Raw genomic sequence first — 55,620 nt, 5'->3', positions numbered from 1 at the left:
TGGTTCGGCCGTTCGGGTAGTAATCGCACGCGTGAGCGGCGAGCGGCAGGCAAAAGACCAGCAGTGTCGGAATGAATGAGGTGGAAGGTTTCATGTTCAGTCCCGCAAGAATGAAATAAGGCGTTGGTTGGCATCGGCGTGGCTGTTCACGCCACGATCAACTGGTTTCATCGGTCGTATCGCGGTCGTCCACCCCAGGCACTTCCTCCGAGGCAATGGCGACATCACCCTGGCAATCGCCCCCGTCCAGCAGACGCAAGCGTTCGGTGCCGGCGGCGGACGCCCCCGGGCTCAGGTCGTAGTCAAAGCGGCACGCGGCCGTGGCGAGCGAACCCCATCTGACCGTCAACCGCCCCTGTTCCCGGGGCACCCTTACAAACGCCTTGCCGCCCTGCCCGACCATGCCGACGCTGGCACCATTTTCATCGAACACATCGGCCCCGAACGGCAGCGGGCTGCCATCCTCGCGGAGCGCCGTGATCAACATGGCCTGGCCGCTGACGGTCTCGTACTTGAGCATCACCACCGAGCCGGCCCGTGGCGCGACGTTTTGCGCGGCAGCCTTGAGTTCCACGTCGACGGACAAGTCCTTGGGGTCCAGTTCGACGACGTTCTTGCGATACGGGGTGAGATGGGGGACCACGGCAAAACCGCTCTCCCCTACTTGCCCACCATGATTGCCATTGACCCGCGCCCCTACCGCATCGGGTACCTCGACGACGCCCAGGGTGTCGCCCAGTTCCGGGGCCAGGGTCACGCCGCCCGGGTGGACGACGATGCCGCCGGTCATGCCGAGTGACGCCGTACGGTAGGCATTGCCCTGGCCATAGCTGCCGGAAACCACGCCGTGTCGTCCCAGGTACTGCAGGTCGGCGCTGGCGGCATTACTACCGCCCTGGTTGTGGTTGGCGCTGGCACCGTAGACGAATTCGCTGCGCTCGCCGAAGCTGCCGCCCAGGCTGACCCGCTCGCCGCTGTTCTGGTCGCCGTGGTACGCGGCGGTCGTCAGGGTCGGCGCGCGGCCGCCGCTGCCCAGGGGCATGCTCAGGGTCAAATCGATCTGCTTGTCGACCCGGTCGCTCAGCAGGTCGCGGCTGCGCTGGGCGCTGACGGTGTAGTGCACACCCTTCCAGTTGGCGGTGTAGCCGGTGGTGAAGGTCAGGTTGCCGCTCTTGCGGTTCCAGTAGTTTTGCGACGAGCCGGTGAGATAGACCGAGCCATTGCCCAGGCTCTGGTTGAGGCTGATATCCATGCGATCACGCAGGCGCGAAACCCTGTCCAGGTCGAGCCCATCGAGCGCGAGGTCGCGGACCCGCGCCGCATCGCGCACGCTCAGGAAATCCTCGGTGGAATAACGGTACGCGCCAAGGGCGAAGTGGGTGCCGGTGTCGGCGAAATTCTTGCTATAGCGCAACTGCACACTTTGCCCCTGGCGCGAACCGTGCCCCGGGATCCGTGCGTTCGAGTTCGTCAGGTCGAACGACAGCGCACCGAGTGGTGTGTTGAACGCCGCCCCGAACAACTGTGAGTGATAGTCCTCGCCCAGCACCGCCCCGGTGTAGCCGGTCAGCAGGTTGCTGAGGCCGTGCTGATAGGTCGCCTGCATCAGTGTGGGCGGACGCCGCAGGCCCACTTCATCGAGTTGCCCGACACTCAACGCGTAGCGGTTGTAGCCGGGACGCAACAGGTTGGCGTTGGTGGCGAACGGCACGATGAACTGGCGCTGGCGACCGTCAGCCTCGGTGACCGTGACTTCCAGGTCACCGCCATAGCCGGTGGGGAACAGGTCGTCGAGGACGAACGGCCCCGGCGCCACGCTGACCTCGTCCAACAGGATGCCGCGCTGACGCACACTGACCCGCGCGTTGGTCTCGGCGGTCCCACGCACCACCGGGGCAAAACCGGTCACGGAGTCCGGTAGCATGCGGTCATCGGTAAACAGGCTGGCGCCCCGCAGGCGGACACTGTCGAACAGCTCGCCGGAGGTATAGATCTCGCCTGCCATCAGTTGCGATTGCAGAGGGGACAATTCGCGCTGCACATAGCTGGCGCTGCTCTGGTAGCCGGAACCGCCACCATTGGAGCGGCTGTAGCTACCGTTATGGCGAAAGTGCCAGTCGCCGAGGTTGAGCCCGGTGTTCAGGCCCAGGTAGCTCGAGGCGAGCGAGCGGCCATTGGCCTCGGTGGTATAGGTGCTGGCGTTATAGCGCACAAAGGCCGCATCGACCCCGCTGTCCCACTGCTGCGGGCTGACATAACCGCGTGCCTTGCGCGCCAGGTAAAGCTGCGGGACCTGCAGGTTCAGGCGGTTTTCACCCGAGTCGAAACGCGCAGTGGCGCCCGGTATGTAGGTGGCGATATCGCCGCAGACCGACTTGTCGGGAAACGCTGGCGGCACCATTTCGCCAGCCTTGGCGGCCTGCTCGGCGATACCGTCGAGGTCGATGCCGAACGTCAGCAGCGCCTCACGCTCCAGGCACAGTTGCGCGGCGTCCTGGCCCTCGACCGCGGCGAAGGTCAAGGTTTCACGGCCAATCCACTGGTCGTTGAGGTAGACATCGGAACGGTAGGTCCCGGGCAGCACGACATTACCCTGGTTGAACCTGGAAATATCGACCTGCAACCCGGCCGCTCCACCCGGAAAGAAAGCCGGATTGAACGCCACATGCTCGACCCCATGGCTCACCATGGCCTGGGCACCGCCGAGCATTAACAGGCTGCGGGCAATAAGCGTCAATCGATGGCGTGACAGGGGCCAATTCCCTGCTCTGGCTGGCGTGTTCGAACTCATGTGTACCGTTCCAAAAAGTAGGTTCTGGCCGAGTTTCGGCAAAGCGAGCCCCTGCCCTGATGGAGGGGCAAAAACCGGGCTGGAGGTAAGACGGGGCGGTTAAGAACGAACACGGTCCCTGTAGGCGCGACCGGTAGACGCTCGATTGCCCGCGAAGCTCTTGGCGTACTCACGGACCTCTTCGCGAGCAAGCTCTGCTCCTGCAATTACGTGGCGTTTTCAATACCCATTGGCGGGCAGCTACGGCGGAAGACAAGGCGCTCGGACAGTCATGGTGCGATCCTGGTCTTGTGCGAGACCCTGACGCCGAAGTCATCGATCGTCTCGAACTCGGCGGTCATCGCGGTACTCGGCCGCGACTTCAGGCTTGGCAACAAAAACCGGTTGCGGCCATTGGGCGCCACCATATTCCCGGCTCCCGACGCACCGTGCTCACGGGCATGCCGCTGCTCCGCCGCGACGAGGTCGATCTGATCGAAGCTCAGGTGATAAGGCGTCGGGTTGTAGACTTCCAGCATCTGGCCCTGCTCGCTGGAGACCTGTCGCCATTGCAGTTTCGCCGCGGCGGCCTCCACCTCATAGGGCAGCTTCGTCGGGCGGAAGAACAACTTGACCCGGGTGCGGAAGGCCAGCTGCAACTGGTTGCTCTGTTCGGCGTCCAGCGTCTGGGATGGCACTTCCAGCATGTTGAACCAGAACAGGCTCTCGCGGTCTTGCGGCAGCGGCTCGCCGGTATAGGACAGACGCAGGACCTGATGCTGCTCCGGCTCCATGCGGAAGATCGGCGGCGTGACCAGAAAGGGGATCCCGGCCAGGTCCGGCGTGGATTGCTCGTCGCCGTTATCCAGCCAGACCTGGAGCAGCACCGGCCTCTGGTTCTTGCTTTCGAGCTTGAGGCTCACTTCCTTTTCGTGCTGCGGGTAGATCACGCGAGTGCCGCTGAGGACCACACTCGCCTGCACCGGAACGGCGGCCAGCAGCGCCATCAGCAGGGCCATGGCCGGCGCCAGGGCGCGGGAAATCAGAGTCGCATTCATGCCATGAGGTGTCCGCTGCATTTAAAAAACCAGGCCGGCCGAGTGGCGCACGCGGGCACCGAAGTCGCTGACGGCGGTGTATTCGACCTTCGCCGCGCCATTGGGTCGGCTCGTCAGCCCGGGCAGCGCAAAGACTTTGACGTCACCGGAGGGCAGCAACAGGCTGTCGTTGGCCGCCTTGTTCGCCGCCTTGCTGTAACGCTGGCCGTTACCGAGTAAATCGACCGAGGCGAGCGATACGTGGTACGGCGTGGGGTTGGTGGCTTGCAGGGCATAACCCTGGTCATGGGGCACCAGTTTCCATTGCAGTTTCGACGCGGCGCTGTTGACCGGGTAAGGCAACGCCTGCGGGCGCAGGAACACCCGCAAACGCGTACGGAAAGACAATTCGATCTGGTTCTTTTGCGCGGCATCGGCGGCGGTCGGCGGCACTTCCAGCACGTTCAGCCAGAACAGACTTTCGCGGTCGCTCGGCAGCGGTTCACCGGAATAGCGCAGGCGCACGGCCTGCTGCTGGTTCGGCTCGATTCGGAAGATCGGCGGGGTCAGGGTAAACGGTGCTTGCGCGGTCGCTGGCGTCGAGTGCCGGTCGCCAGCGTCCAGCCAGGTCTGCACCAGTGCCGGACGGCTACCCTTGTTCTCCAGGCGGACAATGACTTCCTGCTGTTCAGCGGGATAGATCACGCGGGTGCCATGAATGATCACCCCGGCATGGGCAGACAGCCCCTGCAGCGCTGACAGGGCAAACGCACAGGAGACAAAAGCGAAGCGGGCCATGCGTTTCATCGGCTGAGTTCTCTTCGGGTCCGAGGGAAGGACCTGCGCTGCTATCGCAGGTCCGAGGCGGGCAAGGTCTACACGGACAGACCTTAGTCGGTGTACTCGACCATGAAACCGACACGGGTATTGACCGTACCCTCGGTGGCCAGGCCACTGGCGTACATCTGCGCGGCCAGCGGGATCAGTGCCTGGTTGTCGGCGATCACCACGCCTTCCGATTTCTCGGTGTAGACGTTGAGCGGCGTGCCATCACGGTTGGTCACTTCGACCTGGACATTCTTGGCGGTGGCGGTATCGCTCGGATCATCGTGGCCATCGACGTTCAAGCGACCGGTGGCGACATCGATCGCCGGACTGGTCGGATCGAACGCGACCATGGCGGTGCGACCGTTGGTGCAGGCACCCTCGCCCGGCGCGCCAATGCGAATGGTGAAGCCGGTCAGGTTGGCACGATCCCCCGCATTCGACAGCCGCGAAGCGGAGACACCGCCCAGGTTCACGTCCTTGACCACGGCCCCGGTACCCGGTGCCGAGCCTTCGACAGTGCAGGTCACATCGGTCACCAGACCGCTGAAATTGATCACGCCGTCGTTGGCGGACACCGGCAGCGATACCGCTGCGGCCAGGGCCAGAGAAGCAGCGACGGTGGAGAGTGCAGTAATTTTCATGGCGTTCCCGTTCGTAGGTTTATGAACCCCCCTGCGACGATCGGGCACGGTACCCAGGTTCCGGGAGTGCCTCGCTCGGCGGGGGAAACCCTACTTTGGCCATGAGCGGTGGTATTACCCATCGAGAAATAACGAGTCTTCACTCGTGATTTCTCGAAAACTCACACACCCTCCCCCCAATCGTGCCAAACGCCCTCACACTAGACTTTCGGGAGACGCCAAACGTGGCTCTGCCCTCCCGACGAGCGCATTGCGAGCTTTTGACCCATACGTTATAACTTGACCATAAAGACAGATAATTCTTACAAAGAATTACACTTACAACACGGATCTTCTTCATGTCCCCTTCGTTTTCAACCCCATACACCGTTATGTTGTTAGACGACCATGAGGTGGTTCGCCAAGGGATCGAAATCGGCCTGGCCAAAGAAGCTGATCTTGAAGTGATAGGGTCCTTTGGAACCGGTAGGGAGCTGGTGACGGCACTGGCACAGCGGCAAGCGGATGTGGTGGTGATCGATTTCATCCTGGGGCCTTCGGAAATCGACGGTATCAACCTGATTCGGGTGCTCAGGCGACGGTTCGGCAAATGCAAGCCGCTGGTCCTGTCCTCGCACTACACGCCAGCCACCGTCGCCTTGGCGCTGAAGGCCGGGAGCCGGGGCTTCCTCGGCAAGGTGCAGAACATGGGGGAACTGGCCAACGCCATTCGAACCGTCGCACAAGGTCGGATTTACCTGCAGCCCTCCATGACCGCACAGATAGCGGAGGCGCAATCAGGTTTCCCTCTGGCCAACCTGGGGGCGGGCCCCGAACTGTCCACCTCGTTGACCCAGAGCTCCAACCTCTCGCCGAGAGAACAGGAAGTGCTGCGTTGTTTCCTCGATGGCATGTCCGTGAATGCAATTGCCGCGAAGTTTTCGCGCAGTGCCAATACGATCAGCACACAAAAGCAATCGGCTTATCGCAAGCTCGGTGTCAAGAACGACAGCGAGCTGTTCAAGATCTTCCATCAGACCCGGGAATCCGTCCCTCAGGAATAAGGCAACTGTCAGGTCACGCGGCGGTTGAACAGGCCGGACAAGGCGCTCGGCGAGTCCAGGCTCGCTGTGAAAGCACAGGCGCCGGCGTTGAGCCCGGTGCCGTACTGGTCGTGGACGATCAACCCGCCCACCGCTTTATCCTCAACGAACAACTCAAGATCCTGGGCATCCGCGCCGTGGTGGTGTCGAGCGGTGCGCAAGCGTTGAAAGCCATAGAACAACAGCCCATTCGACTGATGCTGCTGGATTGTTATATGCCGCAAATCAGTGGCTACGAAGTTGCACGGCGTATTCGGGCGAGAGAGCGCGGGCCGAACTACCTGCCGATCATCGCCCTCTCCGTCCAGAGTGGCCCGGCCCACCTGAAGCGCTGCATGGACAGTGGCATGGATGGGGTCCTGAAGAAACCGCTATATCTGGACGCATTGCGCAATCTGTTGCAGTTGTGGCTTGACCATGAACCCTCGCCACCCGCCCGGCCAGTGTCACATTACGACGCCGCCATGTTGCAGTCGCTGTACCGCGAAGCCCTGGAAAAAGACCTGGCGACGCTCCGGGAGGCAGTCACCCGTGCAGACTTTCCCGAGGCCAGCCACCGCGCCCATCGAATAAAAGGCGCCGGCTTGATGATGGGCGCGCAGGCGATTGCCGAGACGGCAAAGGCGCTGGAGCAGGCCCTCGGCGCCAAGGCCGGCGACATGACAATCCGGGCTGCGGTTGCCCGGCTGCAGAGGGCTATCGAGCAGTGGTATCGATAGCCTCAGAGGCCAGAGCTGTAATGAGCTCTTCCACCATCGGACACCGCCAGGCTGACACAACGCAGCGCCAGCACGGTCGTCGGGTCCACCAACGCCACATGGTGGCCGCGCACCTGGAAGTCGTCGCGGTGGCTGAGTACCAGCGGCAGCTCCGTGCAACCCAGGATAATCACCTCGGCGCCCAGCTCACACAGGTGCTCGACCGCCAGCAGCAATTGCTCCTTGCACAGGCCATCGGTGAAACCCGCCTTGATGCCGCGCTCGCCATAAATGGCGCTCATCACCAGCTCCTGATAGTCGAAGCCGGGGATCAGCAGGGTTAAACCGGCATGGCGGGCGGCCTGGTGGTAGACCTGGCTCTGTACCGTGCCCGTGGTGGCGAGCAAGCCGATGTGCTTGCCGCTGCCATGCTGTCGCGCAATCGCCTCGACGGTTTCGCTGAGCATGTTGACGATCGGCACCCGCAGGTAAGGCTGCAGCCGCTCGACGAAGGCATGGGCGGTGTTGCACGGAATCGCGATGGCCTGCGCGCCGGCACTTTCCAGACGCTTGCAGGTGGCGTAGAGCGCCAGGGTCGGGTCGGCTTCGTCGAACAGCAGATTGGCCGTACGGTCCGGGATCTGCGGATTCTGCTCCACCACCATCTTGATATGCTCCTGGTCCCGCCCCGCCGGAGTGTGGCGGACCACCTTGGCCATGAAGTCCACGGTGGCAGCCGGACCGACACCGCCGACGATGCCCAGTTTGAACGGAGCATGGGTTGGCTCATCATCGGCCGTGGTCACGGCGGCGGCATAGATCTCGTTGATGTCGAGCACGCTCAGGCCGCGCCGCTGCAAATCGGCGCAGACCAGCGAAAGCTCGGTCAGCCCCGGCACGATCAGGTTCGCGCCTTGCGCCTGCAGCGCCAGGCAGGCCTGGTACACACCTTCCAGCGGTACACCTTGCAGGTAGCCGTCCTTGATGCCGTTGAGGCCGTACATGGCGTCCATCAGGCTGCGCTGCTCCGGTTCGGGCGGATAGACCAACTGGAAGTCGCCCCCCAGGTAGCGCTCGAACAAGCCGGAGTGACGCACATAATCCGAGGCCAGAATCCCCAGCCGCGTGTCCGGCTCGGCGATCCGGCGAATATGTTCGGCCAGGGCGGCCATCAGGTCGAGGACCGGAATCCCCAGTTCCTGCTGGATTTCCTCACGGAACGTCTGGCTGGCGAAACAGGGCAGCACCACCGCGTCGACCCCACCGGTCTCGAAGGACTGGCAGACCTGGAACACATAGAACTTGCGTGCGGTCATGCTCGCTTCGCGGTCCAGGGGCAGCAGCACGTCCTTGAACGGATGCTGTTCGAAGAGGAAATGGTAGCGCCCCTGATCCGCCAGCACCGCCCTGGACTTGACCAGTTTGAAGAACAGATCGCCACCAGCCAGCGAACCCAGGCCACCGACAATGCCGAGCTTGCGGGTGACCGGCAGTGCCGTGGAGTTTTTGCCTTGGGTATTCATGGTCAAGGTTCTCAAGCCGCGGTCGCCGGGGTACGCGCCAGCGCAACGGATGGGGCGGTGGGCAACGTCTCCTCCTCGGCCTCATGCGCCTGCTCGGCGCGGGCCACCACTGCGGTGGCGATACTGTTGCCGACCACGTTGGTCGCGGTGCGCGCCATATCGAGGAACTGGTCGATACCGATGATCAACAACAGGCCGGCTTCGGGCAGGTTGAACATCGGCAGGGTCGCGGCCACCACCACGACCGAGGCCCGGGCGACACCGGCCATGCCTTTGCTGGTGACCATCAGGGTCAGCAGGATCAGCAACTGCTGGGTGAAGCTCAGCTCGATGTTGTAGGCCTGGGCGATAAACAGGATGGCAAAGGACTGATACATCATCGAGCCGTCCAGGTTGAACGAATAACCGAGAGGCAGGACGAAGCTGGACACGCGTTTCGGTGCGCCGAACTTCTCCAGGGCCTCCATGGTTTTCGGGTAGGCGGACTCACTGCTGGCCGTGGAAAACGCCAACAGGATGGGTTCCTTGATCAGCTTGCCAAGGGTGAACACCGAACGCCCGAGAAACAGGTAGCCGGCACCGAACAGCACTGCCCAGAGAATGGCGATGCCCAGGTAGAACTCGGTGATCAGCTTGCCGTAGTCCAGCAACAGGCCGAGGCCTTCGGTGGTGATCGCGCTGGCGATGGCGGCGAACACACCGATAGGCGCGAAGGCCATGACGTAGTCAGTGATCTTGAACATCACCTTGGCCAGTTCATCCACCAGGCTGGTGATGCGGGTGAAACCGGCCTGCTTCAGACCCGCCAGGGCGAAACCGAAAAACAGCGAGAACACCACGATCTGCAGGATCTCGTTATTGGCCATGGCTTCGGCAATACTGCGCGGGAACACGTGGCTGACAAACACCTTGAGGCTGAAGTCGCCGGTGTTCACCACCTGCGCCGCGACCGCGCCCTGGTGGTCGAGGTGCAGGTTCATCCCGGCCCCTGGCTGGAACAGATTGACCAGCAGCATGCCGATCAACAGGGAGATCAGCGAGGCGCTGATAAACCAGGCCATCGCGCGGCTGCCGATACGGCCCACCGAACGCGAACTGCCGAGGCTGGCGATACCGCCCACCAGGGTGGCGAATACCAGAGGCGCGATAATCATCTTGATCATTCGCAGGAAGATGTCGGTGACCATCGAGAAGTAGGCGGCGATGTCCTTGGCGGCTTTGGCGTCCGCCGCGAAGTGATGGCACAGCCAGCCGACCAGGACCCCGGCGGCAATGCCGATGGCGATATGACGGGGCAATCTGTTTTTGTTCATGGTGTTTCCCTCAAGTCTGTTGTCGGTTTTTTGCTTGGCAGGAAAAGACTCGTTGGCCCGGCCGCTCTGCAGCGCCGCGTCCAAATACATCACTTACCAACACCTCGGTCCTTTGTAGGGCTGGCTTGCCAGCGATGGCGTCCGCATGATCGATGCAAGACTCACGGGCCTCATCGTTGCGATGCGGCGTCCCGACAAGCCAGCGCCTACAGCGGACCGTGTCCATGGGCCGATTCTAGGGTGAGCCGGATCGGCAGATGATGAGTAATAGCCATCGCCCGATGCGCTTTTGGAATAGTTATGAAAAAGCCGACGAAGCCCGGCGGTCGCTGACGTAGACTCGTGGTCACCGCGACCGAGGTGGGCAGCATGCAAATCAAGTGGCTGGACGATCTGTTGGCGATCGAGCAATACAAGAACTTCTCCCGGGCCGCCGAGGTGCGCTGCGTCACTCAATCGGCGCTGTCACGGCGTATTCGCTCGCTGGAAGATTGGGTCGGTGCGCAACTGGTCGACCGTGGCACCTACCCGGTACAACTGACCCAGGCCGGCCAACTGTTTTGCGAACAGGGCCGCGAGGCACTGGCGGCCCTGCTGGAATTACGCTCGACCCTGCGCCAGGATGAAAAAATGCCTGGGCGTTCGATTCAGATCACGGCGGGCCACAGCCTGTCGATCACCTTCCTGCCCAAGTGGCTGGCGCAATTCCAAAAGCACCACGAGCCCTTCAACGTGCGGGTGGTCGCGGCGAATATCCACGACGCGGTGATTGCCTTGGCGGAAGGTAATTGCGACCTGATGATCGTGTACCATCATCCCCAGGCGCCGATCCTGATCGACGCCGACAAATTCGCCAGCCTGCCCCTGGGGCGAGACACCTTTCTGCCGTTCTGTGCCCCAGACCGTAGTGGTAAGCCGCTGTATCGACTGCCTGGCAAGGCCGGCAAAGCGGTCCCGTACCTGGCTTACACCGCCACGACCTTTCTCGGACGCGTGGCCGACCTGATCCTCAAGAACGCGGCTACGCCCTGCGAACTGACCCGTTGCTACGAGGCCGACATGACCATGTTGCTGATGCAGATGGCCATCGAAGGGTATGGCGTGGCTTGGCTACCGCAGAGCGCCGCTGCTACAGCCGTGGGAAGCGGGCAACTGGTGAAAGCCGGCGGTAATGAATGGAATACCGGTCTGGAGATTCGCGCCTATTGTTCGCTGGCGAATCAGAATCCGACCATGCGTGAATTGTGGGAAACCCTGGGGAAGGCTTCGCGGGAAGTGAGTGAGTAGAAGGCACTCACACTGCTGACTAACGCACTCCCTTTCCGGGTGTGCAAGGGACTTTCAGGGCTTTGATCACGACTTCACGATGACGTCGGACTTGAGCCATCTTGCACCGCATTTTTTTATGACGTTTGCTGTTAAGTACAAACAGGCCCAGCAGCGGAAACAATACCGCTAGAACCCAGGTGAATTGATCAGTCCTATAGTGGGTTGCCGACAGCGGACTCAGCAGGCAGATCACCAGCACACCGACGACACCCCAAACCCATTGGGGCCTCCCGCGCAAGACCATGAAATGGCTGTGTACGATGATCACTGCTAACAGGCTTTCTATTACCAATATGTACACGCCGGTGTCCTCTTGATAAAAGCTATCCGTCACCCAGGAGATCGAAAATAAAACGGATGCAATAGCCGCAAAAAAACCAACAATGAACACCGGAAAATAAAAAGCCAGAAATCGACGGAAATCCATCAGAACAGTCATGGCTCGAATTCCTCGTACAACCCAAGCGCGACAGTCTTCACATTGCCTGAAAGTGCACTGCCCGCAAAACTGGCAGATGCGCCAACTGCATCGACTATCTGAGTCATCGTTGCATGTCGAATGTGCGTCGGTGTAAACCGCTTGGGGAACTCACCAGACAACTGCCTCAGCCTGATCATTTTGGACGTCAGTCCCGGATGCTGGAGACTTAGCAGCTCCCTCGTCAGTTTCGCACGCTCTTGGCGAGAAAGCCCCCTGAGCACTTCCTGCGTACTTTTACCGGTAGCAGCCTTCGTCACGCCCATCAGTCTGACAGTGACCAACGATGCCGTTCCGACACCAGCAAGTGACACGGCATCCAAAGCGATCATCGTATATCGATACCAATCGTTGCTATCCAGCCAATCATTCCTTTGAGGCTCGTTGATTTCGTTGCGTATGCGACGCCCTCCAACCAAGCACTGCACGCTACTTGCCGCTGCTGCTGCATAACCAGCAGCAGCCACTACAGAACTGGCGCCCGCAGTGAAAGGTATCGCTACGGTTCCACTAGAAACCACTATCCAACCAATCACCGCTCCCGTGCAGGCCAACGCCGTATTCACCGCCTCCATCACCAAGCGCGACTCCCGAGGCTGTGTCTGTAGCTCCCGCACAAATTCAATCGGAGCAATGTGTCGCGGAGCCTCACGTAAAACGATCTTCTTCGGCGCAATACTGCAAATCGGCTGAAATTCACGTAGCGTCACCACGGAAAAATCACTTTCGATATACACCACACCGGCACCGGCTATCGCCGGATCTGCATCAATGACCTGAAACAGACGCCGTATATCCACCTGACCCTCAACCCGCTGGCGGATATTGCGGTGAGCGCTGGGCACCCCGCTCTTCAGCAACTCGGAAATCATTGCAGCCACTCCCTGACCTCATCAGAAGAAGCAGGAGCATAGGCAGCCAACCCAAGATATACCGTAGGATATATCAGCAATATAAGTGAGACCGGTCTTGTTAAAACCTCAAGCGCTTGTCGTTGATACCTCGCTGATAAGAAAGTGCATTCCGGCGCCACTTTCGGCGAACATCAGCGACAGGTAGGTTGTATGGCAAGCGATATGTTTTTAAAACTGGGCGATATCAAGGGCGAGTCCCGAGATCAGCAGCACAAGGATGAGATCGATGTAAACACCCTGCGCTGGACCATGAGTCAGTCCGGCAGCATGCACACCGGCAGTGGCGGCGGTGCCGGTAAAGTCAGCATAGGTAACCTGAGCATCGGCAAGTTCATGGACAAATCCTCGCCCAACCTGATGGCCGCCTGCTCGTCGGGCAAGCACTACCCCGAAGCCACGCTCTCGGTACGCAAGGCGGGCGGCAGCAACCCGCTGGAGTATGTGGTATTCAAGCTAAAGGAGGTGATGGTGTCGAGTTACGACACTGAAGGCGAACCGGCAGATGATATTTTGCGCGAGGTCATCTCCCTGAACTTCGCCAGGGTCGAGGTCAGCTACCAACCCCAGAACGCCGACGGCGGCAAGGACGGCGGGACCATCAAGTACGGCTGGAATATTCGTGAGAATGTGAAGATCTGAAGCTCCTTTTCCAGAGGGGGATAGCTATCGCCGGGCTGCGGTCTTGCACCAAGGGAATGAACAGGCAGTGAGATAAAACTAGCGACTTAAGAAAAAATTGAGAGATTCTGGAAATCTTAAGTTTCTTGGCTGACTAAAGAAAAACTGCGCGACCGAACCCAAAATGAAGATTTTTGTCATGGGCTTGGCTGGACATGCTTCATGGGCTCAGCGGGTTCCTAAACGATCCTCTATACCGGTTGAAACTTTTCGACTTAAATACCCCCCGCCAGTCACATTGCAGCTCCTCATCGTGCGCGCTACCTTTTCCCTGTCGCTGTCAATTCAGCGACCGGGCTTGGAAACCCGAATTTAGGGTATAGGCGCACCAGCGCCCCAACCACGATGGCAGGCGCTGTTTCTTTGTCTGCAATGTCGTGCAATGGCGGCTGTGCGCGGGAGGACTTCGGTCCTGCCGGGACCTATACCCCCGGTTTTCCAACCTGCGTACAGCTGCCACCCACTCGCTTGGAAACGAACGTGGCAGCTATTTCCCCGGGTATAGGAGTTAGCGCATGGACGGTTTCATTCAAGCAAAGACTTACCTTCAAACAACCAGCACCCAGGCCCACGCCGGAGGTGCCCAATGACCAATCCCCCACCAAACAAAACACTCGGCGTCATCACCTTCTCCCAGTGCGGCTCCCAAGGTCGCGAACTATTTCGCGTAAACCCCGGCGTCCCCATTCTGGAAGCCATGGAACACGCATCCCTCCTGCTCTATTGCGCCAAAGCACTCTCCCTCGATGCTGCCCTGGAAAGCGATGGCGAACGCTACGCCTGGGCATCGCATTACCTGGGCGAGATGGGCAAGGCGGTCATCGATGATTTGACGCAGGGCATGTTGCGCGGGGCGTCGGTGTAAGCGGGTCATAAAGGCGCCCATTGGGTGTCTTTTCTAGAGAAGTCCAGGAGGGCTGGTAGTCGCAGCGCTTACTTAGCTAGTCTCAAGAGACTGAGTCGCAAGCCAACCGTTGTTGCTTGGTTGCCACTACCGCAGGATGGTGACGTCCTGCAATCCGCACTGTCGGTCAATAGACACCGAACAGCAATGCTCTTCCAGCACTGGCGGGTCTTACTAACGAGAAAGCCCCCGCAGGGCGGGGGCTTCAAAGAGACACTTTACAAAAAAGTCTCAGGTATGCGCTAGAACGGAATATCGTCATCAAAGCTGTCGAAATCCGGAGCCGGCTGCGGTGCGGCCTGCTGTGGCGCCGGGCGCGATTGCTGCGGGGCCGACTGCTGTGGGCGCGACTGCTGCGGACGCGGAGCCTGTTGGCGTGGCGCGGACTGGTCGTAGCCGCCGCCTTGTTGGTCGCCCTGTTGTGGACGGCCACCCAGCAGTTGCATGGTGCCCTGCATGTCGACGACGATTTCAGTGGTGTAGCGCTTGATGCCGTCTTTTTCCCACTCGCGGGTCTGCAGCTTGCCTTCGATGTAGACCTGCGAACCCTTACGCAGGTACTCGCCGGCAATCTCGGCAACCTTGCCGAACATCGACACACGGTGCCACTCGGTCTTCTCGACCTTCTGACCGGTCTGCTTGTCGGTCCACTGTTCGCTGGTCGCCAGACTCAGGTTGGTCACGGCGTTGCCATTGGGCAGGTAGCGAACTTCAGGATCCTGGCCGCACGTGCCGACCAATATGACTTTGTTAACCCCACGGGCCATAACGTTCTCCTAGGCTTCGCACGCTTGTGGCGCTGGCTCATTGACCAGGCGCTCAAGGGTCGTGCGATCCAACAATTCGGTGTCCAATTTGATGTAAATGGCGGCCTCTTCGGCCACCACTACTGCATCGGTTACCCCTACGAGTGCCTTAAGGCGATCGACCAGACCTGCTTCGCGGATCGCTTCAGGCGATAACGGCACGCGCAGGCTCGTCACGTAGGGAGGTTCGCGCATGGTAACAGCAAAGGCCAGCCAGAGGGCAGCCAGACCGGCGCATCCAAGGAAAACCGCCGACAAACCGCCGTGCTGAAACATCCAGCCGCCCATGATCCCGCCGAGCGCGGAACCGAGGAACTGGCTGGTGGAATACACCCCCATCGCCGTGCCCTTGCCGCCCGCCGGTGAAACCTTGCTGATCAACGACGGCAAGGAAGCCTCCAGCAGATTGAACGCGGAGAAGAACACCACAGTACCCACCACCAGGGCCCGCAAACTGTCGCCGAACTCCCAGAAGAATAGCTCAGTGAGCATCAGGGTCGTCACGGCGCCGAGTAAAACTCGTTTCATTTTGCGTTTCTTCTCGCCATAGATGATGAACGGGATCATGGCGAAGAAGGAAATCAACAGCGCAGTCAGGTAGACCCACCAGTGCTGCTCCTTGGGCAACCCGGCTTTTTCCACCAGGGCCAGGGGCAAGGCGACGAAGCTGGACATCAGCATCGCGTGCAGGACGAAGATCCCCAGGTCCAGGCGCAGCAGGTCGGGATGCTTGAGGGTCGGCAGCAACGCCTGGCGAGCCACGCCGGACTCACGGTGCTGCAACGGGCCGATGGCCCGCGGCACCATGAAGGCGATGATCAGGATTCCCAGCAACGCCATGCCACCCGTGGCCAGGAACAACCCCGACAGACCAAAGGCGCGGGTCAGCAACGGACCGACCACCATCGCCACGGCAAATGACAGACCAATGGTCATGCCGATCATCGCCATCGCCTTGGTCCGGTGCTGTTCGCGGGTCAGGTCCGAGAGCAACGCCATCACCGCCGCGGAAATCGCCCCGGCGCCTTGCAGGACCCGGCCGGCGATCACGCCCCAGATCGAGTCGGCGTTGGCCGCCAGCAAGCTGCCCAGGGCGAAGACCACCAGCCCCAGGTAGATCACCGGGCGGCGGCCGATACGGTCGGAAATGATCCCGAAAGGAATCTGGAACACCGCCTGGGTCAGGCCATAGGCGCCAATTGCCAGGCCGATCAGAGCCGGTGTCGCCCCGGCGAGATCCATCCCGTAAGTAGCCAGAACCGGCAACACCATGAACATACCAAGCATACGGAAAGCGAACACCAGGGCCAGACCGCTTGCCGCGCGGGTCTCGCTGCCACTCATGCGTTCGCTGTGGGGATCGTGCATGGAAAAACCTCGTGTGAACCGGCGGCGATTCTACCAGTCCCATCGACAGTGGGGATACATGGCGACGCTTTGTCGCGAGCTGTCATGCAAGACTGAAATACTGTCGTCCGATAGTGTGCATCCATCCAGTATTTAGCCTTATACTCTTGCGTTTACCGCCCGCCGTGCGAGGCCATCTTGGACAAGATCCTGATTCGTGGGGCTCGAACCCACAACCTGAAGAACATCGACCTGACCCTGCCCCGGGACAAGCTGATCGTGATCACCGGCTTGTCCGGGTCCGGCAAATCATCGCTGGCCTTCGACACCTTATACGCCGAAGGGCAACGCCGTTACGTGGAATCACTGTCGGCCTATGCCCGGCAGTTCCTGTCGATGATGGAAAAACCTGACGTCGATACCATCGAAGGCCTGTCGCCGGCGATCTCCATCGAGCAGAAGTCGACGTCGCATAACCCGCGTTCGACAGTCGGTACCATCACCGAGATCTACGACTACTTGCGCCTGCTGTATGCGCGTGTAGGCACCCCACGCTGCCCGGACCACGATATTCCGCTGGAAGCCCAGACCGTCAGCCAGATGGTCGACCTGGTGCTGGCCCAGCCCGAAGGTTCCAAACTGATGTTGCTGGCGCCGGTGATCCGCGAGCGCAAGGGCGAGCACCTGTCGGTGTTCGAAGAGCTGCGCGCCCAGGGCTTTGTCCGCGCGCGGGTCAACGGCCGGCTCTGCGAGCTGGACGAAGTACCCAAGCTCGACAAGCAGAAGAAGCATTCCATCGATGTGGTGGTCGACCGCTTCAAGGTCCGTGGCGATCTGCAACAGCGCCTGGCCGAGTCCTTCGAGACCGCGCTGAAGCTGGCGGACGGCATCGCCCTGGTGGCACCGATGGACGACGAACCCGGCGAGGAGATGATCTTCTCCGCCCGTTTCGCCTGCCCGATCTGCGGCCATGCCATCAGCGAGCTGGAACCCAAGCTGTTCTCCTTCAACAACCCGGCCGGCGCCTGCCCGACCTGTGACGGCCTGGGGGTGAAGCAGTTCTTCGACACCAAGCGCCTGGTCAATGGCGAACTGACCCTGGCCGAGGGCGCGATACGCGGCTGGGACCGGCGCAACGTCTATTACTTCCAGATGCTCGGGTCGCTGGCCTCCCACTACGGCTTCAGCCTGGAAGTGCCGTTCAACACGCTGCCGGCGGACCAGCAGAAGTCCATCTTGCAAGGCAGCGGTAGCCAGAACGTCGACTTCAAGTACCTCAACGATCGCGGCGATATCGTCAAGCGCTCCCACCCGTTCGAAGGCATCGTGCCAAACCTGGAGCGTCGTTACCGCGAGACCGAATCGGCCACCGTGCGTGAAGAGCTGGCCAAGTTCCTCAGCACCCAGCCGTGCCCGGACTGCCGTGGCACGCGCCTGCGTCGCGAGGCGCGGCACGTGTGGGTGGGCGAAAAGACCCTGCCGGCGGTGACCAACCTGCCGATCGGCGATGCCTGCGAATACTTCGCCGTGCTGAAGCTGACCGGCCGTCGTGGAGAAATCGCCGACAAGATTCTCAAGGAAATCCGCGAGCGCCTGCAGTTCCTGGTCAACGTCGGCCTGGACTATCTGTCCCTGGACCGCAGTGCCGACACCCTCTCCGGTGGCGAGGCGCAGCGCATTCGCCTGGCTAGCCAGATCGGTGCCGGCCTGGTGGGAGTGCTGTATATCCTCGATGAGCCGTCCATCGGTTTGCACCAGCGGGACAACGACCGCCTGCTCGGCACCCTGAAGCACCTGCGCGACATCGGCAACACGGTGATCGTGGTCGAGCACGATGAAGATGCGATTCGCCTGGCGGATTATGTGGTCGACATCGGCCCGGGTGCGGGCGTGCATGGCGGCCATATCGTCGCCGAAGGGACTCCGGCCGAGGTGATGGCCCATCCCGACTCGTTGACCGGCAAGTACTTGTCCGGCCGGGTGAAGATTGAGGTGCCGGGCAAACGCACACCGCGCAACAAGAAGCAGGTGTTGAATCTCAAGGGCGCGCGTGGCAACAACTTGCGCAACGTCGACCTGGAGATCCCGTTGGGTCTGCTGACCTGCGTGACCGGCGTGTCCGGTTCCGGCAAGTCGACGCTGATCAACAACACCCTGTTCCCCCTCAGTGCCACCGCGCTCAATGGCGCGACCACGCTGGAAGCCGCGGCCCACGACAGCATCAACGGCCTGCAGCACCTGGACAAGGTGGTGGATATCGACCAGAGCCCCATCGGGCGCACCCCGCGTTCGAACCCGGCCACCTACACCGGCTTGTTCACGCCGATCCGTGAGTTGTTCGCCGGGGTACCGGAGTCCCGTTCACGGGGTTACGGTCCGGGCCGCTTCTCGTTCAACGTCAAGGGCGGACGCTGCGAAGCCTGCCAGGGCGATGGCCTGATCAAGGTGGAGATGCACTTCCTGCCGGACATCTATGTGCCGTGCGACGTGTGCAAGAGCAAGCGTTACAACCGCGAAACCCTCGAGATCAAGTACAAGGGCAAGAGCATCCACGAGGTGCTGGAGATGACCATCGAGGAGGCCCGGGAGTTCTTCGACGCGGTTCCCGCGCTGGCGCGCAAGCTGCAGACGCTGATGGATGTAGGTCTGTCGTATATCAAGCTGGGGCAATCGGCGACCACCCTGTCCGGTGGCGAAGCACAGCGGGTCAAGCTGTCCCGCGAGCTGTCCAAGCGCGATACCGGCAAGACCCTGTATATCCTCGACGAGCCGACCACCGGCCTGCACTTCGCGGATATCCAGCAGTTGCTGGACGTGCTGCACCGCCTGCGCGACCACGGCAATACCGTGGTGGTGATCGAGCACAACCTGGATGTGATCAAGACTGCCGACTGGTTGGTGGATCTCGGGCCTGAGGGCGGCTCCAAGGGCGGACAGATCATTGCGGTCGGTACGCCGGAGCAAGTGGCGGAGATGCCACAGTCCCATACCGGGCATTACCTGAAACCGCTGTTGCTGCGCGATCGGGCGTAACCGCTGGGAATGAAAAAGCCCCTGTCATTGGGTGATGACAGGGGCTTTTTCATTGGGGCTGAAATCGCTATCGTCAGCAAGCCGGCTCCCACAGGTTCAGCGTCACCTCACGATATTGCGAGCAACGAATCCCTCTGTAGGAGCTGGCTTGCCGGCGACCCGCTGCGCAGCAGCGGCCATTCTCAGAACTGCGACTGCAGGTAATTCTGCAAACCGATGGACTTGATCAACCCCAACTGCTTCTCCAGCCAGTAGGTGTGATCTTCCTCGGTATCGGCCAACTGCTGGCGCAGGATCTCGCGGGTGACGTAATCCCGATGCAGCTCACAGAGCTCAATGCCCTTGCACAGCGCGGCACGCACCTTGTACTCCAGGCGCAGGTCGGCGGCGAACATGTCCGGCACCGTGGTACCGATGTCCAGATCGTCCGGACGCATGCGCGGCGTGCCTTCCAGCATCAGGATCCGACGCATCAGTGCATCGGCGTGTTGTGCCTCTTCTTCCATCTCGTGATTGATGCGCTCGTAGAGCTTGCTGAAGCCCCAGTCCTCGTACATCCGCGAATGGATGAAATACTGATCACGTGCCGCCAGTTCACCGGTCAGCAACGTGTTGAGGTAATCGACTACGGCCTGGTTACCTTGCATAGCCCTACATCTCCCTGCTTGAAAGGCTGCATTTTGAACCAAGCTGACCGCAAGGTCACTGGAAAAGCGCAAACAAAGTGAAGATTTCCCGAGAAAAACAGCCTAAAAAACGCAAAAACCGCCCCAAGTGAGGGCGGTTTTGCTTCTCGTTTAGACTTAGTTCAGCACTACGCCCAACGCCTTGGCGATGCCTTCACCGTAAGCCTGATCGGCCTTGAAGAAGTGCTGCAACTGGCGCTCGACCACATCGTCGGAAACGCCCGCCATCGCACCGGCGATATTGCTGATCAGCAACGCTTTCTGCTCGGCGCTCATCAGACGGAACAACGCACCGGCGTGACTGTAGTAGTCGGTATCTTCGCGGTGATCGTAACGGTCCGCCGCACCACTGAGGGCCAGGGCCGGCTCAGCGTAGCGAGGAGCCTGTTTGGGCGCGTCGACGTAGCTGTTGGGCTCGTAGTTCGGCGTAGCGCCACCGTTGCCGCCAAAGGCCATGGAGCCGTCACGCTGGTAGCTGTTGACCGGGCTGCGCGGAGCATTCACCGGCAGTTGCTGGTGATTGGTGCCGACACGGTAGCGGTGGGCATCAGCGTAGGCGAAGACCCGGCCTTGCAGCATGCGGTCCGGCGACAGGCCAACACCCGGCACCATGTTGCTCGGAGCGAAAGCTGCCTGCTCGACTTCAGCGAAGTAGTTCAGCGGATTGCGGTTGAGCTCCAGTTCACCCACTTCGATCAGCGGGAACTCTTTCTGCGACCAGGTCTTGGTCACGTCGAAGGGGTTCTCGTAATGTGCCGCGGCCTGGGCCTCGGTCATGATCTGGATGCACACGCTCCATTTCGGGAAGTCGCCGCGCTCGATGGCGCCGAACAGATCGCGTTGGGCGTAGTCAGGATCAGTCCCCGCCAGGCGTGCCGCCTCGGCCGGTGCCAGGTTCTTGATGCCCTGCTTGGTCTTGTAGTGCCATTTTACCCAGTGACGCTCGCCCTTGGCGTTGATCAGGCTGTAGGTGTGACTGCCAAAGCCGTGCATGTGACGGTAGCCGTCCGGGATTCCACGGTCCGAGAACAGGATGGTGACCTGGTGCAGCGCCTCGGGCGAGTGCGACCAGAAGTCCCACATCATCTGCGCGCTTTTCAGATTGCTTTGCGGCAGGCGCTTCTGGGTGTGGATAAAGTCGGGGAATTTCAGCGGATCGCGGATAAAGAACACCGGCGTGTTGTTGCCGACGATGTCCCAGTTGCCTTCCTCGGTGTAGAACTTCAGGGCGAAGCCGCGAGGATCGCGCTCGGTGTCAGCCGAACCGCGCTCGCCACCCACGGTGGAGAAGCGCAAGAAGGTCGGGGTCTGCTTGCCCACGGACTCGAACAGCTTGGCGCTGGTGTATTGGGTAATGTCCTTGGAGACGGTGAACGTACCGTAGGCACCCGAGCCCTTGGCATGCACACGGCGCTCAGGGATGTTTTCACGATTGAAGTGAGCAAGCTTCTCGATCAGGTGAAAGTCGTCGAGCAGCAGCGGGCCGCGGGGGCCGGCGGAACGGGAATTCTGGTTGTCAGCGACGGGAGCACCACTGGCAGTCGTAAGGGTTTTGTTCTGGCTCATGCGATCGTCTTCCTCTGTCAGTCTTTAAACCGCCGGCTAATCGGCTGAAAAGGAGTATTGATCATCAATATGACATTCACAAATTCATTAATCTGCTCACATCAATAGAAAATTACTACCAAAGACTCCATCTCATAGCGTGCAGCCAGGGCAGTGTAGAAGCTTGTACAAATGATGCGTTTCTTGCGCGCACAAAAAACCGGGCGCTAGGCCCGGTTTCTTGTTTCAGACTGACGTCTTACTCGGCAGATACAGCTTCGCCGGCAGTAGCACGATCAACCAACTCGACGTACGCCATAGGCGCGTTGTCGCCAGTGCGGAAACCGCACTTGAGGATGCGCAGGTAGCCACCCTCACGGGTAGCGTAACGCTTGCCCAGGTCGTTGAAGAGCTTACCAACGATAGCTTTCGAACGAGTACGGTCGAAAGCCAGACGGCGGTTAGCCAGGCTATCTACTTTGGCCAGAGTGATCAGCGGCTCAGCAACGCGACGCAGTTCTTTGGCTTTTGGCAGAGTCGTTTTGATCAGCTCGTGCTCGAACAACGACACTGCCATGTTTTGAAACATGGCCTTGCGGTGCGAGCTGGTGCGGCTCAGGTGACGACCACTTTTACGATGACGCATGGTTCATTCCTTACCAAACACAACGTTCGGTGATTACGACGATCAGGCAGTCGCCTTGTCGTCCTTCTTAAGACTTGCAGGCGGCCAGTTGTCGAGGCGCATGCCGAGGGACAGACCGCGGGAGGCCAGAACGTCCTTGATTTCAGTCAAGGATTTCTTGCCCAGGTTCGGAGTCTTCAACAGCTCTACTTCGGTACGCTGAATCAGGTCGCCGATGTAGTAGATGTTTTCCGCCTTAAGGCAGTTAGCCGAACGTACAGTCAGTTCCAGATCGTCAACCGGGCGAAGCAGGATCGGATCGATCTCGTCTTCCTGCTCGATTACCACTGGCTCACTGTCACCTTTGAGGTCGACGAACGCAGCCAACTGCTGTTGCAGGATGGTTGCAGCGCGGCGGATAGCCTCTTCAGGATCCAGAGTACCGTTGGTTTCCAGATCAATAACCAGCTTGTCCAGGTTGGTACGCTGTTCGACACGGGCGTTTTCCACCACGTAAGCGATACGGCGAACCGGGCTGAACGAAGAGTCGAGCTGCAAGCGACCGATGCTGCGGCTTTCGTCTTCATCGCTCTGACGCGAGTCTGCTGGTTCATAACCACGACCACGAGCTACGGTGAGCTTCATGTTCAAGGCGCCGTTAGACGCCAGGTTGGCGATTACGTGATCGGGGTTAACGATCTCGACATCATGATCCAGCTGAATATCGGCAGCGGTAACCACCCCCGAACCCTTCTTCGACAAGGTCAGCGTAACTTCGTCACGGCCGTGCAGCTTGATAGCCAGACCTTTAAGGTTCAACAGGATTTCAATGACGTCTTCCTGTACACCTTCGATGGCGCTGTACTCGTGGAGCACACCGTCAATCTCGGCCTCGACTACTGCACAGCCTGGCATTGAGGACAACAGGATGCGGCGCAGCGCGTTGCCCAGGGTGTGGCCAAAACCACGCTCGAGAGGCTCGAGGGTGATTTTAGCGCGGGTTGGACTGACAACCTGCACGTCAATGTGACGGGGTGTCAGGAACTCATTTACCGAAATCTGCATGGATGCACCTATTTTCTAGCCCTTACTTGGAGTAGAGCTCGACAATCAGGCTTTCGTTGATGTCGGCGGAGAGGTCACTGCGAGCAGGCACGTTCTTGAAAACGCCCGACTTCTTCTCAGTGTCCACTTCTACCCATTCTACGCGGCCACGCTGGGCACACAGATCGAGAGCCTGGACAATGCGCAGTTGATTCTTAGCTTTCTCACGAATAGCTACCACGTCACCAGCACGAACCTGGTAGGACGGGACGTTGACGGTTTTGCCGTTAACGCTGATCGACTTGTGCGATACCAGTTGACGGGATTCGGCACGAGTCGAGCCAAAACCCATACGGTATACAACGTTGTCCAGACGGCATTCGAGCAGTTGCAGCAGGTTTTCACCGGTTGCGCCTTTACGGCCGGCAGCTTCTTTGTAGTAGCCGCTGAACTGACGCTCAAGAACGCCATAAATACGACGGACCTTCTGCTTTTCACGCAGTTGGGTGCCGTAGTCGGACTGGCGACCGCGGCGTTGGCCGTGGATACCAGGTGCTGCTTCGATGTTGCACTTGGATTCGATAGCGCGCACGCCGCTCTTCAGGAAGAGATCGGTGCCTTCGCGACGAGCCAGTTTGCATTTTGGACCAATGTAACGAGCCATTCTTTACAATCTCCTGGATTACACGCGGCGCTTCTTCGGCGGACGGCACCCGTTGTGCGGGATTGGCGTCACGTCGGTGATGCTGGCGATCTTATAGCCACAGCCGTTCAATGCACGGACAGCGGACTCACGACCTGGACCTGGACCTTTGACGTTGACGTCGAGGTTTTTCAGGCCATATTCCAGCGCAGCTTGACCAGCACGTTCAGCAGCTACTTGAGCAGCGAACGGGGTGGACTTGCGGGAACCGCGGAAACCCGAACCACCGGAGGTAGCCCAGGAAAGAGCGTTACCTTGACGGTCGGTAATGGTCACGATGGTGTTGTTGAAAGACGCGTGGATGTGGGCGATGCCATCAACCACTGTCTTTTTGATTTTCTTACGAGGACGAGCAGCAGGTTTTGCCATGACTAGATTCCTGTCGATTCGCTGGTGCGATTACTTGCGGATCGGCTTACGCGGACCTTTGCGAGTACGCGCGTTGGTCTTGGTACGCTGACCGCGTACTGGCAGACCACGACGATGGCGCAGACCGCGGTAGCAGCCCAAGTCCATCAAGCGTTTGATTTTCATGTTGATTTCGCGACGCAGGTCACCTTCAGTGGTGAACTTCGCCACTTCGCCACGCAGCTGTTCAATCTGCTCGTCGCTCAGATCCTTGATCTTTGCGGCTGGGTTGACCCCAGTCACCGCACAAATTTTCTGTGCGGTAGTGCGACCAACACCATAGATGTAGGTCAGCGAGATAACAGTGTGCTTGTTATCTGGAATGTTAACGCCTGCAATACGGGCCATTCAGTGGGACTCCAATTGACAGCTACCTACGCCCCGGAAGCCAAGAAATAGGGCGCGAGATAATATCGCTGTAATAACAAATAATCAACCCAGCAGCGCACTAGCTGCTGGGCTTTTAGCAGATCACACTCAGCCTTGGCGCTGTTTGTGACGCGGTTCCGCGCTGCAAATTACTCGAACCACACCTTCGCGGCGAATAATCTTGCAGTTACGGCACAGCTTTTTCACCGATGCACGAACTTTCATCACCAACTCCTCGAACCTTATGGGTCAGCGCAGCATGCCGCTGCCGTAACCCTTCAGGTTGGCTTTCTTCATCAGGGATTCGTACTGGTGCGAAACGAGGTGCGATTGTACTTGGGACATGAAGTCCATCACAACCACGACCACGATCAGCAACGAGGTCCCGCCAAGGTAGAACGGAACGTTTGCCGCAACCACCAGAAACTGGGGCAGCAGGCACACGGCCGTCATATAAAGAGCACCGAACATGGTCAAACGGGTCAGAACGCCATCAATGTAGCGCGCCGACTGCTCGCCTGGACGGATACCCGGAATAAAGGCACCGGACTTCTTCAGGTTTTCCGCTACGTCTTTCGGATTGAACATCAACGCCGTATAGAAGAAGCAGAAGAAAATAATCCCTGCACTAAACAGCAGAATATTCAACGGCTGACCAGGAGCGATCGACTGCGAGATGTCCTGCAACCAGCCCATACCTTCAGACTGACCGAACCAGGCACCCAGCGAAGCCGGGAACAGCAAAATGCTGCTCGCGAAGATAGCAGGAATAACACCGGCCATATTCACCTTCAGCGGCAGGTGGCTGGTCTGCGCAGCGAAGACCTTGCGGCCCTGCTGACGCTTGGCGTAGTGAACAGCAATACGACGCTGGCCACGCTCAATGAACACCACGAAACCGATGATCGCTACTGCCAGCAAACCGATGGCAACCAGAGCGAAGATGTTGATATCGCCCTGACGCGCAGACTCGAAAGACTGCCCGATTGCTCTCGGAAGACCGGCGACGATACCCGAAAAGATCAACATCGAGATACCGTTACCTACACCGCGCTCGGTAATCTGCTCGCCCAACCACATCATGAACATCGCGCCAGCCACGAAAGTGGACACCGCAACGAAATGGAAGCTGATGCCAGCACTAAACGAGACGCCCTGGTTAGCCAGGCCAATGGACATGCCAATGGCTTGAACAAGTGCCAGGACGACGGTGCCATAGCGGGTGTATTGGCTGATCTTACGACGACCAGCCTCACCTTCCTTCTTCAACTGCTCCAGCTGCGGGCTGACGGCGGACATCAGTTGCATGATGATCGATGCCGAAATGTACGGCATGATCCCCAGTGCAAAAATACTCATCCGCTCCAGCGCGCCGCCGGAAAACATGTTGAACAAGCTAAGAATGGTCCCCTCATTCTGTCGAAACAGGTCCGCCAGCCGGTCCGGGTTGATACCAGGAACTGGGATGTGTGCGCCTATCCGGTAGACGATAATCGCCAGGAATAGAAAACGCAGTCGAGCCCAGAGCTCGGATAACCCGCCTTTGCTGAGCGCTGAGAGAGCACCTTGCTTAGCCATTTATTCCTCGAACTTGCCGCCAGCTGCTTCGATAGCCGCACGCGCACCTTTGGTGGCTGCGATACCCTTGATAGTTACTGCGCGAGTCACTTCGCCCGACAGCATGATTTTCACACGCTGTACGTTCTGGTTGATCACGTTGGCATCTTTCAGGGACTGCACGGTGACGATGTCGCCGTCCACTTTGGCCAGCTCGGACAGACGCACTTCTGCGCGGTCCATGGCTTTCAGGGAAACGAAACCGAATTTCGGCAGGCGACGATGCAGCGGCTGTTGGCCGCCTTCAAAGCCTGGAGCAATGGTGCCACCGGAGCGGGAGGTCTGACCTTTGTGGCCACGGCCACCGGTCTTACCCAAACCGCTACCGATACCACGGCCCGGACGATGCTTTTCGCGACGGGAACCCGGCGCTGGACTCAGATCATTGAGTTTCATCGATTAACCCTCTACACGCAGCATGTAGTAAGCCTTGTTGATCATCCCGCGATTCTCGGGAGTATCCTGGACTTCTACAGTGTGACCGATGCGACGCAGACCCAGACCCTTAACGCACAGTCTGTGGTTAGGGATGCGGCCGGTCATGCTTTTGATCAGCGTTACTTTAACGGTTGCCATGATCACATGATCTCCGCTGCAGTTTTGCCGCGCTTGGCAGCAATGGACTCAGGGGACTGCATAGCCTTCAAACCTTTGAAAGTGGCGTGTACCACGTTTACCGGGTTAGTCGAGCCGTAGCACTTGGCCAGAACGTTCTGCACACCAGCCACTTCGAGGACAGCACGCATAGCGCCGCCAGCGATGATACCGGTACCTTCAGAAGCAGGCTGCATGTAAACCTTCGAAGCGCCGTGGGCGGACTTCATGGCGTACTGCAGAGTGGTGCCGTTCAGATCAACCTGGATCATGTTGCGGCGAGCAGCTTCCATAGCCTTCTGGATCGCGGCAGGCACTTCACGTGACTTGCCACGGCCGAAGCCTACACGGCCTTTACCATCACCCACCACGGTCAACGCGGTGAAGGTGAAGATACGGCCGCCTTTAACGGTTTTGGCTACGCGGTTAACTTGAACCAGCTTCTCGATGTAGCCTTCGTCGCGCTTTTGGTCGTTATTTGACATAACTTAGAACTCCAGCCCAGCTTCACGAGCAGCATCAGCCAGCGCCTTGACGCGGCCGTGATACTTGAAGCCAGAGCGGTCGAAAGCCACCTGCGAGACGCCAGCGGCTTTAGCACGCGTAGCGACCAGCTGGCCAACCTTAGTGGCCGCGTCGATGTTGCCAGTGGCACCATCACGCAGTTCTTTGTCCAAAGTCGAGGCACTTGCCAGAACTTTGTTGCCGTCGGCCGAAATGACCTGGGCGTAGATGTGCTGCGAAGAGCGGAACACGCAGAGACGCACGACTTCGAGTTCGTGCATTTTCAGGCGTGCTTTGCGAGCGCGACGCAGTCGAGTAACTTTTTTGTCGGTCATTTGCTATGCCCTACTTCTTCTTGGCTTCTTTACGACGGACGACTTCGTCCGCGTAGCGCACACCTTTGCCTTTGTACGGCTCTGGTGGACGGAAGTCGCGGATCTCAGCGGCCACCTGACCTACCAGCTGCTTATCGATGCCCTTGATCAGGATATCGGTTTGGCTAGGGGTCTCAGCGGTGATGCCTTCCGGCAGTTCGTAATCCACTGGGTGCGAGAAGCCAAGGGCCAGGTTCAAAACCGTGCCTTTTGCTTGCGCTTTGTAACCAACACCGACCAGCTGGAGCTTGCGCTCGAAGCCTTGGCTTACGCCTTGGACCATGTTGTTTACCAACGCACGCGTGGTACCGGCCATTGCGCGAGTTTGTTGATCGCCATTGCGAGCAGCGAAACGCAGCTCACCCGCTTCTTCAACGATCTCAACGGACGAATGGATGTTCAGTTCAAGAGTACCCTTGGCACCCTTCACCGAAAGCTGTTGGCCTGCGAATTTTACTTCGACACCGGCTGGCAGCTTAACGGGGTTCTTAGCGACGCGAGACATGCTTATCCCCCCTTAGAACACAGTGCAAAGAACTTCGCCGCCGACACCGGCAGCGCGCGCAGCACGATCCGTCATCACACCTTTGTTGGTGGAGACGATAGACACGCCGAGACCGCCACGAACTTTCGGCAGATCCTCAACGGACTTGTACTGACGCAGGCCTGGACGGCTAACGCGCTTCACTTCCTCGATGACCGGACGGCCTTCGAAGTATTTCAGCTCGATGGATAGCAACGGCTTGGTTTCGCTGCTGATCTGATAACCCGCGATGTAACCTTCGTCCTTCAGGACTTTTGCTACAGCCACCTTCAACGTGGAAGACGGCATGCTTACGACGGACTTTTCAGCCATCTGGGCATTACGGATTCGAGTTAGCATGTCCGCTAACGGGTCCTGCATACTCATGGGCTAGACGCTCCTGATACAAAAAGAATTAGCCTTGCGGCTACAACTGTCGCCGAGTGTCTCTGCACGTAAAAAGTGCAGGCTCAGGCGAGCCGGTCATTCTAGACACACCCCGGAAATGAATCAAGCCCCAAAAGGGGCTTGATTCATACTCAAGGTCACCGATGGTCGGTTCTTGCGAGTCCGACCACCGAGACTTGGGCGGTATGGCTTACCAGCTGGCTTTAACCAGACCTGGTACGTCACCACGCATGGCCGCTTCACGCAGCTTGTTACGGCCGAGGCCGAACTTGCGGTAAACGCCGTGCGGACGACCAGTGATGCGGCAGCGGTTACGCATGCGCGAGGCGCTGGCGTCACGTGGCTGCTTCTGCAGGGCTACCGAAGCTTCCCAACGTGCTTCTGGACTTGCGTTCAGATCGACGATGATAGCTTTCAGTGCTGCACGCTTGGTGGCGTACTTGGCAACGGTGAGCTGACGCTTCAGCTCACGGTTTTTCATGCTCTTCTTGGCCATTTTCCTACTCCAATCAGTTGCGGAACGGGAATTTGAAAGCACGCAGCAATGCGCGGCCTTCATCATCGTTCTTGGCAGTGGTGGTCAGGGTAATGTCCAGACCGCGCAGAGCATCGATCTTGTCGTAATCGATTTCCGGGAAAATGATCTGCTCTTTCACGCCCATGCTGTAGTTGCCACGACCGTCGAAGGACTTGGCATTCAGGCCGCGGAAGTCGCGAACCCGAGGCAGGGAGATCGACAGCAGACGATCCAGGAATTCATACATACGATCGCGACGCAGGGTCACTTTGACACCGATCGGCCAACCTTCGCGGACTTTGAAGCCTGCGATGGATTTGCGAGCGTGAGTCACAACGACTTTCTGGCCGGTGATCTTCTCCAGGTCAGCCACAGCGTGCTCGATGACTTTCTTGTCACCAATCGCTTCGCCCAGACCCATGTTCAGGGTGATCTTGGTAATGCGCGGAACTTCCATCACGTTCGCCAGCTTAAGTTCTTCCTTAAGCTTCGGAGCGATTTCCTTCCGGTAAATCTCTTTCAGTCGTGCCATGGTCTTCTACCTAGCAGTGTTCAAGCATCAACCGCTTTTTGGGTCGACTTGAAGACACGAATTTTTTTGCCGTCTTCTACTTTGAAACCAACGCGGTCAGCCTTGTTGGTTTCGCCGTTGAAAATGGCGACGTTGGAAGCGTGCAGTGGCGCTTCTTTTTCGACGATACCGCCCTGTACGCCCGACATCGGGTTAGGCTTGGTATGACGCTTGACCAGGTTCAGACCACCAACGACCAGACGGTCATCAGCGAGAACCTTAAGCACCTTACCGCGCTTACCTTTGTCTTTGCCGGCGATCACGATGATCTCGTCGTCACGACGAATCTTTTGCATGTCGGATCTCCTTACAGCACTTCTGGGGCGAGCGAGACGATCTTCATGAACTTCTCAGTACGAAGTTCACGGGTCACTGGCCCAAAGATACGGGTGCCGATCGGCTCTTGCTTGTTGTTCAACAGAACAGCAGCGTTGCCATCAAAGCGGATGATGGAGCCGTCAGCACGACGGACACCATGGCGAGTGCGGACTACGACAGCAGTCATCACTTGGCCTTTCTTCACTTTACCGCGCGGAATTGCTTCCTTGACGGTTACTTTGATGATGTCACCGATACCAGCGTAACGACGATGCGAGCCACCCAGCACCTTGATGCACATAACGCGGCGAGCGCCGCTGTTATCGGCCACATCGAGCATGGATTGAGTCTGAATCATATAATTTCTCCGACCCCTAGCCCTTAGACTTCCACAGCGCGTTCGAGAACATCAACCAGCGCCCAAGACTTGGTCTTGGCCATCGGACGAGTTTCACGAATCGTGACCTTGTCGCCAATGTGGCACTGGTTGGTTTCGTCGTGCGCGTGCAGCTTAGTCGAACGCTTAACGTATTTACCGTAGATCGGGTGCTTGACGCGACGCTCGATCAGAACGGTGATGGTCTTGTCCATTTTGTCGCTGACAACACGGCCAGTCAGCGTACGGACGGTCTTTTCGGCTTCAGCCATGATCACTTACCTGCCTGCTGGTTGAGCACAGTCTTCACACGAGCGATATCGCGCTTAACTTGCGAGAGCAGGTGAGACTGCCCCAACTGGCCAGTTGCTTTCTGCATACGCAGATTGAACTGGTCGCGCAGCAGGCCGAGCAGTTGCTCGTTCAGCTGCTGTGCTGATTTTTCACGAAGTTCATTCGCTTTCATCACATCACCGTCCGTTTAACAAAAGCGGTGGCGAGCGGCAGCTTTGCAGCAGCCAGGGCAAAAGCCTCACGCGCCAGCTCTTCAGTAACACCCTCGATTTCATACAGGACTTTGCCTGGCTGAATCTGGGCAACCCAGTACTCCACGTTACCCTTACCTTTACCCATCCGAACTTCGAGGGGCTTTTTGGAAATAGGCTTGTCCGGGAACACACGGATCCAGATCTTGCCGCCACGTTTTACGTGACGGGTCAGAGCACGACGCGCTGACTCGATCTGACGAGCGGTGAGACGACCACGAGCTACAGACTTCAGCGCGAACTCGCCGAAGCTGACTTTGCTACCGCGCTGAGCCAGACCACGGTTGTGGCCTGTCATCTGCTTGCGGAACTTCGTACGCTTTGGTTGCAACATTTGGCGTACCCCTTACTTAGCAGCTTTTTTACGAGGCGCTGGTGCTTGTGGTTTCAGTTCTTCTTGGCGACCACCAATTACTTCGCCTTTGAAGATCCAAACCTTTACACCGATCACACCGTAAGTGGTGTGAGCTTCGTAGTTGGCATAGTCGATGTCGGCACGCAGGGTGTGCAGTGGCACACGACCTTCGCGATACCATTCAGTACGTGCGATTTCAGCACCGCCGAGACGACCGCTCACTTGGATTTTGATGCCTTTGGCACCAATGCGCATGGCGTTCTGTACGGCGCGCTTCATGGCGCGACGGAACATCACACGACGCTCCAGCTGCTGAGCTACGCTCTGGGCAACCAGCATACCGTCGAGCTCCGGCTTGCGGATCTCTTCGATATTGATGTGCACAGGCACACCCATTTGCTTGGTCAGGTCCTGACGCAGTTTCTCAACATCCTCACCTTTCTTCCCGATAACGATACCTGGACGAGCGGTGTGGATGGTGATGCGTGCAGTTTGGGCCGGACGATGGATATCGATACGGCTTACGGACGCGCTTTTTAGTTTGTCTTGGAGGTACTCACGCACTTTCAGATCTGCGAGCAAATAGTCCGCATAAGTCCGACCGTCTGCGTACCAGACGGAGGTGTGCTCCTTGACGATTCCCAGGCGAATGCCAATGGGATGTACTTTCTGACCCATCTCTTCGACTCCGTTACTTGTCAGCAACCTTGACAGTGATATGGCAAGACCGCTTGACGATGCGATCAGCCCGGCCTTTGGCACGTGGCATGATGCGCTTCAGCGAACGCCCTTCGTTGACGAAAACGGTGCTGACCTTCAGGTCATCAACGTCTGCGCCTTCGTTATGCTCGGCGTTGGCTACGGCCGACTCCAGCACTTTCTTCATGATCTCGGCGGCTTTCTTACTGCTGAAAGCCAACAAGTTGAGCGCTTCGCCCACCTTCTTCCCGCGGATCTGGTCGGCGACCAAGCGGGCTTTCTGGGCGGAGATTCGAGCGCCCGACAACTTAGCGGCTACTTCCATTTCCTAACCCCTTAACGCTTGGCTTTCTTGTCAGCCACGTGCCCACGATATGTGCGGGTACCGGCAAACTCGCCCAGTTTGTGGCCGACCATGTCTTCGTTCACGAGAACGGGGACGTGTTGACGACCGTTATGCACAGCGATGGTCAAACCGACCATTTGCGGCAGGATCATGGAACGGCGCGACCAGGTCTTAACTGGTTTGCGATCGTTCTTTTCCGCCGCCACTTCGATCTTCTTCAGTAGGTGAAGATCGATAAAAGGACCTTTTTTCAGAGAACGTGGCACTGTCGTATCCCTCTATTTACTTGCGACGACGGACGATCATTTTGTCGGTACGCTTATTACCACGAGTCTTCGCGCCCTTAGTCGGGAAGCCCCACGGCGATACCGGATGACGACCACCAGAGGTACGACCTTCACCACCACCATGTGGGTGGTCAACCGGGTTCATGGCAACACCACGAACGGTTGGGCGAACGCCACGCCAGCGTTTGGCACCGGCTTTACCCAGGGAACGCAGGCTGTGCTCGGAGTTCGAGACTTCGCCCAGCGTTGCACGGCATTCCGACAGCACTTTACGCATTTCACCGGAGCGCAGACGCAGGGTCACGTAGACACCTTCACGAGCGATCAACTGAGCCGAAGCACCAGCGGAACGAGCGATCTGTGCACCTTTACCTGGCTTCAGTTCGATGCCGTGTACGGTGGAACCCACTGGGATGTTGCGCAGCTGCAGAGCGTTGCCTGGCTTGATTGGAGCCAGAGCGCCTGCGATCAGCTGGTCGCCAGCACTCACGCCTTTAGGCGCGATGATGTAGCGACGCTCGCCGTCTGCGTACAGCAGCAGAGCGATGTGAGCAGTACGGTTTGGATCGTATTCGATACGCTCGACAGTGGCAGCGATGCCATCTTTGTCATTGCGACGGAAATCGACCAGACGATAATGCTGCTTATGACCACCACCGATGTGACGAGTGGTAATACGGCCATTGTTGTTACGACCACCAGTCTTCGATTTTTTCTCGAGCAGCGGTGCGTGAGGAGCGCCTTTATGCAGCTCCTTGTTGACCACCTTGACCACAAAACGGCGGCCAGGGGAAGTCGGTTTGCATTTAACGATTGCCATGATGCACCCCTTCCTTACTCAGCACTGCTGCTGAAATCGAGATCTTGGCCTGGCTGAAGGGAGATAACTGCCTTCTTCCAGTCATTACGCTTGCCCAGACCGCGAGCAGTGCGCTTGCTTTTACCCAGGACGTTCAGGGTAGTCACACGCTCTACTTTCACGCTGAACAGGCTTTCGACGGCCTTCTTGATTTCCAGCTTGGTTGCGTCAGTCGCAACCTTGAAAACGAACTGACCTTTCTTGTCTGCCAGGACCGTAGCCTTCTCGGAAACGTGCGGGCCAAGCAGAACTTTAAATACGCGTTCCTGGTTCATCCCAGCAGCTCCTCGAATTTCTTCACGGCCGACACGGTGATCAACACCTTGTCGTATGCGATCAGACTAACTGGATCGGAACCCTGTACGTCACGGACATCAACGTGTGGCAGGTTGCGAGCAGCCAGGTACAGGTTCTGATCAACAGCGTCAGACACGATCAGAACGTCGGTCAGACTCATGCCAGTCAGTTTGTTCAGCAGGTCTTTGGTTTTCGGCGTTTCAACAGCGAAATCCTGAACCACGACCAGACGATCAGTACGCACCAGCTCAGCAAGGATGGAACGCATTGCTGCGCGGTACATCTTCTTGTTCAGCTTCTGGGAGTGATCCTGAGGACGAGCTGCGAAAGTGGTACCGCCGCCACGCCAGATTGGGCTACGGATAGTACCGGCACGAGCACGGCCAGTACCTTTCTGACGCCATGGGCGCTTGCCGCCACCGGAAACGTCGGAACGGGTCTTTTGCTGCTTGCTACCCTGACGGCCGCCGGCCATGTAGGCCACGACTGCTTGGTGAACCAGCGTCTCGTTGAATTCGCCGCCAAATGTCAGTTCGGAAACTTCGATCGCTTGAGCGTCATTTACATTTAATTGCATGTCAGCTTCCCCTTAACCGCGAGCCTTGGCTGCTGGACGTACAACCAAGTTGCCGCCAGTAGCGCCAGGAACAGCGCCCTTGACCAACAACAGATTGCGTTCAGCGTCCACGCGCACTACTTCGAGGGACTGCACGGTCACGCGCTCAGCGCCCATATGACCGGACATTTTTTTGCCCTTGAATACACGACCAGGAGTCTGGCACTGGCCGATAGAGCCTGGAACGCGGTGGGACACGGAGTTACCGTGGGTATTATCTTGCCCGCGGAAATTCCAGCGCTTGATCGTACCCTGGAAGCCTTTACCTTTGGACTGACCGGTTACATCAACCAGTTGACCAGCAGCGAAGATTTCAGCGTTGATCAGATCGCCGGCCTGGTAGTCGCCGTCTTCAAGGCGGAATTCCATTACGGTACGACCAGCGGCAACGTTCGCTTTAGCGAAGTGGCCAGCTTGAGCAGCTGTAACACGCGAAGCACGACGCTCGCCGACAGTGACTTGCACTGCACGATAGCCATCGGTTTCTTCAGTTTTGAACTGGGTGACGCGATTCGGTTCGATCTCAATGACCGTAACCGGAATGGAGACACCTTCTTCGGTGAAAATACGGGTCATACCGCATTTACGACCGACTACACCAATAGTCATGTTGTAAACCTCATGAGTGTACGGGGCTTTCACCCGCTATGGCCGCCCATTTCAGAGCGTTACACGACTAAGACCGAGTCTTAGCCGAGGCTGATCTGCACTTCCACACCTGCCGCAAGATCAAGCTTCATCAGCGCATCAACGGTTTTATCCGTTGGCTGGACGATGTCCAGTACACGCTTATGAGTACGGATCTCGTACTGGTCGCGCGCGTCTTTGTTGACGTGCGGGGAGACCAGAACGGTGAACCGCTCTTTACGGGTAGGCAGTGGAATTGGACCACGCACTTGAGCACCAGTACGTTTCGCGGTTTCCACGATTTCCTGGGTGGATTGGTCGATCAGGCGATGGTCAAAAGCCTTCAACCTGATACGGATTTGCTGATTTTGCATTGGATTTCAGACTCCGGCTGCTATTCCCACCGAGCGCAATACGCCCGTTAAAAGGAGGCGCAATTCTATAGACGGCCCCGATAGGTGTCAACCTAATAAAAAAACCCCCGCTAGGCGGGGGTTTTTTCAAAGCACCGAAGCTATCTCAAAAGAGAAGCTTACTCGATGATTTTGGCTACGACGCCAGCGCCGACGGTACGACCGCCTTCACGGATAGCGAAACGCAGACCGTCTTCCATCGCGATGGTTTTGATCAGAGTGACAGTCATCTGGATGTTGTCACCTGGCATTACCATTTCAACGCCTTCTGGCAGCTCGCAGTTACCGGTCACGTCAGTAGTACGGAAGTAGAACTGTGGACGGTAGCCTTTGAAGAACGGAGTATGACGGCCGCCTTCTTCCTTGCTCAGAACGTAAACTTCTGCGGTGAACTTGGTGTGCGGCTTGACCGAACCTGGCTTGACCAGAACCTGGCCACGCTCAACGTCGTCACGCTTGGTACCACGCAGCAGAACGCCGCAGTTCTCGCCCGCACGACCTTCGTCGAGCAGTTTACGGAACATTTCAACACCGGTGCAGGTGGTGACGGTGGTGTCACGCAGACCAACGATTTCCAGTGGATCCTGAACGCGAACGATACCGCGCTCGATACGACCAGTCACAACAGTACCGCGACCCGAGATCGAGAATACGTCTTCGATTGGCATCAGGAATGGCTTGTCGGTCAGACGAACTGGCTCTGGGATGTAGCTGTCCAGGGTTTCAACCAGTTTACGAACGGCAGTGGTGCCCATTTCGTTGTCGTCTTTGCCTTCCAGCGCCATACGAGCGGAACCGATGATGATTGGGGTGTCATCACCTGGGAAGTCGTAAGTGCTCAGCAGATCGCGCACTTCCATCTCAACCAGTTCCAGCAGCTCAGCGTCGTCTACCAGGTCAGCCTTGTTCAGGAAAACCACGATGTACGGAACGCCTACCTGACGGGACAGCAGGATGTGCTCACGGGTTTGTGGCATCGGACCATCGGCGGCCGAGCAAACCAGGATCGCGCCGTCCATCTGGGCAGCACCAGTGATCATGTTCTTCACGTAGTCAGCGTGACCTGGGCAGTCAACGTGAGCGTAGTGACGAATCTTCGAGTTGTACTCGACGTGCGCGGTGTTGATGGTGATACCACGAGCTTTTTCTTCTGGCGCGCTGTCGATTTTATCGAAATCAACGATAGCCGAACCGAAAACTTCGGAGCAAACACGAGTCAGAGCAGCGGTCAGCGTGGTTTTACCGTGGTCGACGTGACCGATGGTGCCAACGTTGACGTGCGGGAGGGAACGATCAAATTTTTCTTTAGCCACGACAATTAACTCCTAGCCTAAAGGGCTGAATCAGCCTTGTTTTTTAACGAGAGCTTCGACGATGTTCGACGGAGCTTCGGAGTATTTGGAGAATTCCATAGAGTAGCTCGCGCGACCCTGGGACATGGAACGAACATCGGTCGCATAACCGAACATTTCGCCCAACGGAACCTCGGCGCGGATCACCTTGCCGGAAACCGTATCTTCCATACCCTGGATCAGACCACGACGACGGTTCAGGTCACCCATCACGTCACCCATGTAGTCCTCAGGTGTTACAACTTCTACCTTCATGATCGGCTCAAGTACAACACCGCCGCCCTTGGACGCGAGTTGCTTGGTCGCCATGGAAGCAGCCACCTTGAACGCCATCTCGTTGGAGTCGACGTCGTGGTAAGAACCATCAAACACAGTAGCCTTCAGGCCGATCAGCGGATAACCGGCAACAACGCCGTTCTTCATCTGCTCTTCGATACCCTTCTGGATAGCCGGGATGTATTCCTTAGGAACCACACCACCAACCACTTCGTTCACGAATTGCAGACCTTCCTGACCTTCGTCAGCCGGTGCAAAACGAATCCAGCAGTGACCGAACTGGCCACGACCGCCGGACTGGCGAACGAACTTGCCTTCGATTTCGCAGTTCTTCGTGATTTTCTCACGATAGGAAACCTGAGGCTTACCGATGTTGGCTTCGACGTTGAACTCACGGCGCATCCGGTCAACCAGGATGTCCAGGTGCAATTCGCCCATGCCGGAGATGATCGTTTGACCAGTCTCTTCATCAGTTTTGACGCGGAAAGATGGGTCTTCCTGAGCAAGTTTGCCCAGAGCGATACCCATTTTTTCCTGGTCATCCTTGGTCTTTGGCTCAACGGCAACCGAAATAACCGGCTCCGGGAAGTCCATGCGAACCAGGATGATTGGCTTGTCAGCAGAGCACAGGGTATCACCGGTGGTGACGTCCTTCATGCCGATCAGGGCCGCGATGTCGCCAGCGCGCACTTCCTTGATCTCTTCACGGGTGTTGGCATGCATCTGCACCATACGACCCACGCGCTCTTTCTTGCCCTTGACCGAGTTGATCACGCCGTCGCCGGAGCTCAACACGCCCGAGTAAACGCGAGCGAAGGTCAGGGTACCCACGAATGGGTCAGTGGCGATTTTGAACGCCAGAGCGGAGAACGGTTCGCTGTCATCTGCATGACGCTCCATGGCGATAGTCTCGTCATCCGGATCGGAACCCTTGATGGCAGGAATGTCGACAGGTGCAGGCAGGTAGTCGATAACAGCGTCGAGAACCAGGGGAACGCCCTTGTTCTTGAAGGAAGAACCGCAAACAGCCAGAACGATTTCGCCAGCGATGGTCCGCTGACGCAGAGCGCCCTTGATTTCCTCGATGGTGAGCTCTTCACCCTCGAGGTACTTGTTCATCAGCTCTTCGTTGGCTTCGGCAGCAGCCTCAACCATGTTGCTACGCCACTCTTCAGCCAATTCCTGCAGTTCGGCAGGGATCGGCTCGCGGCGAGCAGCCATACCTTTGTCAGCGTCGTCCCAGTAAACAGCTTCCATGGACATCAGATCGATCTGACCCTGGAAGTTGTCTTCGGAACCGATAGCCAACTGGATAGGCACTGGAGTGTGACCCAGGCGCTGCTTGATCTGCGCAACAACACGCAGGAAGTTCGCACCGGCACGGTCCATCTTGTTCACGTAAACGAGACGTGGAACACCGTACTTGTTGGCTTGACGCCATACGGTTTCAGACTGAGGCTCGACACCGGAAGTACCGCAGAACACAACGACCGCACCGTCGAGTACGCGCAGCGAGCGTTCTACTTCAATGGTGAAGTCAACGTGGCCGGGGGTATCGATGATGTTGAAGCGGTGCTTGGGAAACTGCTTGGCAGAACCTTCCCAGAATGCGGTGGTCGCAGCGGAGGTAATGGTAATACCTCGCTCCTGCTCCTGCACCATCCAGTCCATGGTCGCGGCGCCGTCGTGCACCTCGCCCATTTTGTGGTTTACGCCCGTGTAAAACAGGACGCGCTCAGTGGTCGTGGTCTTACCCGCGTCCACGTGAGCAACGATACCAATGTTACGGTAGCGTTTAATATCGGTTGTACGAGCCATAAAGCCCTCGCAAATTGAATGACGCTAAAATTAGAAGCGGTAGTGCGAGAAAGCCTTGTTGGCTTCAGCCATACGGTGCACGTCTTCACGCTTCTTAACTGCAGCACCTTTACCTTCAGCAGCGTCCAACAGTTCGCCAGCCAAACGCAGAGCCATGGACTTCTCGCCGCGCTTGCGGGCGAAGTCTACCAACCAGCGCATTGCCAGAGCGTTACGACGGGACGGACGAACTTCGACCGGAACCTGGTAAGTAGCACCGCCTACACGGCGCGACTTCACTTCGACCAGCGGAGCGATGGCGTCGAGTGCTTTCTCGAAGAGTTCCAGGGGGTCAGCGTTCTTGCGCTCTTTGACTTTTTCCAGAGCACCATAAACGATACGTTCGGCCACGGCTTTCTTGCCGCTTTCCATCACGTGGTTCATGAATTTGGCGAGAATCTGGCTACCGTATTTCGGATCGTCCAGAATCTCACGCTTGGCTGCTACACGACGTCTTGGCATTGATAAGCCCTCAAACGGTCTTCAGGTTAGCCCGGGAACATGACACCCAGTGGATGTACGCCCGACCTTACTCTTATCGACTCAAAAAAATAAAAATCAGTTACTGCAGCAAACGGCCGATTACTTCGGACGCTTGGTACCGTATTTCGAACGACCTTGGTTACGACCTTTGACGCCGGAGGTATCCAGGGAGCCGCGAACGGTGTGGTAACGAACACCTGGCAAGTCTTTTACACGACCGCCACGGATCAGCACCACGCTGTGCTCTTGCAGGTTGTGGCCTTCACCGCCGATGTACGAGGAAACCTCGAAACCGTTGGTCAGGCGCACACGGCATACTTTACGCAGTGCCGAGTTAGGTTTTTTCGGCGTGGTGGTGTACACACGGGTGCACACGCCACGACGTTGCGGGCAGTTCTGCAGCGCAGGCACGTCGGATTTCTCGACGATACGCTTACGCGGCTGACGTACCAGCTGGTTGATAGTTGCCATCTACTAGCTCCACTGTTGTCTTGCGACGCTATTGTCTTACAAGAAAAGCAAAATGGCAGGAACGAGTTCCCGCCAAATTTAGGGGTACAAGAGTCTAAAGAGGATCTTGTCCCCAGTCAAGACAAGGCCCCGATCTCCTCACACCAACCATCGCAACAAAAAATCTCGCGATGGCATTGGCGGAGGCTACCAGGGCCTTGTTCTCACTACCGCGGAACTCAGTTACCGCTAGAGTTCAGCGCTTCGGTCAGTGCAGCTTCCACTTCACTGGCGCTTACGCGCAACGGTTTGTCCAGTTCACGACGACGCTTGCGCTCGCTGTGATAAGCCAGACCGGTACCGGCCGGGATCAGACGACCCACAACCACGTTTTCTTTCAGGCCGCGCAGGTAGTCGCGCTTGCCGGTAACGGCCGCTTCGGTCAGTACGCGGGTGGTCTCTTGGAAAGAGGCCGCCGAGATGAACGATTCGGTCGACAACGACGCCTTGGTGATACCCAGCAGAACGCGAGTGAACTTGGACACGAACTTGTCGTCCGCAGCCAAACGCTCGTTCTCTACCAGGACGTGAGTCAATTCCATCTGGTCGCCCTTGATGAAAGTGGAATCGCCGGATTCAGCGATTTCAACCTTACGCAGCATCTGACGCAGGATGGTCTCGATGTGCTTATCGTTGATCTTCACGCCTTGCAGACGGTAAACGTCCTGGATCTCGTTGACGATGTACTTGGCCAGCGCACTCACCCCCAGCAGACGCAGGATGTCGTGTGGATCGCTCGGACCGTCGGAGATAACTTCGCCGCGGTTCACTTGTTCGCCTTCGAAGACGTTCAGGTGACGCCACTTCGGAATCAGCTCTTCATACGGATCGCTACCGTCGTTCGGGGTAATGACCAGACGGCGCTTGCCCTTGGTCTCTTTACCGAACGCGATGGTGCCGCTGACTTCAGCCAGAATCGAGGCTTCTTTCGGACGACGTGCTTCGAACAAGTCGGCAACACGCGGCAGACCACCGGTGATGTCACGGGTCTTCGAAGTCTCTTGCGGAATACGCGCGATAACGTCGCCGATCGCGATTTTCGCACCGTCCGCCACACCGACCAGGGCGTTGGCTGGCAGGAAGTACTGAGCGATAACGTCAGTGCCTGGCAGCAACAGATCCTTGCCGTTGTCGTCGACCATCTTCACCGCAGGACGAATGTCCTTGCCGGCTGCCGGACGGTCTTTCGCGTCGAGTACTTCAATGTTGGTCATACCGGTCAATTCGTCTGTCTGACGCTTGATCGTGATGCCTTCTTCCATGCCCACGTAGGTCACGGTACCTTTCATTTCGGTAACGATTGGGTGAGTGTGCGGATCCCACTTGGCCACGATTGCGCCAGCGTCGACCTTGTCACCTTCTTTAACCGAAATCACCGCACCGTACGGCAGCTTGTAGCGCTCGCGCTCACGACCATAGTCGTCGGCGATTGCCAGTTCACCGGAACGGGACACCGCAACCAGGTGACCATCCACTCGTTCGACGTGCTTCAGGTTGTGCAGACGGACGGTACCGCCATTCTTCACCTGAACGCTGTCGGCCGCGGAGGTCCGGCTTGCCGCACCACCAATGTGGAACGTACGCATGGTCAGCTGGGTACCCGGCTCACCGATGGACTGGGCAGCGATAACACCGACCGCCTCACCGATGTTCACCTGGTGACCACGAGCCAAGTCACGGCCGTAGCACTTGGCGCAGATGCCATAACGGGTTTCGCAGCTGATTGGCGAGCGCACGATGACTTCGTCGATGCTGTTCAGCTCGATGAATTCAACCCACTTCTCGTCGACCAGGGTGCCGGCAGGAACGATAATTTCCTCGGTGCCCGGCTTGAATACGTCACGGGCGATCACTCGACCCAGAACGCGCTCACCCAACGGCTCTACAACGTCGCCGCCTTCGATGTGCGGCGTCATGAGCAAGCCTTGCTCAGTGCCACAGTCGACTTCGGTCACCACCAGATCCTGCGCCACGTCTACCAGACGACGGGTCAGGTAACCGGAGTTCGCGGTTTTCAACGCGGTATCCGCGAGACCCTTACGAGCACCGTGAGTGGAGATGAAGTACTGGAGTACGCTCAGGCCTTCACGGAAGTTGGCGGTGATCGGCGTCTCGATGATCGAGCCGTCCGGCTTGGCCATCAGGCCACGCATACCGGCCAACTGACGGATCTGTGCAGCGGAACCCCGCGCACCCGAGTCGGCCATCATGTACATCGAGTTGAAGGATTCCTGGTCGACTTCGTCGCCATGCCGGTCGATGACCTTCTCTTTCGAGAGGTTGGCCATCATCGCCTTGGAGACTTCGTCGTTCGCCTTGGACCACAAGTCGATCACTTTGTTGTACTTCTCGCCCTGGGTAACCAGGCCGGAGGCGTACTGACTTTCGATCTCTTTCACTTCGTCGGTGGCAGCACCGATGATGCGGGCTTTTTCATCCGGGATAACGAAGTCGTTAACACCGATGGAAACGCCGGAAATGGTCGAATAGGCAAAACCGGTGTACATCAACTGGTCAGCGAAGATCACGGTCTCTTTCAAACCAACCACGCGGTAGCACTGGTTGATCAGCTTGGAGATCGCCTTCTTCTTCATCGGCAGGTTGACGACGTCGAACGACAGGCCGGCCGGAACCACCTGGAACAACAGCGCACGGCCGACAGTGGTGTCGACGATACGGGTGTTCTTGACGCTGCCACCATCACGATCATTGACGGTTTCGTTGATACGAACCTTGATCTTGGCATGCAGGGCCGCTTCGCCGGCGCGGAATACCCGGTCGACTTCCTGCAGGTCGGCGAAGATACGGCCTTCGCCCTTGGCGTTGATCGCTTCACGGGTCATGTAATACAGACCCAATACAACGTCCTGCGACGGAACGATGATTGGCTCACCGTTGGCGGGCGACAGGATGTTGTTGGTCGACATCATCAACGCACGCGCTTCAAGCTGGGCTTCCAGCGTCAGCGGTACGTGCACGGCCATTTGGTCGCCGTCGAAGTCGGCGTTGTACGCAGCACAGACCAGAGGGTGCAGCTGGATAGCCTTACCTTCGATCAGTACCGGTTCAAACGCCTGGATACCCAGACGGTGAAGGGTCGGTGCACGGTTGAGGAGGACCGGGTGTTCGCGAATCACTTCAGCGAGAACGTCCCAAACCTCTGGCAGTTCACGCTCGACCATTTTCTTGGCCGCTTTGATGGTGGTCGCCAGACCACGCATTTCCAGCTTGCCGAAAATGAACGGTTTGAACAGCTCGAGAGCCATCTTCTTCGGCAGACCGCACTGGTGCAGACGCAGGGTCGGGCCTACGGTAATTACCGAACGACCGGAGTAGTCAACACGCTTACCGAGCAAGTTCTGACGGAAACGACCTTGCTTACCCTTGATCATGTCGGCCAGGGATTTCAGAGGACGCTTGTTCGAACCGGTGATAGCACGACCGCGACGACCGTTGTCCAGCAGGGCATCCACCGCTTCCTGCAGCATGCGCTTTTCGTTGCGCACGATGATGTCAGGCGCGGACAGGTCCAGCAGGCGCTTCAAACGGTTGTTACGGTTGATCACTCGACGATACAGATCGTTGAGGTCGGAAGTCGCGAAGCGACCGCCATCGAGCGGGACCAGCGGACGCAGGTCTGGCGGCAGAACCGGCAGAACGGTCAGCACCATCCACTCTGGCAGGTTGCCGGAACCCTGGAAGGCTTCCATCAACTTCAGACGCTTGGACAGCTTCTTGATCTTGGTTTCGGAGTTGGTTTGCGGAATTTCTTCACGCAGACGACCAATCTCGTGCTCCAGGTCGATCGCGTGCAGCAGTTCACGGACAGCTTCAGCCCCCATACGGGCATCGAAGTCGTCACCGAACTCTTCGAGAGCTTCGAAGTACTGCTCGTCGTTCAGCAACTGGCCTTTTTCAAGGGTGGTCATGCCCGGGTCGATAACGACGTAGCTCTCGAAGTAGAGAACGCGTTCGATATCACGCAGGGTCATGTCCATCAGCAAGCCGATACGCGACGGCAGGGACTTCAGGAACCAGATGTGGGCAACCGGCGAAGCCAGTTCGATGTGCGCCATGCGCTCACGACGAACCTTGGCCAGGGCGACTTCAACGCCGCACTTCTCGCAGATCACACCACGGTGCTTCAAGCGCTTGTACTTACCGCACAGGCACTCGTAATCCTTGACCGGGCCAAAGATCTTGGCGCAGAACAGGCCGTCACGTTCAGGTTTGAACGTACGGTAGTTGATGGTTTCCGGCTTTTTAACTTCACCGAACGACCACGAACGGATCATCTCAGGCGAGGCCAATCCAATACGGATGGCGTCGAACTCTTCGACTTGACCCTGGTTTTTCAGCAAATTCAGTAGGTCTTTCAAGGCCTTTCCTCCTGGCGGAGCAGAGAGCGGGCCATGCAGCCCCGCTCTCGATTCGCGTCACGTGTTATTCGGTTTCCAGATCGATATCGATGCCGAGGGAACGAATTTCCTTGATCAACACGTTGAAGGACTCGGGCATGCCCGGCTCCATACGGTGATCGCCGTCCACGATGTTTTTGTACATCTTGGTCCGACCGTTCACATCGTCCGACTTCACTGTGAGCATTTCTTGCAGAGTGTATGCCGCGCCGTATGCTTCCAGCGCCCAGACCTCCATCTCCCCGAAACGCTGACCACCGAACTGCGCCTTACCACCCAGCGGCTGCTGGGTAACCAGGCTGTACGAACCGGTAGAACGGGCGTGCATCTTGTCGTCTACCAAGTGGTTCAGCTTCAGCATGTACATGTAGCCAACGGTAACCGGACGCTCGAACTTGTTGCCGGTACGACCATCGAACAGTTGCATCTGGCCGCTTTCCGGCAGGTCTGCCAGTTTCAGCATGGCCTTGATTTCAACTTCCTTGGCACCGTCGAATACTGGGGTGGCCATTGGCACACCAGCTTTGAGGTTGTGTGCCAAGTCGAGGATTTCCTGGTCGGTGAAGCTGTCCAGGTCCTCGTTGCGACCGCCGATCTCGTTGTAGATCTCGTGCAGGAACTTGCGCAGGTCAGCGACCTTGCGTTGCTCCTCGATCATACGGTTGATCTTCTCGCCCAAGCCCTTGGCCGCCAGGCCCAGGTGGGTTTCGAGGATCTGACCGACGTTCATACGCGAAGGTACGCCCAGCGGGTTGAGGACGACGTCGACCGGGGTGCCATGGGCATCGTGCGGCATGTCTTCAACCGGCATGATCACGGAGACCACACCCTTGTTACCGTGACGACCGGCCATCTTGTCGCCCGGCTGGATGCGGCGACGGATAGCCAGGTAGACCTTGACGATCTTCAGTACGCCCGGAGCCAGGTCATCGCCTTGCTGCAGCTTGCGCTTCTTGTCTTCGAACTTGTCGTCCAGCAGACGGCGGCGATCAACGATGTAGGCCTGGGCCTTCTCGAGCTGCTCGTTCAGCGCATCTTCAGCCATGCGCAGTTTGAACCACTGGCCGTGCTCAAGACCGTCGAGCACTTCGTTGGTGATGTCCTGACCTTTCTTCAGGCCAGCGCCGCCTTCGGCCTTGTGGCCAACCAGTGCGGAACGCAGACGTTCGAAGGTCGCGCCTTCAACGATGCGGAACTCTTCGTTGAGGTCCTTGCGGATCTCGTCGAGCTGGCTCTTCTCGATGGACAGCGCGCGGCTGTCGCGCTCGACGCCATCACGGGTGAAGACTTGTACGTCGATGACGGTACCCTTGGTACCGGTAGGTACGCGCAGGGAGGTGTCTTTGACGTCGCTGGCCTTCTCACCGAAGATCGCACGCAGCAGTTTTTCTTCCGGAGTCAGCTGGGTCTCGCCTTTCGGAGTGACCTTGCCGACCAGGATGTCGCCCGGGCCGACTTCGGCACCAACGTAGACGATACCGGCTTCGTCCAGTTTGTTCAGAGCGGCTTCACCCACGTTCGGGATGTCCGCGGTGATTTCCTCTGGCCCAAGCTTGGTGTCACGCGCCACACAGGTCAGTTCCTGGATGTGGATCGTGGTGAAACGGTCTTCCTGAACAACGCGTTCCGACAGGCAGATGGAGTCTTCGAAGTTGAAGCCGTTCCATGCCATGAAGGCGATGCGCATGTTCTGACCCAGTGCCAGTTCACCCATGTCGGTGGACGGGCCGTCGGCCATGATGTCGCTGCGCTGAACGCGATCACCCTTGCGCACCAGCGGACGCTGGTTGATGCAGGTGTTCTGGTTCGAGCGGGTGTACTTGGTCAGGTTGTAGATGTCGACACCGGCTTCGCCAGTTTCAACTTCATCATCGGCAACACGAACCACGATACGGCTGGCATCGACGGAGTCGATCACGCCACCACGGCGAGCCACGACGCAAACACCGGAGTCACGGGCAACGTTGCGCTCCATGCCGGTACCTACCAGCGGCTTGTCGGCACGCAGGGTCGGTACAGCCTGACGCTGCATGTTGGAACCCATCAACGCACGGTTGGCGTCGTCGTGCTCGAGGAACGGGATCAGCGACGCAGCCACCGAGACAACCTGCTTCGGCGAAACGTCCATCAGGGTGACGTCTTCCGGCGCCTTGACGGTGAACTCGTTCAGGTGACGTACGGCTACCAGCTCGTCGATCAGCACTTTCTGCTCGTTCATGGTCGCCGAAGCCTGGGCGATCACGTGATCGGCCTCTTCAATGGCGGACAGGAACACGATCTCGTCGGTGACCAGGGCGTCTTTCACCACACGGTACGGGCTTTCCAGGAAGCCGTACTGGTTGGTGCGCGCATAGGCGGCCAGGGAGTTGATCAGACCGATGTTCGGACCTTCCGGCGTTTCGATCGGGCAAACACGACCGTAGTGAGTCGGGTGTACGTCACGGACTTCGAAGCCGGCGCGTTCGCGGGTCAGACCACCAGGGCCGAGTGCGGAGACACGACGCTTGTGGGTGATCTCGGACAGCGGGTTGTTCTGGTCCATGAACTGCGACAGCTGGCTGGAACCGAAGAACTCTTTCACCGCCGCGGCCACTGGCTTGGCGTTGATCAGGTCTTGCGGCATCAAGCCTTCGCTTTCAGCCATCGACAGACGTTCCTTGACCGCACGCTCAACGCGTACCAGGCCAACACGGAACTGGTTCTCGGCCATTTCGCCAACGCAGCGAACACGACGGTTACCCAGGTGGTCGATGTCGTCGACGATGCCTTTGCCGTTACGGATGTCGACCAGGGTCTTGAGGACCGCGACGATATCGTCCTTGTTCAGTACGCCCGAACCTTCGATCTCGGTACGACCGATACGACGGTTGAACTTCATCCGGCCGACCGCAGACAGGTCATAGCGCTCAGGGCTGAAGAACAGGTTGTTGAACAGGGTCTCGGCGGCATCCTTGGTCGGCGGCTCACCAGGACGCATCATGCGATAGATCTCGACCAGCGCTTCCAATTGGTTGCTGGTGGAGTCGATCTTCAGCGTGTCGGAGATGAACGGACCGCAGTCGATGTCGTTGGTGTACAGCGTCTCGATGCGAACGACCTGGGCCTTGGCGATTTTCGCCAGGATCTCGGTGTTCAGTTCGGTGTTGCATTCAGCCAGGATTTCGCCGGTAGCCGGGTGCACGATGACCTTGGCGGTGGTGCGGCCCAGGACGTAGTCCAGCGGCACATCCAGCTCTTTGATCCCGGCTTTTTCCAGCTGGTTGATGTGGCGAGCGGTAATACGACGACCCTGCTCGACAATCACCTTGCCTTTGTCATCGAGGATATCGAGGACGGCGATTTCACCGCGCAGACGCTGAGGCACCAGTTCCAGGCTCAGGGTTTCGCCCTTCACGTGGAAAACGTTGGTGGTGTAGAACGCGTCCAGCACTTCTTCGGTGGCGTAACCCAGTGCGCGCAGCAGCACGGAAGCCGGCAGCTTGCGACGACGGTCGATACGCACGAAGACGCAGTCTTTCGGGTCGAACTCGAAGTCCAACCACGAGCCGCGGTAAGGAATGATCCGCGCGGAGTACAGCAGTTTGCCGGAGCTGTGCGTCTTGCCGCGGTCGTGGTCGAAGAACACGCCCGGGGAACGGTGCAGCTGGGAAACGATCACACGCTCGGTACCGTTGATAACGAAGGTACCGTTCTCGGTCATCAGGGGGATTTCACCCATGTAGACTTCTTGCTCTTTGATGTCCTTGATCGCTTTGTTCGACGATTCTTTGTCGAAAATGATCAGGCGCACTTTTACCCGCAAAGGTACGGCGTAAGTCACACCGCGCAATACGCATTCTTTGACATCAAATGCCGGTTCGCCCAGGCGATAACCGACGTACTCCAGCGCAGCATTGCCGGAGTAGCTGATGATCGGGAAAACGGATTTGAAGGCCGCATGCAGGCCCACGTCGCGGAACTGATCTTTAGTCGCTCCCGCCTGCAAGAATTCACGATACGAATCCAGCTGGATGGCCAGGAGGTACGGCACATCCATGACGTCCGGCAACTTGCTAAAGTCCTTGCGGATACGTTTTTTCTCAGTATATGAGTAAGCCATCAGCGTTCCCCAGCTTGGTCACCTGCTTGTTTGGCCCCTCCCCGACGGGAGCAGCCAGAAAATCGTGCAAACCCCATGGTTTGCGCCACCGCATCGGGTGGTTGAAGCACGTTAGAGGCGCCGACCGGGTCGGTCGCCAATAACGGAAAAAGGCCGGTGGCAAGAGCCACCAGCCATCAGCCTGTCGCTTAACGCTCGGGCTGGAGACGCAAGGTCAAAGCTTACTTCAGCTCGACTTTAGCGCCTGCTTCTTCCAGTGCTGCTTTGGCTTTGTCAGCTGCGTCTTTGGCAACAGCTTCCAGAACCAGCGCAGGAGCGCCGTCAACTACAGCCTTGGCTTCTTTCAGGCCCAGACCGGTCAGTTCACGTACTGCCTTGATCACGTTAACTTTCTTCTCGCCAGCTTCCAGCAGCATGACGTTGAATTCAGTTTGCTCTTCAACAACAGCGGCAGCAGCAGCAGGACCTGCCGAAGCAGCAGCAGCGGTCACACCGAATTTTTCTTCGAAAGCTTTGATCAGCTCAACAACCTGCAGAACCGACATTTCAGCTACGGCGTTGAGGATATCTTCTTGGGAGATAGACATTACTGTATTTCCTGAATTGGGGGACGGCCTACGCGACCATCGAAATAAACAAAAATACGCGAAAAGAAGTGCTCAGCCTCAGGCTGCCGCGGCTTCTTTCTGGTCGCGAATAGCCGCCAGAGTACGAGCCAACTTGCTGGTAGCGCCTTGAATCACGCTCATCAGCTGGGAGATAGCTTCGTTACGGGTCGGCAAGGTTGCCAGTACGTCGATCTGATTCGCTGCGAGGAACTTGCCCTCAAACGCAGCTGCCTTGATCTCGAACTTGTCCTGACCCTTTGCGAACTCTTTGAACAGACGAGCAGCAGCGCCCGGGTGTTCCTTGGAGAAAGCAATCAGGGTCGGGCCTTTGAACACGTCGTTGAGAACCGAGTACTCGGTGCCTTCAACAGCGCGCTTGAGCAGGGTGTTACGTACGACACGTACGTATACGCCAGCTTCGCGGGCCTCTTTACGGAGTCCGGTCATCGCGCTTACTGTTACGCCACGGGCATCAGCCACGACAGCGGACAGAGCGACTTTGGCAGCCTCGTTGACTTCAGCGACGATGGCCTTCTTGTCTTCGAGTTTAATTGCCACGGGTTTAACTCCTGCTTGTTACCGTTTCATCTGGCCGAAGCCGGATGTCGTTTTGGTGTCTGATTCGGTAAGGAACCGGGAGCACCATCTGCGTAGGCTTGAGGTTTAAGACTTGCGCCGCCTACGGTCTTGGATAGCCCCCGCCAGGCAGGGACCCCAATTTTTTCGATTGACGCAATCGCTTGCGCCAATGCGTGTCTTACGCTTCCAGCGAGCTTTGGTCGATGACCAGGCCTGGACCCATGGTGGTGCTCAGGGTAACGCGCTTGACGTAGATACCTTTCGAGGAAGCTGGCTTGATACGCTTCAGGTCAGCGATCAGGGCTTCAACGTTTTCCTTCAGCTTGACGGCATCGAAGCCGATCTTGCCAACGGAGGTGTGGATAATACCGTTCTTGTCGGTGCGATAACGAACCTGACCGGCCTTGGCGTTTTTCACCGCGGTGGCGACGTCAGGGGTTACGGTGCCGACTTTCGGGTTAGGCATCAGGCCACGTGGACCGAGGATCTGACCCAGTTGACCGACAACACGCATTGCGTCCGGGGAAGCAATGACCACGTCATAGTTCAGGTCGCCGCCTTTCATTTCGGCAGCCAGGTCGTCCATGCCAACGCGATCGGCGCCGGCAGCCAGAGCGGCTTCAGCAGCCGGGCCCTGGGTGAACACAGCAACGCGAACGGTTTTGCCAGTGCCGTGTGGCAGCACAGTAGCGCTACGTACGACCTGGTCGGATTTACGTGGGTCAACGCCCAGGTTTACAGCAACGTCAAACGACTCGCTGAACTTGACAGTCGACAGCTCGGACAGCAGAGCAGCGGCTTCTACAAAGTTGTAGGCCTTGCCTGCTTCGATTTTGCCGGCGATAGCCTTTTGGCGCTTGGTCAGCTTAGCCATTACACACCCTCCACGTTAAGGCCCATGCTACGAGCAGAACCGGCGATGGTACGCACGGCTGCATCCATATCAGCTGCAGTCAGATCCGCGTTTTTGGTTTTCGCGATTTCTTCCAGCTGAGCACGGGTCACGGTGCCAACCTTAACGGTGTTCGGACGAGCGGAACCGCTGGTCAGGCCAGCGGCCTTTTTCAGCAGAACCGAAGCCGGGGTGGACTTGGTTTCGAAAGTGAAGCTGCGGTCACTGTAAACAGTGATGATCACAGGCGTCGGCAGACCTGGTTCAAGACCCTGGGTACGGGCGTTGAAGGCCTTGCAGAACTCCATGATGTTCACGCCGTGCTGACCCAGAGCTGGACCGACGGGTGGGCTAGGGTTGGCCTGGGCGGCCTTCACTTGCAGCTTGATGTAAGCGGTAATCTTCTTGGCCATGAGGCACTCCAATTACGGGTTCTAGCGCCTCGAAAGGCTCCCCGGTTACTTGCGCGTTTATCCCAGTGACGACAAAACCCCACAGCCTTGGACTGTGGGGTTGGGATGCTTGTTCAGCTAGACCTTTTCGACCTGACTGAACTCCAACTCTACCGGAGTAGAGCGTCCGAAAATGAGCACGGCCACCTGGATGCGGCTCTTTTCGTAGTTGACCTCTTCGACAGTGCCGTTGAAATCAGCGAACGGACCATCGGTAACACGTACGACTTCGCCCGGCTCGAACAACGTCTTCGGCTTCGGTTTGTCGCTACCATCAGCGACACGACGCAGAATAGCTTCTGCCTCTTTGTCGGTGATCGGCGCAGGCTTGTCGGCGGTACCGCCGATGAAACCCATCACCCGAGGCGTGTCCTTGACCAAGTGCCAAGTCCCCTCGTTCATGTCCATCTGCACCAGCACATAGCCAGGGAAGAACTTACGTTCGCTCTTGCGCTTCTGGCCGTTACGCATTTCCACTACTTCTTCAGTAGGGACCAGAATTTCGCCGAAGCCATCTTCCATGCCTGCCAGCTTTACGCGCTCGACCAACGAGCGCATCACATGCTTCTCGTAACCCGAGTAAGCATGCACAACGTACCAACGCTTAGCCACGGGACACCCTTAGCCTACAATCGAGGAAACAAGCCAGCCGAGCAGGGAATCAAGCCCCCACAACAGCAACGCCATTACCAGAACAACAGCCACCACGATCAACGTGGTCTGCGTGGTTTCTTGGCGAGTCGGCCATACGACTTTACGAATCTCGGTACGAGCTTCCTTTGCCAGCACGAAGAACGACTTGCCTTTCGCCGTCTGCAGGCCTACAAAGGCAGCTACAGCAGCAATGACAAGCAGAGCCAGTACGCGGTACAGGATCGGCGAACCATGATAGTACTGGTTGCCAACAACACCAATCACCACCAAAGCGACTACGACGAGCCACTTGAGAAGATCGAAGCGAGAGCCTTGGGCTTCAGCGTTGGAGGTCATCTAAGAGAATCCTGTGAAAAGAAAGCCAGACACACCGAGTGAATCTGGCAGGTCAGGAGGGAATCGAACCCCCAACCTACGGTTTTGGAGACCGTCGCTCTGCCAATTGAGCTACTGACCTAAAACTTGAATCAGGCCGACCATTATGTCGACCTGAGAGAGGCATTTCAACTACTTATTCGATTACTTTCGCCACCACACCCGCGCCGACGGTACGACCGCCCTCACGGATAGCGAAACGCAAGCCATCTTCCATCGCAATGGTCTTGATCAGAGTGACAGTCATCTGAATGTTGTCACCTGGCATTACCATTTCGACGCCTTCCGGCAGTTCGCAGTTACCGGTCACATCAGTCGTACGGAAGTAGAACTGTGGACGGTAGCCCTTGAAGAACGGCGTATGACGACCGCCTTCTTCCTTGCTCAGAACGTAAACTTCCGCGGTGAACTTGGTGTGCGGCTTGACCGAACCCGGCTTGACCAGTACCTGGCCACGCTCAACGTCGTCACGCTTGGTGCCGCGCAGCAGAACGCCGCAGTTTTCACCTGCACGACCTTCGTCGAGCAGTTTACGAAACATTTCAACACCGGTGCAGGTGGTGACAGCAGTGTCACGCAGACCTACGATTTCCAGTGGATCTTGAACACGAACAATACCGCGTTCAATACGACCAGTCACAACGGTACCGCGACCAGAGATCGAGAACACGTCCTCGATCGGCATCAGGAACGGCTTGTCGATTGCCCGCTCAGGCTCAGGAATGTAGCTGTCCAGAGTTTCAACCAGCTTCTTGACAGCCGAGGTACCCATGCCATTTTCATCATTACCTTCCAGCGCCATACGCGCGGAACCGATAATGATTGGCGTGTCGTCACCTGGGAAATCGTAAGTGCTCAGCAGATCGCGCACTTCCATCTCAACCAGTTCCAACAGCTCGGCGTCGTCTACCAGGTCAGCCTTGTTCAGGAAAACCACGATATAGGGAACACCCACCTGACGGGACAACAGGATGTGCTCACGGGTTTGCGGCATCGGACCATCAGCGGCCGAGCAAACCAGGATCGCGCCATCCATCTGCGCAGCACCGGTAATCATGTTTTTTACGTAGTCAGCGTGACCTGGACAGTCAACGTGTGCGTAGTGACGCACGGCCGAATCGTATTCAACGTGAGCGGTGTTGATGGTGATGCCGCGAGCTTTTTCTTCTGGGGCGCTATCGATCTTGTCGAAGTCGACCTTGGCCGAACCGAACACTTCGGAGCAGACACGAGTCAAGGCAGCAGTGAGCGTAGTTTTACCGTGGTCGACGTGACCAATGGTACCCACGTTGACGTGCGGCTTATTACGTTCGAACTTTTCCTTAGCCATCGAAATCACCCTCAGGAGAAGAATTATACAAGCTACATCAGCCATTAAAACAAAGGCAGATATTTGCATATCTGCCTTGTTATTATGGAGCTCTTGAGCGGATTTGAACCGCTGACCTCACCCTTACCAAGGGTGTGCTCTACCAACTGAGCTACAAGAGCGAAACACGGTGCACAAACAGCAAACTTGGAGCGGGTAGCGGGAATCGAACCCGCATCATCAGCTTGGAAGGCTGAGGTTCTACCACTAAACTATACCCGCGGAGCTTGCAGCTCACGCTTAAATATGGTGGAGGGGGAAGGATTCGAACCTTCGAAGTCGTAGACGTCAGATTTACAGTCTGATCCCTTTGGCCGCTCGGGAACCCCTCCTAAGCGAGCCGACATTCTACATCATGTCAGCCTTCTGTCAAGCATTTTTCTCATTTAAATTATGAGGTTAGCTGCGTTGACCCGCTTCGTAGCCAATCCCTCAAGAGGTGTTCACTGCGAAGCGGGCGCCATTCTATTCAAACTATTCGACAGTTGCAATGCCTTCGCATGGCATTATTTTATGTTTTAACTCATTGAATTCTTTAGCAAGGTTCTGCAACAGGGCATCGTCCAGCAAATGCTGGCTTTCAGGTGCGATGCGCACCCAGTAACCGGCTGAATCCGGCAGATTGACCTGTCCGACCCGCGCCTTGATATTGCTGCCCTGAAGACGCTGGACAATGGTCTGCGCCAGATCCTGGCGAGCCACGGCGCCCAGATAGACACAATCACCCTCGCGCTCCGGCGCCGCGGAGACTGCACGGCGCCCGCCAGCGCCATCCGACTCGCTCAGCAACTGGATATCCTGGTGAGCACTGCGATACAGCGAAAGAGGGGCGACCTCCTTGGCCCTCAAGGGCGCTTCCTGCTGGTGCCAGACGTAATAGACACCATTGAGCACCAACAGCAACAGAAACAACCAACGCATAGGAACCTCAATCGAGCGGACACGCCACCGCCAAGCCAACCAATACCAGGACGGGCACTTGATGCGCCCGCCCCGCGCTAAAACCGCTAGCGGCCTCGAACTCAAGCATCATCGCGCAAGCGCAAGCTGAGTTCGCCGCCACTGAAGACCTTTTCCACGCCATCCACCTGCAAGCGAAGCGCACCCTGCTGATCGATGCCCAGCACGATCCCTTCGACCTGGCTCACCCCGGCAACCAGGGCAACCTTGCGTCCTTGCCAGAGATGATTCTGCTCCCACTCGGCCTGGATCGCGGAGAAACCGGAGGACTGGTGCCACTCCAGATAGAATCGCAGCTTTTCTCCCAGGCTGGCGATCAGCTGGTTGCGATCGATCAAGCGCCCCGTCTCCAGCCGAGCAGACGTCCATAGCTGATCCACCTGCTCGGCAACCTGCATATTGACGTTGATCCCGACCCCGAGCACGACGTGACAGACATCCGCCGGGTCGCCAACCAACTCAAGCAGAATGCCGGCGATCTTTTTATTGTCGACCAGGACGTCATTGGGCCATTTCAGCCCTGCCCGGACGATGCCCAGCTCACGCAATGTGTTTAAAACAGCCAGGCCAACCACCAGGCTCAGGCCTTCCAGCTGGCGCATGCCGCCGTCGATCCTGAGCAGCAGACTGTAATAGATATTTTCCGCGAACGGACTGACCCATTGCCTCCCCCGACGCCCTCGCCCTGCGGTCTGCCGTTCGGCCACCACGATGAAAGGTGCAACAACACCTTTCTCCGCCAGGCGCAGCGCCTCGGCATTGGTTGAGTCAATGGTGTCGTAGACATGCACCGGCCAGGAGGCCGAGGTTTTTGCAGCGGCGATCTCGAGTTCGCTCAACAGCACCAGCGGGTTGGCGAGCTGATAACCCCGACCACGGACTTTATGGATAACCAGCCCGAACTCCGCCTCCAGTTGCTGGAGCTGCTTCCAAACAGCGCTGCGACTGACGCCTAACGCCGCCCCCAGCGCTTGCCCGGAGTGGAATCGACCATCTTTGAGGAGTTTCAACAACGTCAGCATGCAGGTCTCGACTCACAATGAGGCAGGCATGATAGCCATGCGCCGAAGCCTTGCATATGACCCTTCAGCCTCGCAGCGCCGATGCAGCCGCTACAGGAGGCGGACCC

General features: G+C 57.9%; 63 protein-coding genes and 4 tRNA genes (1 of these 67 only partly in view). 6 read left to right on the top strand and 61 right to left on the bottom strand.

The features are described 5' to 3' along the window. The 5 genes from M5B99_RS21850 to M5B99_RS21830 all read right to left on the bottom strand — a co-directional run. Positions 1-94 carry the 5' portion of a fimbrial protein gene (locus M5B99_RS21850; RefSeq protein WP_248805938.1) on the bottom strand. Its footprint begins 866 nt before the window's first position, so only the first 94 of its 960 coding nucleotides appear in the window; it begins with the start codon at positions 92-94; its stop codon lies beyond the left edge, outside the window. Between the two features lie 63 nt (positions 95-157). After that, entirely contained in the window at positions 158-2,791 is a 2,634-nt protein-coding gene (locus tag M5B99_RS21845; protein ID WP_412548754.1) for a fimbria/pilus outer membrane usher protein, read from the bottom strand. Positions 2,792-3,060: 269 nt separating this feature from the next. Next, positions 3,061-3,828: a molecular chaperone gene (locus M5B99_RS21840; protein ID WP_248805937.1), complete on the bottom strand. Its 768-nt coding sequence runs from the start codon at positions 3,826-3,828 to the stop codon at positions 3,061-3,063. A 21-nt stretch (positions 3,829-3,849) separates the two neighbouring features. Next, positions 3,850-4,614, bottom strand: coding sequence for a fimbria/pilus periplasmic chaperone (locus M5B99_RS21835; RefSeq protein ID WP_248805936.1), 765 nt, complete (start codon positions 4,612-4,614; stop codon positions 3,850-3,852). 83 nt (positions 4,615-4,697) lie between these two features. Continuing rightward, positions 4,698-5,276 (bottom strand): fimbrial protein, encoded by a 579-nt coding sequence (locus M5B99_RS21830; RefSeq protein ID WP_248805935.1) that lies wholly within the window; start codon positions 5,274-5,276, stop codon positions 4,698-4,700. A gap of 338 nt (positions 5,277-5,614) precedes the next feature. On the opposite strand from M5B99_RS21830, the gene M5B99_RS21825 reads away from it, so the two are divergent. Then, positions 5,615-6,319: a response regulator transcription factor gene (locus M5B99_RS21825; protein ID WP_248805934.1), complete on the top strand. Its 705-nt coding sequence runs from the start codon at positions 5,615-5,617 to the stop codon at positions 6,317-6,319. A gap of 8 nt (positions 6,320-6,327) precedes the next feature. Here the strand turns inward: M5B99_RS21825 and M5B99_RS29995 are convergent, their stop codons facing one another. After that, on the bottom strand, positions 6,328-6,450 hold the full coding sequence (locus tag M5B99_RS29995; protein ID WP_263860606.1) for a hypothetical protein: 123 nt from the start codon (positions 6,448-6,450) through the stop codon (positions 6,328-6,330). Between M5B99_RS29995 and M5B99_RS21820 the strand changes: the two genes are divergently transcribed. Then, complete coding sequence (locus M5B99_RS21820; RefSeq protein WP_248805933.1) at positions 6,430-7,077, top strand: response regulator; 648 nt, start codon at positions 6,430-6,432, stop codon at positions 7,075-7,077. The genes M5B99_RS29995 and M5B99_RS21820 overlap by 21 nt on opposite strands. A 2-nt stretch (positions 7,078-7,079) precedes the next feature. On the opposite strand, the gene M5B99_RS21815 is transcribed toward M5B99_RS21820, so the two are convergent. After that, a complete protein-coding gene (locus M5B99_RS21815) occupies positions 7,080-8,579 on the bottom strand; it encodes an amino acid racemase (RefSeq protein WP_248805932.1) in 1,500 nt (499 codons plus the stop codon). 11 nt (positions 8,580-8,590) lie between these two features. Beyond that, positions 8,591-9,892: a dicarboxylate/amino acid:cation symporter gene (locus M5B99_RS21810; RefSeq protein ID WP_248805931.1), complete on the bottom strand. Its 1,302-nt coding sequence runs from the start codon at positions 9,890-9,892 to the stop codon at positions 8,591-8,593. A 369-nt stretch (positions 9,893-10,261) separates the two neighbouring features. On the opposite strand from M5B99_RS21810, the gene M5B99_RS21805 reads away from it, so the two are divergent. Then, positions 10,262-11,179 carry a LysR substrate-binding domain-containing protein gene (locus tag M5B99_RS21805; protein WP_248805930.1) on the top strand — a complete coding sequence of 306 codons (918 nt, stop codon included), beginning with the start codon at positions 10,262-10,264 and terminating at the stop codon, positions 11,177-11,179. Between the two features lie 19 nt (positions 11,180-11,198). Here M5B99_RS21805 and M5B99_RS21800 read toward each other — a convergent pair whose 3' ends face one another. Together M5B99_RS21800 and M5B99_RS21795 are read right to left on the bottom strand one after the other, a co-directional pair. Then, positions 11,199-11,660 (bottom strand): hypothetical protein, encoded by a 462-nt coding sequence (locus M5B99_RS21800; protein WP_248805929.1) that lies wholly within the window; start codon positions 11,658-11,660, stop codon positions 11,199-11,201. Beyond that, positions 11,657-12,571: an NAD synthetase gene (locus tag M5B99_RS21795; protein ID WP_248805928.1), complete on the bottom strand. Its 915-nt coding sequence runs from the start codon at positions 12,569-12,571 to the stop codon at positions 11,657-11,659. Before M5B99_RS21795 ends, M5B99_RS21800 begins: the two co-directional genes overlap by 4 nt. A gap of 192 nt (positions 12,572-12,763) precedes the next feature. Here M5B99_RS21795 and M5B99_RS21790 point away from each other — a divergent pair, with 192 nt between their 5' ends. Both M5B99_RS21790 and M5B99_RS21785 read left to right on the top strand, forming a co-directional pair. Next, complete coding sequence (locus M5B99_RS21790) at positions 12,764-13,252, top strand: Hcp family type VI secretion system effector (RefSeq protein WP_248805927.1); 489 nt, start codon at positions 12,764-12,766, stop codon at positions 13,250-13,252. Positions 13,253-13,877: 625 nt separating this feature from the next. Beyond that, positions 13,878-14,156: a DUF3077 domain-containing protein gene (locus tag M5B99_RS21785; protein WP_152742147.1), complete on the top strand. Its 279-nt coding sequence runs from the start codon at positions 13,878-13,880 to the stop codon at positions 14,154-14,156. A gap of 281 nt (positions 14,157-14,437) precedes the next feature. On the opposite strand, the gene M5B99_RS21780 is transcribed toward M5B99_RS21785, so the two are convergent. Together M5B99_RS21780 and M5B99_RS21775 are read right to left on the bottom strand one after the other, a co-directional pair. Next, positions 14,438-14,962, bottom strand: a complete 525-nt coding sequence (locus M5B99_RS21780; protein WP_248805926.1) for a single-stranded DNA-binding protein — start codon at positions 14,960-14,962, stop codon at positions 14,438-14,440. Positions 14,963-14,971: 9 nt separating this feature from the next. After that, complete coding sequence (locus tag M5B99_RS21775; protein WP_248805925.1) at positions 14,972-16,369, bottom strand: MFS transporter; 1,398 nt, start codon at positions 16,367-16,369, stop codon at positions 14,972-14,974. A gap of 177 nt (positions 16,370-16,546) precedes the next feature. On the opposite strand from M5B99_RS21775, the gene uvrA reads away from it, so the two are divergent. Next, positions 16,547-19,381, top strand: coding sequence for an excinuclease ABC subunit UvrA (gene uvrA / locus M5B99_RS21770; protein ID WP_248805924.1), 2,835 nt, complete (start codon positions 16,547-16,549; stop codon positions 19,379-19,381). A 182-nt stretch (positions 19,382-19,563) separates the two neighbouring features. Here uvrA and bfr read toward each other — a convergent pair whose 3' ends face one another. From bfr to birA, 49 genes are all read right to left on the bottom strand, one after another. Further along, positions 19,564-20,028, bottom strand: coding sequence for a bacterioferritin (gene bfr, locus M5B99_RS21765; RefSeq protein ID WP_248805923.1), 465 nt, complete (start codon positions 20,026-20,028; stop codon positions 19,564-19,566). A 156-nt stretch (positions 20,029-20,184) separates the two neighbouring features. Then, the gene (locus M5B99_RS21760; RefSeq protein WP_248805922.1) at positions 20,185-21,633 is read right to left on the bottom strand and encodes a catalase; all 1,449 of its coding nucleotides are present in this window, start codon (positions 21,631-21,633) and stop codon (positions 20,185-20,187) included. Positions 21,634-21,871: 238 nt separating this feature from the next. Beyond that, positions 21,872-22,258 carry a 50S ribosomal protein L17 gene (rplQ, locus tag M5B99_RS21755; RefSeq protein ID WP_100944360.1) on the bottom strand — a complete coding sequence of 129 codons (387 nt, stop codon included), beginning with the start codon at positions 22,256-22,258 and terminating at the stop codon, positions 21,872-21,874. 42 nt (positions 22,259-22,300) lie between these two features. Next, complete coding sequence (locus M5B99_RS21750) at positions 22,301-23,302, bottom strand: DNA-directed RNA polymerase subunit alpha (RefSeq protein ID WP_003176403.1); 1,002 nt, start codon at positions 23,300-23,302, stop codon at positions 22,301-22,303. A 22-nt stretch (positions 23,303-23,324) separates the two neighbouring features. Further along, positions 23,325-23,945: a 30S ribosomal protein S4 gene (gene rpsD, locus M5B99_RS21745; protein ID WP_017123253.1), complete on the bottom strand. Its 621-nt coding sequence runs from the start codon at positions 23,943-23,945 to the stop codon at positions 23,325-23,327. 18 nt (positions 23,946-23,963) lie between these two features. Further along, complete coding sequence (rpsK, locus tag M5B99_RS21740) at positions 23,964-24,353, bottom strand: 30S ribosomal protein S11 (protein ID WP_007924177.1); 390 nt, start codon at positions 24,351-24,353, stop codon at positions 23,964-23,966. Positions 24,354-24,383: 30 nt separating this feature from the next. Further along, the gene (gene rpsM, locus M5B99_RS21735; protein WP_003186020.1) at positions 24,384-24,740 is read right to left on the bottom strand and encodes a 30S ribosomal protein S13; all 357 of its coding nucleotides are present in this window, start codon (positions 24,738-24,740) and stop codon (positions 24,384-24,386) included. A 129-nt stretch (positions 24,741-24,869) separates the two neighbouring features. Then, the gene (rpmJ, locus tag M5B99_RS21730) at positions 24,870-24,986 is read right to left on the bottom strand and encodes a 50S ribosomal protein L36 (protein WP_002555468.1); all 117 of its coding nucleotides are present in this window, start codon (positions 24,984-24,986) and stop codon (positions 24,870-24,872) included. 24 nt (positions 24,987-25,010) lie between these two features. Then, positions 25,011-26,339: a preprotein translocase subunit SecY gene (gene secY, locus M5B99_RS21725; protein ID WP_177095600.1), complete on the bottom strand. Its 1,329-nt coding sequence runs from the start codon at positions 26,337-26,339 to the stop codon at positions 25,011-25,013. Next, positions 26,340-26,774, bottom strand: a complete 435-nt coding sequence (gene rplO / locus M5B99_RS21720) for a 50S ribosomal protein L15 (protein WP_103495384.1) — start codon at positions 26,772-26,774, stop codon at positions 26,340-26,342. Positions 26,775-26,777: 3 nt separating this feature from the next. Beyond that, positions 26,778-26,954, bottom strand: coding sequence for a 50S ribosomal protein L30 (rpmD, locus tag M5B99_RS21715; protein ID WP_191485938.1), 177 nt, complete (start codon positions 26,952-26,954; stop codon positions 26,778-26,780). A gap of 2 nt (positions 26,955-26,956) precedes the next feature. Further along, on the bottom strand, positions 26,957-27,457 hold the full coding sequence (rpsE, locus tag M5B99_RS21710; protein WP_248800143.1) for a 30S ribosomal protein S5: 501 nt from the start codon (positions 27,455-27,457) through the stop codon (positions 26,957-26,959). Positions 27,458-27,460: 3 nt separating this feature from the next. Further along, complete coding sequence (rplR, locus tag M5B99_RS21705; RefSeq protein ID WP_003186037.1) at positions 27,461-27,811, bottom strand: 50S ribosomal protein L18; 351 nt, start codon at positions 27,809-27,811, stop codon at positions 27,461-27,463. Between the two features lie 10 nt (positions 27,812-27,821). Continuing rightward, entirely contained in the window at positions 27,822-28,355 is a 534-nt protein-coding gene (rplF, locus tag M5B99_RS21700; protein ID WP_003176412.1) for a 50S ribosomal protein L6, read from the bottom strand. Positions 28,356-28,367: 12 nt separating this feature from the next. Next, positions 28,368-28,760 (bottom strand): 30S ribosomal protein S8, encoded by a 393-nt coding sequence (rpsH, locus tag M5B99_RS21695; RefSeq protein ID WP_003228724.1) that lies wholly within the window; start codon positions 28,758-28,760, stop codon positions 28,368-28,370. Between the two features lie 211 nt (positions 28,761-28,971). Further along, positions 28,972-29,277, bottom strand: a complete 306-nt coding sequence (rpsN, locus tag M5B99_RS21690; RefSeq protein ID WP_100944356.1) for a 30S ribosomal protein S14 — start codon at positions 29,275-29,277, stop codon at positions 28,972-28,974. A gap of 13 nt (positions 29,278-29,290) precedes the next feature. Further along, complete coding sequence (gene rplE, locus M5B99_RS21685) at positions 29,291-29,830, bottom strand: 50S ribosomal protein L5 (protein ID WP_040071276.1); 540 nt, start codon at positions 29,828-29,830, stop codon at positions 29,291-29,293. Positions 29,831-29,850: 20 nt separating this feature from the next. Further along, positions 29,851-30,165, bottom strand: a complete 315-nt coding sequence (rplX, locus tag M5B99_RS21680) for a 50S ribosomal protein L24 (protein ID WP_007896770.1) — start codon at positions 30,163-30,165, stop codon at positions 29,851-29,853. An 11-nt stretch (positions 30,166-30,176) separates the two neighbouring features. Next, the gene (gene rplN / locus M5B99_RS21675; RefSeq protein ID WP_002555479.1) at positions 30,177-30,545 is read right to left on the bottom strand and encodes a 50S ribosomal protein L14; all 369 of its coding nucleotides are present in this window, start codon (positions 30,543-30,545) and stop codon (positions 30,177-30,179) included. A 23-nt stretch (positions 30,546-30,568) separates the two neighbouring features. After that, positions 30,569-30,835, bottom strand: a complete 267-nt coding sequence (gene rpsQ, locus M5B99_RS21670) for a 30S ribosomal protein S17 (RefSeq protein ID WP_003194644.1) — start codon at positions 30,833-30,835, stop codon at positions 30,569-30,571. A 2-nt stretch (positions 30,836-30,837) separates the two neighbouring features. Further along, positions 30,838-31,029: a 50S ribosomal protein L29 gene (gene rpmC / locus M5B99_RS21665; protein ID WP_002555481.1), complete on the bottom strand. Its 192-nt coding sequence runs from the start codon at positions 31,027-31,029 to the stop codon at positions 30,838-30,840. After that, entirely contained in the window at positions 31,029-31,442 is a 414-nt protein-coding gene (gene rplP / locus M5B99_RS21660; protein ID WP_003232424.1) for a 50S ribosomal protein L16, read from the bottom strand. The genes rpmC and rplP overlap by 1 nt, the downstream gene beginning before the upstream one ends. Positions 31,443-31,454: 12 nt before the next feature. Then, positions 31,455-32,141 carry a 30S ribosomal protein S3 gene (rpsC, locus tag M5B99_RS21655; RefSeq protein ID WP_008065719.1) on the bottom strand — a complete coding sequence of 229 codons (687 nt, stop codon included), beginning with the start codon at positions 32,139-32,141 and terminating at the stop codon, positions 31,455-31,457. A 13-nt stretch (positions 32,142-32,154) separates the two neighbouring features. Next, entirely contained in the window at positions 32,155-32,487 is a 333-nt protein-coding gene (gene rplV / locus M5B99_RS21650) for a 50S ribosomal protein L22 (RefSeq protein WP_003103908.1), read from the bottom strand. 11 nt (positions 32,488-32,498) lie between these two features. Continuing rightward, positions 32,499-32,774, bottom strand: coding sequence for a 30S ribosomal protein S19 (gene rpsS, locus M5B99_RS21645; RefSeq protein ID WP_002555486.1), 276 nt, complete (start codon positions 32,772-32,774; stop codon positions 32,499-32,501). Between the two features lie 16 nt (positions 32,775-32,790). Further along, positions 32,791-33,615, bottom strand: a complete 825-nt coding sequence (gene rplB, locus M5B99_RS21640) for a 50S ribosomal protein L2 (RefSeq protein WP_100944355.1) — start codon at positions 33,613-33,615, stop codon at positions 32,791-32,793. Positions 33,616-33,629: 14 nt separating this feature from the next. Further along, positions 33,630-33,929: a 50S ribosomal protein L23 gene (gene rplW / locus M5B99_RS21635; RefSeq protein ID WP_002555488.1), complete on the bottom strand. Its 300-nt coding sequence runs from the start codon at positions 33,927-33,929 to the stop codon at positions 33,630-33,632. After that, a complete protein-coding gene (rplD, locus tag M5B99_RS21630) occupies positions 33,926-34,528 on the bottom strand; it encodes a 50S ribosomal protein L4 (protein WP_121135086.1) in 603 nt (200 codons plus the stop codon). The genes rplW and rplD overlap by 4 nt, the downstream gene beginning before the upstream one ends. Before the next feature lie 12 nt (positions 34,529-34,540). Next, positions 34,541-35,176 (bottom strand): 50S ribosomal protein L3, encoded by a 636-nt coding sequence (rplC, locus tag M5B99_RS21625; protein WP_003194649.1) that lies wholly within the window; start codon positions 35,174-35,176, stop codon positions 34,541-34,543. 80 nt (positions 35,177-35,256) lie between these two features. Further along, positions 35,257-35,568, bottom strand: coding sequence for a 30S ribosomal protein S10 (gene rpsJ, locus M5B99_RS21620; RefSeq protein ID WP_003186070.1), 312 nt, complete (start codon positions 35,566-35,568; stop codon positions 35,257-35,259). A 158-nt stretch (positions 35,569-35,726) separates the two neighbouring features. After that, positions 35,727-36,920 carry an elongation factor Tu gene (tuf, locus tag M5B99_RS21615; RefSeq protein WP_027924378.1) on the bottom strand — a complete coding sequence of 398 codons (1,194 nt, stop codon included), beginning with the start codon at positions 36,918-36,920 and terminating at the stop codon, positions 35,727-35,729. Between the two features lie 30 nt (positions 36,921-36,950). Continuing rightward, complete coding sequence (gene fusA / locus M5B99_RS21610; RefSeq protein WP_248800144.1) at positions 36,951-39,053, bottom strand: elongation factor G; 2,103 nt, start codon at positions 39,051-39,053, stop codon at positions 36,951-36,953. Between the two features lie 30 nt (positions 39,054-39,083). Next, complete coding sequence (rpsG, locus tag M5B99_RS21605; RefSeq protein ID WP_103495381.1) at positions 39,084-39,554, bottom strand: 30S ribosomal protein S7; 471 nt, start codon at positions 39,552-39,554, stop codon at positions 39,084-39,086. A 120-nt stretch (positions 39,555-39,674) separates the two neighbouring features. Continuing rightward, a complete protein-coding gene (rpsL, locus tag M5B99_RS21600) occupies positions 39,675-40,046 on the bottom strand; it encodes a 30S ribosomal protein S12 (RefSeq protein ID WP_003186084.1) in 372 nt (123 codons plus the stop codon). Between the two features lie 218 nt (positions 40,047-40,264). Then, on the bottom strand, positions 40,265-44,464 hold the full coding sequence (gene rpoC, locus M5B99_RS21595; protein WP_248805921.1) for a DNA-directed RNA polymerase subunit beta': 4,200 nt from the start codon (positions 44,462-44,464) through the stop codon (positions 40,265-40,267). Positions 44,465-44,528: 64 nt separating this feature from the next. Continuing rightward, positions 44,529-48,602, bottom strand: a complete 4,074-nt coding sequence (rpoB, locus tag M5B99_RS21590; protein WP_248805920.1) for a DNA-directed RNA polymerase subunit beta — start codon at positions 48,600-48,602, stop codon at positions 44,529-44,531. 221 nt (positions 48,603-48,823) lie between these two features. Continuing rightward, complete coding sequence (gene rplL, locus M5B99_RS21585) at positions 48,824-49,189, bottom strand: 50S ribosomal protein L7/L12 (protein ID WP_100944349.1); 366 nt, start codon at positions 49,187-49,189, stop codon at positions 48,824-48,826. A 78-nt stretch (positions 49,190-49,267) separates the two neighbouring features. Beyond that, a complete protein-coding gene (rplJ, locus tag M5B99_RS21580) occupies positions 49,268-49,768 on the bottom strand; it encodes a 50S ribosomal protein L10 (protein WP_191485931.1) in 501 nt (166 codons plus the stop codon). A gap of 199 nt (positions 49,769-49,967) precedes the next feature. Next, a complete protein-coding gene (rplA, locus tag M5B99_RS21575; RefSeq protein ID WP_103495380.1) occupies positions 49,968-50,663 on the bottom strand; it encodes a 50S ribosomal protein L1 in 696 nt (231 codons plus the stop codon). After that, positions 50,663-51,094, bottom strand: a complete 432-nt coding sequence (gene rplK / locus M5B99_RS21570; protein ID WP_003176435.1) for a 50S ribosomal protein L11 — start codon at positions 51,092-51,094, stop codon at positions 50,663-50,665. Before rplK ends, rplA begins: the two co-directional genes overlap by 1 nt. Before the next feature lie 117 nt (positions 51,095-51,211). Further along, positions 51,212-51,745, bottom strand: coding sequence for a transcription termination/antitermination protein NusG (nusG, locus tag M5B99_RS21565; protein ID WP_003186097.1), 534 nt, complete (start codon positions 51,743-51,745; stop codon positions 51,212-51,214). Between the two features lie 9 nt (positions 51,746-51,754). Then, positions 51,755-52,123 carry a preprotein translocase subunit SecE gene (gene secE, locus M5B99_RS21560; RefSeq protein WP_100944346.1) on the bottom strand — a complete coding sequence of 123 codons (369 nt, stop codon included), beginning with the start codon at positions 52,121-52,123 and terminating at the stop codon, positions 51,755-51,757. Positions 52,124-52,168: 45 nt separating this feature from the next. Next, positions 52,169-52,244, bottom strand: a tRNA-Trp gene (locus tag M5B99_RS21555). 54 nt (positions 52,245-52,298) lie between these two features. Next, positions 52,299-53,492, bottom strand: coding sequence for an elongation factor Tu (gene tuf, locus M5B99_RS21550; protein WP_100944345.1), 1,194 nt, complete (start codon positions 53,490-53,492; stop codon positions 52,299-52,301). Positions 53,493-53,577: 85 nt separating this feature from the next. Beyond that, a tRNA-Thr gene (locus M5B99_RS21545) sits at positions 53,578-53,653 on the bottom strand. Positions 53,654-53,679: 26 nt separating this feature from the next. Continuing rightward, a tRNA-Gly gene (locus M5B99_RS21540) sits at positions 53,680-53,753 on the bottom strand. Between the two features lie 25 nt (positions 53,754-53,778). Continuing rightward, a tRNA-Tyr gene (locus M5B99_RS21535) sits at positions 53,779-53,863 on the bottom strand. Positions 53,864-54,005: 142 nt separating this feature from the next. Next, positions 54,006-54,452, bottom strand: coding sequence for an SPOR domain-containing protein (locus tag M5B99_RS21530; protein WP_248805919.1), 447 nt, complete (start codon positions 54,450-54,452; stop codon positions 54,006-54,008). 101 nt (positions 54,453-54,553) lie between these two features. Further along, the gene (gene birA / locus M5B99_RS21525) at positions 54,554-55,513 is read right to left on the bottom strand and encodes a bifunctional biotin--[acetyl-CoA-carboxylase] ligase/biotin operon repressor BirA (protein WP_248805918.1); all 960 of its coding nucleotides are present in this window, start codon (positions 55,511-55,513) and stop codon (positions 54,554-54,556) included. Between the last annotated feature and the right edge of the window lie 107 nt (positions 55,514-55,620).

This window comes from Pseudomonas sp. MWU13-2100, assembly GCF_023242365.1.
In the GTDB taxonomy this organism is placed as follows: domain Bacteria; phylum Pseudomonadota; class Gammaproteobacteria; order Pseudomonadales; family Pseudomonadaceae; genus Aquipseudomonas.
This window is presented reverse-complemented; position numbering and strand designations above follow the sequence as displayed.

Excerpts from the sequence above, each read along its gene's own strand:
- tuf (WP_100944345.1), bottom strand. The coding sequence starts at position 53,492 with ATGGCTAAGGAAAAGTTCGAACGTAATAAGCCGCACGTCAACGTGGGT.
- rplD (WP_121135086.1), bottom strand. The coding sequence starts at position 34,528 with ATGCAATTAAATGTAAATGACGCTCAAGCGATCGAAGTTTCCGAACTG.
- rpsE (WP_248800143.1), bottom strand. The coding sequence starts at position 27,457 with ATGTCAAATAACGACCAAAAGCGCGACGAAGGCTACATCGAGAAGCTG.
- rpmD (WP_191485938.1), bottom strand. The coding sequence starts at position 26,954 with ATGGCAACCGTTAAAGTAACGCTGATCAAAAGCATGACCGGCCGCATC.
- rplO (WP_103495384.1), bottom strand. The coding sequence starts at position 26,774 with ATGAAACTCAATGATCTGAGTCCAGCGCCGGGTTCCCGTCGCGAAAAG.
- rpsC (WP_008065719.1), bottom strand. The coding sequence starts at position 32,141 with ATGGGTCAGAAAGTACATCCCATTGGCATTCGCCTGGGAATCGTCAAG.
- secY (WP_177095600.1), bottom strand. The coding sequence starts at position 26,339 with ATGGCTAAGCAAGGTGCTCTCTCAGCGCTCAGCAAAGGCGGGTTATCC.
- M5B99_RS21840 (WP_248805937.1), bottom strand. The coding sequence starts at position 3,828 with ATGAATGCGACTCTGATTTCCCGCGCCCTGGCGCCGGCCATGGCCCTG.
- M5B99_RS21780 (WP_248805926.1), bottom strand. The coding sequence starts at position 14,962 with ATGGCCCGTGGGGTTAACAAAGTCATATTGGTCGGCACGTGCGGCCAG.
- rplB (WP_100944355.1), bottom strand. The coding sequence starts at position 33,615 with ATGGCAATCGTTAAATGCAAACCGACTTCCCCTGGCCGCCGTTTTGTG.
- M5B99_RS21800 (WP_248805929.1), bottom strand. The coding sequence starts at position 11,660 with ATGACTGTTCTGATGGATTTCCGTCGATTTCTGGCTTTTTATTTTCCG.
- M5B99_RS21775 (WP_248805925.1), bottom strand. The coding sequence starts at position 16,369 with ATGCACGATCCCCACAGCGAACGCATGAGTGGCAGCGAGACCCGCGCG.
- rplA (WP_103495380.1), bottom strand. The coding sequence starts at position 50,663 with ATGGCTAAGCTGACCAAGCGCCAAAAGGCTATCGCCGGCAAAATCGAA.
- rpsN (WP_100944356.1), bottom strand. The coding sequence starts at position 29,277 with ATGGCCAAGAAGAGCATGAAAAACCGTGAGCTGAAGCGTCAGCTCACC.
- rpsK (WP_007924177.1), bottom strand. The coding sequence starts at position 24,353 with ATGGCAAAACCTGCTGCTCGTCCTCGTAAGAAAATCAAAAAGACAGTG.
- M5B99_RS21805 (WP_248805930.1), top strand. The coding sequence starts at position 10,262 with ATGCAAATCAAGTGGCTGGACGATCTGTTGGCGATCGAGCAATACAAG.
- rplP (WP_003232424.1), bottom strand. The coding sequence starts at position 31,442 with ATGTTGCAACCAAAGCGTACGAAGTTCCGCAAGCAGATGACAGGCCAC.
- rplR (WP_003186037.1), bottom strand. The coding sequence starts at position 27,811 with ATGACCGACAAAAAAGTTACTCGACTGCGTCGCGCTCGCAAAGCACGC.
- rplV (WP_003103908.1), bottom strand. The coding sequence starts at position 32,487 with ATGGAAGTAGCCGCTAAGTTGTCGGGCGCTCGAATCTCCGCCCAGAAA.
- rpmC (WP_002555481.1), bottom strand. The coding sequence starts at position 31,029 with ATGAAAGCGAATGAACTTCGTGAAAAATCAGCACAGCAGCTGAACGAG.
- rpsQ (WP_003194644.1), bottom strand. The coding sequence starts at position 30,835 with ATGGCTGAAGCCGAAAAGACCGTCCGTACGCTGACTGGCCGTGTTGTC.
- M5B99_RS21750 (WP_003176403.1), bottom strand. The coding sequence starts at position 23,302 with ATGCAGATTTCGGTAAATGAGTTCCTGACACCCCGTCACATTGACGTG.
- M5B99_RS21830 (WP_248805935.1), bottom strand. The coding sequence starts at position 5,276 with ATGAAAATTACTGCACTCTCCACCGTCGCTGCTTCTCTGGCCCTGGCC.
- rplQ (WP_100944360.1), bottom strand. The coding sequence starts at position 22,258 with ATGCGTCATCGTAAAAGTGGTCGTCACCTGAGCCGCACCAGCTCGCAC.
- fusA (WP_248800144.1), bottom strand. The coding sequence starts at position 39,053 with ATGGCTCGTACAACCGATATTAAACGCTACCGTAACATTGGTATCGTT.
- bfr (WP_248805923.1), bottom strand. The coding sequence starts at position 20,028 with ATGCAAGGTAACCAGGCCGTAGTCGATTACCTCAACACGTTGCTGACC.
- rplF (WP_003176412.1), bottom strand. The coding sequence starts at position 28,355 with ATGTCTCGCGTCGCTAAGAACCCCGTTAAGCTGCCAGCCGGTGTCGAA.
- rpsM (WP_003186020.1), bottom strand. The coding sequence starts at position 24,740 with ATGGCCCGTATTGCAGGCGTTAACATTCCAGATAACAAGCACACTGTT.
- M5B99_RS21825 (WP_248805934.1), top strand. The coding sequence starts at position 5,615 with ATGTCCCCTTCGTTTTCAACCCCATACACCGTTATGTTGTTAGACGAC.
- rplC (WP_003194649.1), bottom strand. The coding sequence starts at position 35,176 with ATGACTATTGGTGTAGTCGGTCGTAAATGCGGTATGACCCGTATTTTC.
- rplW (WP_002555488.1), bottom strand. The coding sequence starts at position 33,929 with ATGAACCAGGAACGCGTATTTAAAGTTCTGCTTGGCCCGCACGTTTCC.
- M5B99_RS21530 (WP_248805919.1), bottom strand. The coding sequence starts at position 54,452 with ATGCGTTGGTTGTTTCTGTTGCTGTTGGTGCTCAATGGTGTCTATTAC.
- rplL (WP_100944349.1), bottom strand. The coding sequence starts at position 49,189 with ATGTCTATCTCCCAAGAAGATATCCTCAACGCCGTAGCTGAAATGTCG.
- rpsG (WP_103495381.1), bottom strand. The coding sequence starts at position 39,554 with ATGCCAAGACGTCGTGTAGCAGCCAAGCGTGAGATTCTGGACGATCCG.
- rpsL (WP_003186084.1), bottom strand. The coding sequence starts at position 40,046 with ATGGCAACTATCAACCAGCTGGTACGTCAGCCGCGTAAGCGTATCGTC.
- rpsD (WP_017123253.1), bottom strand. The coding sequence starts at position 23,945 with ATGGCTCGTTACATTGGTCCAAAATGCAAACTGGCTCGTCGCGAAGGC.
- M5B99_RS21810 (WP_248805931.1), bottom strand. The coding sequence starts at position 9,892 with ATGAACAAAAACAGATTGCCCCGTCATATCGCCATCGGCATTGCCGCC.
- rplE (WP_040071276.1), bottom strand. The coding sequence starts at position 29,830 with ATGGCACGACTGAAAGAGATTTACCGGAAGGAAATCGCTCCGAAGCTT.
- M5B99_RS21815 (WP_248805932.1), bottom strand. The coding sequence starts at position 8,579 with ATGAATACCCAAGGCAAAAACTCCACGGCACTGCCGGTCACCCGCAAG.
- rpoB (WP_248805920.1), bottom strand. The coding sequence starts at position 48,602 with ATGGCTTACTCATATACTGAGAAAAAACGTATCCGCAAGGACTTTAGC.
- rpsJ (WP_003186070.1), bottom strand. The coding sequence starts at position 35,568 with ATGCAAAATCAGCAAATCCGTATCAGGTTGAAGGCTTTTGACCATCGC.
- rplK (WP_003176435.1), bottom strand. The coding sequence starts at position 51,094 with ATGGCCAAGAAGATTACCGCTTACATCAAGCTGCAAGTGAAGGCCGCC.
- rpmJ (WP_002555468.1), bottom strand. The coding sequence starts at position 24,986 with ATGAAAGTTCGTGCATCGGTGAAAAAGCTGTGCCGTAACTGCAAGATT.
- M5B99_RS21790 (WP_248805927.1), top strand. The coding sequence starts at position 12,764 with ATGGCAAGCGATATGTTTTTAAAACTGGGCGATATCAAGGGCGAGTCC.
- rpsH (WP_003228724.1), bottom strand. The coding sequence starts at position 28,760 with ATGAGTATGCAGGACCCGTTAGCGGACATGCTAACTCGAATCCGTAAT.
- rplX (WP_007896770.1), bottom strand. The coding sequence starts at position 30,165 with ATGCAAAAGATTCGTCGTGACGACGAGATCATCGTGATCGCCGGCAAA.
- rplN (WP_002555479.1), bottom strand. The coding sequence starts at position 30,545 with ATGATTCAGACTCAATCCATGCTCGATGTGGCCGATAACAGCGGCGCT.
- M5B99_RS21785 (WP_152742147.1), top strand. The coding sequence starts at position 13,878 with ATGACCAATCCCCCACCAAACAAAACACTCGGCGTCATCACCTTCTCC.
- M5B99_RS21845 (WP_412548754.1), bottom strand. The coding sequence starts at position 2,791 with ATGAGTTCGAACACGCCAGCCAGAGCAGGGAATTGGCCCCTGTCACGC.
- birA (WP_248805918.1), bottom strand. The coding sequence starts at position 55,513 with ATGCTGACGTTGTTGAAACTCCTCAAAGATGGTCGATTCCACTCCGGG.
- secE (WP_100944346.1), bottom strand. The coding sequence starts at position 52,123 with ATGACCTCCAACGCTGAAGCCCAAGGCTCTCGCTTCGATCTTCTCAAG.
- M5B99_RS21795 (WP_248805928.1), bottom strand. The coding sequence starts at position 12,571 with ATGATTTCCGAGTTGCTGAAGAGCGGGGTGCCCAGCGCTCACCGCAAT.
- M5B99_RS21835 (WP_248805936.1), bottom strand. The coding sequence starts at position 4,614 with ATGAAACGCATGGCCCGCTTCGCTTTTGTCTCCTGTGCGTTTGCCCTG.
- M5B99_RS21760 (WP_248805922.1), bottom strand. The coding sequence starts at position 21,633 with ATGAGCCAGAACAAAACCCTTACGACTGCCAGTGGTGCTCCCGTCGCT.